Source organism: Candidatus Poriferisodalis sp., assembly GCF_965214215.1.
Lineage (GTDB): Bacteria > Actinomycetota > Acidimicrobiia > Acidimicrobiales > Poriferisodalaceae > Poriferisodalis.
Genome location: NZ_CBDCBD010000003.1, coordinates 2008375 through 2066045, shown reverse-complemented (window position 1 = coordinate 2066045; position 57671 = coordinate 2008375). Strand labels below are relative to the sequence as shown.

At 67.0% G+C, this 57671-nt stretch carries 51 protein-coding genes, 3 tRNA genes, 1 pseudogene and 1 riboswitch (2 of these 56 only partly in view); of the genes and pseudogenes, 26 read left to right on the top strand and 29 right to left on the bottom strand.

What is annotated here, in order from left to right; all coding sequences use genetic code 11:
* From ACOOF5_RS11770 to ACOOF5_RS11760, 3 genes are all read left to right on the top strand, one after another.
* Positions 1 to 613, top strand: the 3' portion of a protein-coding gene (locus ACOOF5_RS11770) for an ABC transporter ATP-binding protein (RefSeq protein ID WP_420439347.1). The gene continues 215 nt to the left of window position 1, outside the view; the window shows 613 of its 828 coding nt (coding positions 216-828); the start codon falls outside the window, past its left edge; its stop codon occupies positions 611 to 613.
* A 154-nt stretch (positions 614 to 767) separates the two neighbouring features.
* Positions 768 to 1313 (top strand): nuclear transport factor 2 family protein, encoded by a 546-nt coding sequence (locus tag ACOOF5_RS11765; protein WP_420439345.1) that lies wholly within the window; start codon positions 768 to 770, stop codon positions 1311 to 1313.
* A 6-nt stretch (positions 1314 to 1319) separates the two neighbouring features.
* The gene (locus ACOOF5_RS11760) at positions 1320 to 2033 is read left to right on the top strand and encodes a PaaI family thioesterase (protein WP_420439343.1); all 714 of its coding nucleotides are present in this window, start codon (positions 1320 to 1322) and stop codon (positions 2031 to 2033) included.
* 109 nt (positions 2034 to 2142) lie between these two features.
* On the opposite strand, the gene ACOOF5_RS11755 is transcribed toward ACOOF5_RS11760, so the two are convergent.
* The 7 genes from ACOOF5_RS11755 to ACOOF5_RS11725 all read right to left on the bottom strand — a co-directional run bounded on the left by ACOOF5_RS11755 (position 2143) and on the right by ACOOF5_RS11725 (position 8886).
* Entirely contained in the window at positions 2143 to 3546 is a 1404-nt protein-coding gene (locus tag ACOOF5_RS11755; protein WP_420439341.1) for a hypothetical protein, read from the bottom strand.
* Between the two features lie 66 nt (positions 3547 to 3612).
* Positions 3613 to 4890 carry an acyl-CoA dehydrogenase family protein gene (locus ACOOF5_RS11750; protein WP_420439339.1) on the bottom strand — a complete coding sequence of 426 codons (1278 nt, stop codon included), beginning with the start codon at positions 4888 to 4890 and terminating at the stop codon, positions 3613 to 3615.
* A gap of 88 nt (positions 4891 to 4978) precedes the next feature.
* On the bottom strand, positions 4979 to 5545 hold the full coding sequence (locus tag ACOOF5_RS11745; protein ID WP_420439337.1) for a hypothetical protein: 567 nt from the start codon (positions 5543 to 5545) through the stop codon (positions 4979 to 4981).
* Positions 5538 to 6455, bottom strand: coding sequence for an HAD family hydrolase (locus ACOOF5_RS11740; protein WP_420439335.1), 918 nt, complete (start codon positions 6453 to 6455; stop codon positions 5538 to 5540). Before ACOOF5_RS11740 ends, ACOOF5_RS11745 begins: the two co-directional genes overlap by 8 nt.
* 165 nt (positions 6456 to 6620) lie before the next feature.
* A complete protein-coding gene (locus ACOOF5_RS11735) occupies positions 6621 to 7478 on the bottom strand; it encodes a hypothetical protein (protein ID WP_420439333.1) in 858 nt (285 codons plus the stop codon).
* Positions 7475 to 8101 carry a dephospho-CoA kinase gene (gene coaE, locus ACOOF5_RS11730; RefSeq protein ID WP_420439331.1) on the bottom strand — a complete coding sequence of 209 codons (627 nt, stop codon included), beginning with the start codon at positions 8099 to 8101 and terminating at the stop codon, positions 7475 to 7477. Before coaE ends, ACOOF5_RS11735 begins: the two co-directional genes overlap by 4 nt.
* 5 nt (positions 8102 to 8106) lie before the next feature.
* A complete protein-coding gene (locus tag ACOOF5_RS11725) occupies positions 8107 to 8886 on the bottom strand; it encodes a TIGR03084 family metal-binding protein (RefSeq protein ID WP_420439329.1) in 780 nt (259 codons plus the stop codon).
* A 98-nt stretch (positions 8887 to 8984) separates the two neighbouring features.
* Here ACOOF5_RS11725 and ACOOF5_RS11720 point away from each other — a divergent pair, with 98 nt between their 5' ends.
* Both ACOOF5_RS11720 and ACOOF5_RS11715 read left to right on the top strand, forming a co-directional pair.
* A complete protein-coding gene (locus ACOOF5_RS11720; protein WP_420439327.1) occupies positions 8985 to 11072 on the top strand; it encodes an acetoacetate--CoA ligase in 2088 nt (695 codons plus the stop codon).
* A 54-nt stretch (positions 11073 to 11126) separates the two neighbouring features.
* Entirely contained in the window at positions 11127 to 11504 is a 378-nt protein-coding gene (locus tag ACOOF5_RS11715; RefSeq protein ID WP_420439325.1) for a hypothetical protein, read from the top strand.
* 39 nt (positions 11505 to 11543) lie between these two features.
* Here the strand turns inward: ACOOF5_RS11715 and ACOOF5_RS11710 are convergent, their stop codons facing one another.
* From ACOOF5_RS11710 to ACOOF5_RS11690, 5 genes are all read right to left on the bottom strand, one after another.
* On the bottom strand, positions 11544 to 13265 hold the full coding sequence (locus tag ACOOF5_RS11710; protein WP_420439323.1) for an ABC transporter permease: 1722 nt from the start codon (positions 13263 to 13265) through the stop codon (positions 11544 to 11546).
* A gap of 28 nt (positions 13266 to 13293) precedes the next feature.
* On the bottom strand, positions 13294 to 14430 hold the full coding sequence (locus ACOOF5_RS11705; RefSeq protein ID WP_420439321.1) for a thiamine ABC transporter substrate-binding protein: 1137 nt from the start codon (positions 14428 to 14430) through the stop codon (positions 13294 to 13296).
* A riboswitch (TPP riboswitch) is annotated at positions 14418 to 14526 on the bottom strand. It overlaps the preceding gene by 13 nt.
* Positions 14527 to 14600: 74 nt before the next feature.
* Entirely contained in the window at positions 14601 to 15668 is a 1068-nt protein-coding gene (locus ACOOF5_RS11700) for a 6-phosphofructokinase (protein ID WP_420439319.1), read from the bottom strand.
* Positions 15669 to 15744: 76 nt separating this feature from the next.
* Positions 15745 to 16974 carry a CaiB/BaiF CoA transferase family protein gene (locus ACOOF5_RS11695; RefSeq protein WP_420439317.1) on the bottom strand — a complete coding sequence of 410 codons (1230 nt, stop codon included), beginning with the start codon at positions 16972 to 16974 and terminating at the stop codon, positions 15745 to 15747.
* Positions 16975 to 17077: 103 nt separating this feature from the next.
* Complete coding sequence (locus ACOOF5_RS11690) at positions 17078 to 18472, bottom strand: ATP-binding protein (protein WP_420439315.1); 1395 nt, start codon at positions 18470 to 18472, stop codon at positions 17078 to 17080.
* Positions 18473 to 18851: 379 nt separating this feature from the next.
* Here ACOOF5_RS11690 and ACOOF5_RS11685 point away from each other — a divergent pair, with 379 nt between their 5' ends.
* Both ACOOF5_RS11685 and ACOOF5_RS11680 read left to right on the top strand, forming a co-directional pair.
* On the top strand, positions 18852 to 19736 hold the full coding sequence (locus ACOOF5_RS11685) for a hypothetical protein (RefSeq protein ID WP_420439313.1): 885 nt from the start codon (positions 18852 to 18854) through the stop codon (positions 19734 to 19736).
* A gap of 138 nt (positions 19737 to 19874) precedes the next feature.
* Positions 19875 to 20249 carry a hypothetical protein gene (locus ACOOF5_RS11680; RefSeq protein ID WP_420439311.1) on the top strand — a complete coding sequence of 125 codons (375 nt, stop codon included), beginning with the start codon at positions 19875 to 19877 and terminating at the stop codon, positions 20247 to 20249.
* Positions 20250 to 20313: 64 nt separating this feature from the next.
* On the opposite strand, the gene ACOOF5_RS11675 is transcribed toward ACOOF5_RS11680, so the two are convergent.
* Both ACOOF5_RS11675 and ACOOF5_RS11670 read right to left on the bottom strand, forming a co-directional pair.
* Positions 20314 to 20613: a hypothetical protein gene (locus ACOOF5_RS11675; RefSeq protein ID WP_420439309.1), complete on the bottom strand. Its 300-nt coding sequence runs from the start codon at positions 20611 to 20613 to the stop codon at positions 20314 to 20316.
* Positions 20610 to 20861: a hypothetical protein gene (locus tag ACOOF5_RS11670; RefSeq protein WP_420439307.1), complete on the bottom strand. Its 252-nt coding sequence runs from the start codon at positions 20859 to 20861 to the stop codon at positions 20610 to 20612. Before ACOOF5_RS11670 ends, ACOOF5_RS11675 begins: the two co-directional genes overlap by 4 nt.
* Before the next feature lie 480 nt (positions 20862 to 21341).
* Between ACOOF5_RS11670 and ACOOF5_RS11665 the strand changes: the two genes are divergently transcribed.
* Both ACOOF5_RS11665 and ACOOF5_RS11660 read left to right on the top strand, forming a co-directional pair.
* Entirely contained in the window at positions 21342 to 21722 is a 381-nt protein-coding gene (locus ACOOF5_RS11665) for a type II toxin-antitoxin system RelE/ParE family toxin (RefSeq protein WP_420439305.1), read from the top strand.
* The gene (locus ACOOF5_RS11660; protein ID WP_420439303.1) at positions 21706 to 22053 is read left to right on the top strand and encodes a transcriptional regulator; all 348 of its coding nucleotides are present in this window, start codon (positions 21706 to 21708) and stop codon (positions 22051 to 22053) included. Before ACOOF5_RS11665 ends, ACOOF5_RS11660 begins: the two co-directional genes overlap by 17 nt.
* An 87-nt stretch (positions 22054 to 22140) precedes the next feature.
* On the opposite strand, the gene ACOOF5_RS11655 is transcribed toward ACOOF5_RS11660, so the two are convergent.
* Positions 22141 to 22214, bottom strand: a tRNA-Val gene (locus ACOOF5_RS11655).
* A gap of 109 nt (positions 22215 to 22323) precedes the next feature.
* Positions 22324 to 22394 (bottom strand) — tRNA-Cys (locus ACOOF5_RS11650).
* A gap of 237 nt (positions 22395 to 22631) precedes the next feature.
* On the opposite strand from ACOOF5_RS11650, the gene ACOOF5_RS11645 reads away from it, so the two are divergent.
* The 6 genes and pseudogenes from ACOOF5_RS11645 (at position 22632) to ACOOF5_RS11620 (ending at position 26841) form a co-directional block, all read left to right on the top strand.
* Positions 22632 to 23801, top strand: a complete 1170-nt coding sequence (locus ACOOF5_RS11645) for a DEAD/DEAH box helicase (RefSeq protein ID WP_420439301.1) — start codon at positions 22632 to 22634, stop codon at positions 23799 to 23801.
* 210 nt (positions 23802 to 24011) lie between these two features.
* Positions 24012 to 25251: pseudogene (metX, locus tag ACOOF5_RS11640) on the top strand (homoserine O-acetyltransferase MetX).
* Positions 25248 to 25457, top strand: a complete 210-nt coding sequence (locus tag ACOOF5_RS11635; protein ID WP_420439299.1) for a hypothetical protein — start codon at positions 25248 to 25250, stop codon at positions 25455 to 25457. Before metX ends, ACOOF5_RS11635 begins: the two are co-directional and overlap by 4 nt.
* Before the next feature lie 13 nt (positions 25458 to 25470).
* Entirely contained in the window at positions 25471 to 25695 is a 225-nt protein-coding gene (locus ACOOF5_RS11630; RefSeq protein WP_420439297.1) for a hypothetical protein, read from the top strand.
* 87 nt (positions 25696 to 25782) lie between these two features.
* A tRNA-Gly gene (locus ACOOF5_RS11625) sits at positions 25783 to 25859 on the top strand.
* 22 nt (positions 25860 to 25881) lie between these two features.
* Entirely contained in the window at positions 25882 to 26841 is a 960-nt protein-coding gene (locus ACOOF5_RS11620) for an SDR family oxidoreductase (protein ID WP_420439295.1), read from the top strand.
* Positions 26842 to 26876: 35 nt separating this feature from the next.
* Here ACOOF5_RS11620 and ACOOF5_RS11615 read toward each other — a convergent pair whose 3' ends face one another.
* Together ACOOF5_RS11615 and ACOOF5_RS11610 are read right to left on the bottom strand one after the other, a co-directional pair.
* The gene (locus ACOOF5_RS11615) at positions 26877 to 27272 is read right to left on the bottom strand and encodes a hypothetical protein (RefSeq protein ID WP_420439293.1); all 396 of its coding nucleotides are present in this window, start codon (positions 27270 to 27272) and stop codon (positions 26877 to 26879) included.
* On the bottom strand, positions 27269 to 27493 hold the full coding sequence (locus tag ACOOF5_RS11610) for a hypothetical protein (protein ID WP_420439291.1): 225 nt from the start codon (positions 27491 to 27493) through the stop codon (positions 27269 to 27271). The genes ACOOF5_RS11615 and ACOOF5_RS11610 overlap by 4 nt, the downstream gene beginning before the upstream one ends.
* Before the next feature lie 326 nt (positions 27494 to 27819).
* Here ACOOF5_RS11610 and ACOOF5_RS11605 point away from each other — a divergent pair, with 326 nt between their 5' ends.
* The 5 genes from ACOOF5_RS11605 to ACOOF5_RS11585 all read left to right on the top strand — a co-directional run bounded on the left by ACOOF5_RS11605 (position 27820) and on the right by ACOOF5_RS11585 (position 32270).
* On the top strand, positions 27820 to 28971 hold the full coding sequence (locus ACOOF5_RS11605) for a hypothetical protein (RefSeq protein ID WP_420439289.1): 1152 nt from the start codon (positions 27820 to 27822) through the stop codon (positions 28969 to 28971).
* Positions 28972 to 29090: 119 nt separating this feature from the next.
* Positions 29091 to 30338 (top strand): GTPase HflX, encoded by a 1248-nt coding sequence (gene hflX / locus ACOOF5_RS11600; RefSeq protein ID WP_420439287.1) that lies wholly within the window; start codon positions 29091 to 29093, stop codon positions 30336 to 30338.
* A 33-nt stretch (positions 30339 to 30371) separates the two neighbouring features.
* Entirely contained in the window at positions 30372 to 30635 is a 264-nt protein-coding gene (locus ACOOF5_RS11595; protein WP_420439285.1) for a hypothetical protein, read from the top strand.
* On the top strand, positions 30626 to 31030 hold the full coding sequence (locus ACOOF5_RS11590) for a type II toxin-antitoxin system VapC family toxin (RefSeq protein ID WP_420439283.1): 405 nt from the start codon (positions 30626 to 30628) through the stop codon (positions 31028 to 31030). Before ACOOF5_RS11595 ends, ACOOF5_RS11590 begins: the two co-directional genes overlap by 10 nt.
* Before the next feature lie 4 nt (positions 31031 to 31034).
* On the top strand, positions 31035 to 32270 hold the full coding sequence (locus tag ACOOF5_RS11585; RefSeq protein WP_420439281.1) for an aminotransferase class I/II-fold pyridoxal phosphate-dependent enzyme: 1236 nt from the start codon (positions 31035 to 31037) through the stop codon (positions 32268 to 32270).
* A gap of 87 nt (positions 32271 to 32357) precedes the next feature.
* Here ACOOF5_RS11585 and ACOOF5_RS11580 read toward each other — a convergent pair whose 3' ends face one another.
* Positions 32358 to 33389 (bottom strand): tRNA (adenosine(37)-N6)-dimethylallyltransferase, encoded by a 1032-nt coding sequence (locus ACOOF5_RS11580; RefSeq protein WP_420439279.1) that lies wholly within the window; start codon positions 33387 to 33389, stop codon positions 32358 to 32360.
* A gap of 12 nt (positions 33390 to 33401) precedes the next feature.
* Entirely contained in the window at positions 33402 to 35027 is a 1626-nt protein-coding gene (locus ACOOF5_RS11575; protein ID WP_420439277.1) for a MiaB/RimO family radical SAM methylthiotransferase, read from the bottom strand.
* Between the two features lie 399 nt (positions 35028 to 35426).
* Here ACOOF5_RS11575 and ACOOF5_RS11570 point away from each other — a divergent pair, with 399 nt between their 5' ends.
* Positions 35427 to 38018 carry a Calx-beta domain-containing protein gene (locus ACOOF5_RS11570; RefSeq protein ID WP_420439275.1) on the top strand — a complete coding sequence of 864 codons (2592 nt, stop codon included), beginning with the start codon at positions 35427 to 35429 and terminating at the stop codon, positions 38016 to 38018.
* 20 nt (positions 38019 to 38038) lie between these two features.
* Here the strand turns inward: ACOOF5_RS11570 and ACOOF5_RS11565 are convergent, their stop codons facing one another.
* The 4 genes from ACOOF5_RS11565 to recA form a co-directional block, all read right to left on the bottom strand.
* Positions 38039 to 38668, bottom strand: coding sequence for a hypothetical protein (locus tag ACOOF5_RS11565; protein WP_420439273.1), 630 nt, complete (start codon positions 38666 to 38668; stop codon positions 38039 to 38041).
* Between the two features lie 305 nt (positions 38669 to 38973).
* Positions 38974 to 40761, bottom strand: coding sequence for a flavin-containing monooxygenase (locus ACOOF5_RS11560; protein ID WP_420439271.1), 1788 nt, complete (start codon positions 40759 to 40761; stop codon positions 38974 to 38976).
* Between the two features lie 156 nt (positions 40762 to 40917).
* Positions 40918 to 43131, bottom strand: coding sequence for a cell wall-binding repeat-containing protein (locus ACOOF5_RS11555; protein WP_420439269.1), 2214 nt, complete (start codon positions 43129 to 43131; stop codon positions 40918 to 40920).
* A 178-nt stretch (positions 43132 to 43309) separates the two neighbouring features.
* Positions 43310 to 44398 carry a recombinase RecA gene (gene recA / locus ACOOF5_RS11550; RefSeq protein ID WP_420439267.1) on the bottom strand — a complete coding sequence of 363 codons (1089 nt, stop codon included), beginning with the start codon at positions 44396 to 44398 and terminating at the stop codon, positions 43310 to 43312.
* A 416-nt stretch (positions 44399 to 44814) separates the two neighbouring features.
* Here recA and ACOOF5_RS11545 point away from each other — a divergent pair, with 416 nt between their 5' ends.
* The 3 genes from ACOOF5_RS11545 to ACOOF5_RS11535 all read left to right on the top strand — a co-directional run bounded on the left by ACOOF5_RS11545 (position 44815) and on the right by ACOOF5_RS11535 (position 48551).
* Entirely contained in the window at positions 44815 to 45675 is an 861-nt protein-coding gene (locus tag ACOOF5_RS11545; RefSeq protein ID WP_420439265.1) for an enoyl-CoA hydratase/isomerase family protein, read from the top strand.
* A 38-nt stretch (positions 45676 to 45713) separates the two neighbouring features.
* Positions 45714 to 47150: an MFS transporter gene (locus ACOOF5_RS11540; protein WP_420439263.1), complete on the top strand. Its 1437-nt coding sequence runs from the start codon at positions 45714 to 45716 to the stop codon at positions 47148 to 47150.
* Positions 47151 to 47306: 156 nt separating this feature from the next.
* On the top strand, positions 47307 to 48551 hold the full coding sequence (locus ACOOF5_RS11535; protein ID WP_420439261.1) for a CaiB/BaiF CoA transferase family protein: 1245 nt from the start codon (positions 47307 to 47309) through the stop codon (positions 48549 to 48551).
* A 35-nt stretch (positions 48552 to 48586) separates the two neighbouring features.
* Here the strand turns inward: ACOOF5_RS11535 and ACOOF5_RS11530 are convergent, their stop codons facing one another.
* The 4 genes from ACOOF5_RS11530 to pgsA form a co-directional block, all read right to left on the bottom strand.
* Positions 48587 to 49438, bottom strand: coding sequence for a TIGR03619 family F420-dependent LLM class oxidoreductase (locus ACOOF5_RS11530; protein WP_420439259.1), 852 nt, complete (start codon positions 49436 to 49438; stop codon positions 48587 to 48589).
* Between the two features lie 73 nt (positions 49439 to 49511).
* Entirely contained in the window at positions 49512 to 50414 is a 903-nt protein-coding gene (locus tag ACOOF5_RS11525) for a TIGR03560 family F420-dependent LLM class oxidoreductase (protein WP_420439257.1), read from the bottom strand.
* A 99-nt stretch (positions 50415 to 50513) separates the two neighbouring features.
* A complete protein-coding gene (locus ACOOF5_RS11520) occupies positions 50514 to 51977 on the bottom strand; it encodes a molybdopterin-binding protein (RefSeq protein ID WP_420439255.1) in 1464 nt (487 codons plus the stop codon).
* A 97-nt stretch (positions 51978 to 52074) separates the two neighbouring features.
* Positions 52075 to 52674, bottom strand: coding sequence for a CDP-diacylglycerol--glycerol-3-phosphate 3-phosphatidyltransferase (gene pgsA, locus ACOOF5_RS11515; protein WP_420439253.1), 600 nt, complete (start codon positions 52672 to 52674; stop codon positions 52075 to 52077).
* A gap of 248 nt (positions 52675 to 52922) precedes the next feature.
* Between pgsA and ACOOF5_RS11510 the strand changes: the two genes are divergently transcribed.
* Both ACOOF5_RS11510 and ACOOF5_RS11505 read left to right on the top strand, forming a co-directional pair.
* Entirely contained in the window at positions 52923 to 54008 is a 1086-nt protein-coding gene (locus ACOOF5_RS11510) for an aminotransferase class IV (RefSeq protein WP_420439251.1), read from the top strand.
* A 110-nt stretch (positions 54009 to 54118) separates the two neighbouring features.
* Complete coding sequence (locus ACOOF5_RS11505) at positions 54119 to 56665, top strand: DNA polymerase (RefSeq protein WP_420439249.1); 2547 nt, start codon at positions 54119 to 54121, stop codon at positions 56663 to 56665.
* Positions 56666 to 56823: 158 nt separating this feature from the next.
* Here the strand turns inward: ACOOF5_RS11505 and ACOOF5_RS11500 are convergent, their stop codons facing one another.
* On the bottom strand, positions 56824 to 57671 hold the 3' portion of the coding sequence (locus tag ACOOF5_RS11500) for an MFS transporter (RefSeq protein ID WP_420439247.1). The gene runs 523 nt beyond the window's last position; 848 of the gene's 1371 nt are visible here — the last part of the coding sequence; its start codon lies off the right edge, out of view; the stop codon is at positions 56824 to 56826.

The following is a 57671-nucleotide window of genomic DNA, read 5'->3' as shown; positions in this document are numbered from 1 at the left end:
GCTGGGCGAGCGGTGGGGCACAGTCGACGTACGGGAGCACCGTCGACGCATCGGGCTCGCCAGCTCGTCGCTGCGAGACCAGTTCCGACCGAATATCAGCGGCCTCGACATCGTGATGACGGCGCGCTACGCAGCGCTGGAGACCTGGTGGCACACCTACACCGAGGCAGACCGGACAGCCGCGCTGGCGTGCCTGGATCGCGTCGGTGCCGGGCGGCTGGCCGAGCGGGCGTTCACCACGCTGTCGTCGGGTGAGCAGCAGCGGGTGCAGCTCGCTCGCACGCTCATGGGCCGTCCCGAACTGCTGCTGCTCGACGAGCCGACGGCCGGTCTGGACCTTGCAGGCCGCGAACAGCTCGTGGCCAGCCTGGAATCGCTGGCAGCCGACCCCCGGACGCCGGCCACCGTACTGGTGACGCATCACACCGATGAGATCCCACCGTCGTTCACACATGGACTCCTCCTGCGCGACGGCACGCCACTGGTATGCGGTCCCCTCAGCGAGGTGCTCACCGCCGCGACGCTCTCGGAGTGCTTCTCGCACAAGCTGCGCCTCGAAAGGCGTGACGGCCGCTGGCTCTCCTGGGCCGTGACTGAGGACTCGAGCCAGTAGGCACAGATGCCAGAGCTGGGGAGGCGGCAGGAGACTCTGCGACGTTGCGACCTGCCGGATCGCGGGAGCAGAGGCTCATGCCGCCTCCTCAGCGGGCGCACCTACCCGCGCGGTGACTTAGCGCTGCTATGGGAGGGCCTGCGAGACTGGCGACATGGGCGAGCAGGCTGACATGGACACCACCGGGGAAACTGCGAGCGCGGCGGCGGGCATCGAAGCGCGGATCACCGGTTATTTCGACGCATGCACCTCCGGCGATGCCGCGGCCGTAGCGAGGCACTTCACCGATGACGCCGTGGTCTACGACACCAACCACGCACCCGTGCGGGGGGCAGCGACGATCGGTCGCTTCTGGTCTCGCATTGCCTCCAAGTGGCAGGGCGCATCGTGGCACTGCGAGCGGCTGGTGACCGACGGCGACACTGCGGCGATCGAGTGGAGGATGTCCGGCACGATGCCTGCACCTCGCAGCGGCACCGGCAGCCCCGCGACGCGCAGCGACACGGACAACCCGGAGGCGCGCAGCGGCGGCGTGCGGTTTGCGGTGCGCGGCAGCGAGCATTACGACTTCGGCCCGCTCGTCGAGGGGGGTGATCGGCTGATTGCCGAGATCCGCCAATACTGGACGTTCGATCTTGAGCACCCGTCCAGCGAATTGGTCGACTATCCCTATGGCGAGCCCGACCGGCTCGGCAGCTGAGGCCCCGTGGACGACCCGTCGCCCCGCGACGAGACCAGCGTCGATGCACGCAGCGACCTGCATTTGATCTATCCCGATCCTCAACTTGCCGAGCGCAGCGCAGCGGCGGGAGCACTGAGGCGGCTGGCGCATGCGTTCGTCCGTCATCGCACCGATGCCGACACGCTGGTGGAGATCGCCGCGTGGGCCGACGCCGCCGCCGACCGGCTCGAAGCCGGCTCAGCAGCCGTGCCGCGCCCGGCCGATTACTTCGCCCGCCGCTACACCGATCCGAGACCGCCCGATGGCGCTGAGGTCATGGCGTTCAGCGACCGAGCATTCAGCGGCCCCGCCAATCCGACCGCCATGGACGTGGACATGCGCCGCCACGGCGAAGGCGTCCGTGCCGCGGTGACCTTCGGTGCCGCCTTCGAGAGCGCCCCAGGCCGGACTCATGGCGGCGCGGTGTGCGCGGTGGTCGATGACGTGCTCGGCTACCTCATGGTCTGCCTGGGAATCGCCGCCTACACCGCCCGCCTAGAGATCGACTACCGAGGCGGCGTGCCGATCGACGAGCCCGTGACCTATGACGCCCGCGAGACCAGCCGCGAAGGCCGCAAGTCACACGTCGAACTCACCGTGCGTGCAGCAAACGCGCCACCCAACACTCCCCCACTCATAGAAGCCACCGGCCTATTCGTAATAGTCACCGCCGAACAACTCGTGAGCGGCAACCGCTAAGCCCAGATGTCAGAGCTGGGGAGGCGGCAGGAGACTCTGCGACGTTGCGACCTGCCGGATCGCGGGACCAGAGGCTCATGCCGCCTCCCCAGCGGGCGCAAAAGCCAGCTCAACCACCAGCCGAACGCAAAACCAGTTGCTCCAAAGGTTCGCCAACGTGCGCCCGGCCCGAGGGCAGCTCCCCCTCGGCGGCCTGCACATCCCACACCATGACGTCGTTGTCGAGCGTGTACAGCAAGTACCGGCTGTCGGGCGCCCACGCCATGTGCCCAAGATCGACGCCGATCTCGGGCGAGTGGCGACCCCATTGCTGCTCCAGGTCGACCACAACGACTCCCGCCGGGGCTCCGTTGCCGTGCAGGAGCCTCAACGCGATCCGGTTGCCGTCGGGCGACATCAGACCCTGCTCGCTCCAGCGATCCGGTGACGCCGCAAGCAGCTCCGCCGGCAATTCCACCCGCCGCTCGGTGATCGCGCCGGTGACGATCGGGTAGTCCTCGCACAGCGTCGAGCAGTTCTCCTCCATCTCGGCCTGGTCGTCGCGTTCGCCGAAGCGGCCTGAGGCTTCCGCGCAGATGTCGTCGCACCAGTCGTCGCGTCGATCGTCGCCCACGCTGGCGCTGAATGAGGTGTCGGTGATCTGGCAGCCGTATTCCTCGCACTGCAATCGCACGACATGCCCGTCGCCGACGGCGAGCACCCGGCCGGGGCCGAGCTGGAGCGCCTGGTTTCGCCCGTCGAGCGCCATCACGCTGCCCGCCATGGACACCACGACATGGTCGCCGAGAGCACCATGCACGACGGCCGCGTTGGGCATCTGCACGGCGGAGCGGAACACGCCGTCGAGGCCGACCACGCGGGCGAAGAGATGCTCGCTGCCGCGCACCACGGCGACGATTCCCGGCGGGCTGTGGGCAGGCAACATTTCGGTCACGTCCTCAGCGATGACGACGAGGTCTCCGGTGGCGGTGTCGACGCGCAGCACGTCACGCCCGATACCGACCACGATCTCGCCGTCGAGCTCGAACAAAGTGTGCGGCAGACTGGGCAGCGGCACGTACTGAGCCGCTCCGCTCACCAGGTCGAGCTGAAACAGGAAGCCGCGGACGTTGCCGGTGGCATCTCCGGCGAGCGTGGCAACCAGCTCGGCGGCGGGGCGTGCGGGCGGCAAGTCGCCGAAGGGCCCGTCGAGCACTGTCGGCGGCGGCAGCGTCGTGCGCGGCGGCCGCGTGGGTCCGACCGTCGTGGTCGTGGCCGGGGGCTCGGTTGTCGTGGTGGTCGCCGCAATCGCTGCGTCGGGCTCGTCGCCGCCGCTGCGCACCCACGCCACGACCACCGCGGCTAGGGCCAGAGCTGCAATGAGCACCGCCAGCACCACGAGGCGGGGCGGCGCCGACGACGGTTGCCGCTCGATCACCGATTCCTGCACGCCCGCGAAGTCGGCACCGCTCTCGGGCAGGATCTCGAGGCCCTGCGGAGATTCTCGGCCGTGCGGTGGTTCGGGAATGCTCACCGGCTCACATTCTGTGCTGCGTATCGGTCCTGCGCTCCCCGATCGATTCGCCCCGGGTACAGCGCACTACCAAGATGTGGCGTTCTGGGGAAGCTCCCGGAAAGGCGTGGCCGGATCGGGGCCGGGTTCCCTGGGGAGCCCCAGCACCCGCTCGCCCAGGATGTTCCGCTGGATCTCGTCGGTGCCGCCGTAGATCGACGGCGCCGGCGAGAAGACCGTCATCTCCTGCAGCACTCCGTCGGTGGCCGCTTCGGCGCCCCACAGGGTCATGTCGGCACCGAGGATGGTGCCCGCCAGCGACCGGGCCCGGCGCAGCGCCGCGGTCATGCGCAGCTTCGCCAGGTTGCCTTCGCCACCGGTGCGCTGAGACTTTTGCCGACCGCGCATTGCCGACAGCCGCATCACCTCGAGATCGGTATGCAGCGCTGCGAGCTCCTGGCGGACGACCGGGTCACCGCCACGGCCGCGGGTGCGGGCTTCTTCGCTGAGCTGGTTGAACGTGCCTGGGCCCACCCCCCCTGCCGCCAGCGCGAGCCGTTTGCCGCGGAATGAACCCGCTGGCTCGTCCAGGTGTCCTGCGATTGACCCAGGATGTGCGGCTGCGTAAGCAAGGCCGTGGCTGCCTCCGATGCCTGCTCGCTCGACGACCAGCGTCGTATTGGTGACGCGCCAGCCGTCGTTCAGCTCGCCGATGACGTTTGCGTGGGGCACCCGGGCGCCGTCGATGAACACCTCGTTGAACAGCGACCGGCCGGTCATCTCACGCAACGGGCGGACTTCGACGCCGTCTTGGGCCATGTCGAAGGCGAACCAGGTGAGGCCGCGGTGCTTAGGCGATTCGGGATCGGTGCGGGCGACGAGCATGCCCAGATCTGCGTGGGAGCCTTCCGACGTCCACACCTTCTGACCGGTGACGATCCACTCGTCCCCGTCACGGACGGCCTTGGTCTGCAGGCCAGCGAGGTCGCTTCCGGCGCCAGGCTCGGAAAACAGCTGGCACCAAGCGTCGGTGCCGTTCAGAATGGCGGGCACGAAGCGCTCGATCTGGTCGGGTGTGCCGTGCTCGAGGATCGTCGGCGCCGCCAGCAGCATGCCCAGACCCGCCGGTGAGCCGATCGCGCCCGCAGCGCGGATGGCTTCGACCAGCACGCGCGTCTCGCCGCGCCCCCAGCCCCGACCGAACGGCTCAGCCAGCGTCGGATTGGACAGTCGCGCTGCAGCGAGGCGGCCCCACCATTCCCGCACGCTCATGCTGGGATCCCAGTTGTCCGCGAGCCACGCGTCAAGCTCGGACCTGAGCTGATCAGCCGAGGTCGCGCTGGCCGATGCCTGCCACACGCTCATGGCGCCGAACCCTACCGGCGACCCCTGCTCAGAATTTGTTCGCAAACCTCAAGCTGTATCACGCTTCCTCCGCAAAGCGGAGGCTGTGTCACGCTTCGTCTGCGAAGCGCAGGAAGATCGCCGTAGTCGGGGCGAAGAACAGGCGCCATGCGTGCAGGATCCCGCCGTTGGGGCCGCAGACCATCCGCGTCTGCCCTCCCGCCGGCAGCTCCACGACAATCTTGGGGCTGAAGATCCACAAGAGCTGCAACCTCAGCGTGTAGCTGCCGGGCCGCAGCACGAAGCTCTCGGTATTGCCGTCGCGGATCAGTCCGACGCGCTGACCCTCGATGAGCACTTGATAACTGCGAATGGTGTCTCGGTAGTGATGGATGCGCTCGAACACCAGCTCGGTGGTCGGGCCGTCGTCCCCGTCCGCGGAGTCATCGCCGATCGCGTCGGGATCATCGGGGGAGGACTCGGGCGCATCGGGAATACCCATGGGCCCACTGGGTGCTGTGGCGTTGTGGTCGGCCATGCCGCGACGCATCCGCTCCCATATCGACGGTCGCCGTGATCCGCTGTCGGTTGAACCGTCACCGCCAGAGTCGGCACCGTCGGCATCGCCACTCGGTGCCGAACTGCTGGTCGACGTGGCGCTGTGCCCCTCAGCCATCGGACCCTCCATCTGGCGAAACGGCAGCGAACGTACTGCTGCGAGTCGCCGGAGGCCAGCGTCTCCCCGCCAGCATCGCCTCCACGACAACAGCCACGCCGTCATCGTCGTTGCTCGGCGCGACAGCATCCGCTGCGTCGCGGACCATGTCCGCGGCGTTCGACATGGCAACCCCGTGACCGGCCCACCGGAGCATGTCGACGTCGTTGAGGCCGTCGCCGAACACCACAACGTCTGAAGCATTGATGCCGTACCGCTGGCAAACGATCTTCAGACCGGCTGACTTGCTGACGCCCGCGGCCGCGATTTCTGCCATGTCCAGTCCGGAGGGTCGGATCTCGGTCCCCAGCGGCATGTACGGCTCGAGCTCGTTCACGATTGCGAGGGTGTCCACATCGGGGACGTGCACGAGCCACGTCAGCACCGGACCGTCCACCGCCCCAACAGCATCTGCGACCCGCGCGACGCTGAGATCCGCGATGAGATCGGCCGGCATCTGTGGGGCGAACCGGTGCTCCCAAAAGTGACGGCCGTCGGCCATGTCAAGCCCCAGACTCACATCAGGCAGGAGCTTTCGCGCGATCTCGGCGGCTTCGATGGCCTCGAAATGCGTCATGGACCGGTCGGCGATCCGCTCGCCTGCCGCAGCGTCCATCACTACAGCGCCGTTGAGGCATACCGCGTACGACAAAGTTGGTGCACGTCGCAGAACAGACTCAGTCTGAGGCCACGGCCGACCGGTTGCCAGCGCTGTGATGACACCGGCTTCAGCAAGTGCTCCAAGCGCAGTCGCGGTCCGATCCGCAAGAGCACCACGTCGAGTGATGAGCGTGCCATCGATGTCGAAAGCGGCCAGCCGCGGCAGGCCAGTTCGTCGGCGTGATGAGACGCTGTGGGACGGCGTGGTCATGGCCTGCACGGTAGAGGGCCGGTGTGACAGTCATGATGTCGGGGTCAGTGGTCGGGCCTGGGGGTGAGTTTCGGTTTGACGAGCTTGGTGCTTTGTTCGTCATCTGTCGGCTTGGTGTCCTGGCTGCTGGCGCGCACCGACCGGTCGAGTCCGGTGCTCCGCCTCTCAGTCCAGATAGGCCGCTGTGGCGGTTGCGGTTTGCAGCAGCCGGTCGGTTTCGCCGGCGGTCTCGAAGATGCGTGTTCGGGTTGTCACGAGGTGGCCGGTGCTTGCCAGCACCTCGCCCTCGACCCGGAATGGTCCACCGCGGCCAGGCGCCAGGTAGTGCATGTCGGCGAACACGCAGCGCGCCGGGCGCTCGCTGCTGTCGTTCATCTGCGCCAGGTGCGTGCTCATGACCTCGGCGACCACGATCGACGCCCCGCCCTGCAGCGAGCCGAACGAATTGCGGATGCGGTTGTGCATCGGCAGCTCGATGCGGGCCTCGCCGGGCACCGGGGTGATCCGCAAGTAGTCGTCCAGCGGCGGTCGAGGATTCAGCTCGTGGTCCTCGCGGTAGTCGACGGTGTTCTCCCGAGCCGTGGAATCCACCACCGGGGTGTCGTCGCGGCGGGGCAGCCGGGCATAGGTACACGTGGAGCGAGCGATCTCGGTTCCGGCTTCGTCGGTCACCGACGTCTCGGTGACAACCTGGTTCCGGCCGACCCGCAGCGGCGAGCAACGGGCGATCGCCAGCGAGCCCTCAGCCCGTGCGGCCAGCACCGTCGACAGGTGCAGCGTGGCCGACCAGTCGGGCGTTACCTGCAGGACGGCGTGATGCCCCGCCACCGAATCCACCAGCGTGGCGAGGGCGCCGAGACGCAGCCAGCCGCCCTCGGCCAGCGGCCTGTCGGCAAGATCGTCGAGGATGGGCATGGTGGCCGTCAGCGTGCCGTCGCCCGTCATCTGATGGCTGAGGCGCAGGTGCCGCAGGATGTGATCCTGCGGCGGGTAGCGAACCGGAGGCGCCGATTCGGCGTTCATGCGGCGCGCTCGTCAGCGAGCCGGCGCAGGGCATCCCAGAGCTGAGCCGTCGCACCGGCAAGCTCGTCGGTGCCACCGCCGTTGTGAATGACGAAGTTGGCCACGTCCCTGCGCTGTTCGTCGGTGGCCTGCGACCCCAGGCGGGCCTTGGCGTCGTCGGTTGACATGCCCCGCTGGATCAGCCGCTCCATGCGCACATCGGGCGGCGCCTCCACCGTCACCACCACTTCATAGGGGAACGCGGTGTCGCGGCCGAGCGTGCTTTCCACTAGGACCGCCATGTCCAGCACCACGACATCGGTGGCACCGGTGTCTGCGATGGCGCCGACGCGTTCGTCGAGGAGCTCGTTGATCGCCGGATGGCTGATCGCGTTGAGCGCAGCGAGCTCGTCAGGGTCGTTGAACACGATCGCCGCGAGCGCAGCACGGTCGATGCCGCCATCGGGTCCGGCAAGGTCGTCTCCGAATCGTTCGAGCACCGAGCCGACCGCTGCGCCTGCGGGTGCGATGATCTCGCGCCCGAGCGCGTCGACGTCCACGACCGCTGCGCCATGTGAGGCGAGCAGCTGCGCGACCGTGCTCTTGCCGGCGCCGATGCCGCCCGTCAGTCCGACAATCAGCACCCCGATCACTCTGTGCGGCGGCCCTCGGCGTCGGTGGGCGGGCCGGCGAAGGCTTGGGCGATGTCCATCCACTCCGTCGCCAGCGGCCCGGTGACCGACAGGCCCGTCTCGGTGTGGAAACGCCGCTGGGTTACTGCCAAGCAGAACTCATAGACGTCGCCGCTCACCTTGTCGGCCGCGTCGTCGGGCCCCCATGTCCAAACGGCCCCGCTCGGGGCATCCAATTCCACCCGCACCGGGCCGTCTGGCGCCTCGAGGCCCCGGTTCGCATAGCTCCAGCCACGAGTGCCCACACCGATGTGGGCGACATGACGCAACCGATCGGTGCGGGGCAATTCCCGGCCGTGGGTGTCGGCCACGTCATGGCCGTGCGACCACGTCTCCATGAGCCGGGCAGTCACGAACGACAGAGCGCCCATCGACGGGCCAAACCACGGAATCCGGTCTTTGCGGTCAAGCGGGCGCACCGCTTCGAGCATTTTGGAGCGCTCGGCGCACATCCAGTCCCAGATCTCGGCGCCCGACATGGAGGCGAAGTCGAAGCCCGCTGCGGTGTGCAGGTCCATCTCGCCCCGTTCAGCCGCCGCCGTGAACCCGCCGAAACGTTCGGGATCGACGACAGCCAGCGTCGCCACCCAGTCGGTCATGCCCAGATGCACCATCGTCTCGCGGCTGTCCCAGCCCTCCGCAGGCGTGGGCAGGCGCCATTGCTCCTCGCTGAGGTCGCTGACCACATCGCCGAGGGCGTCGGTTTCTGCCTGAAGGTCGTCGCAGATCTCGTCCATGGGTGCGGACCCTACCCGCGCCCCTGCAGGCGATTCTGTGGATTCCCTGTTGGCCGTTGGAATCGAACGTGTGACATCTGCTGGCTAGCTTGCGCTCGATGAGCAGCTCTCCAGACAGCGAGAAATCCGCAGTCGCCGACGCAGGCGTGCTGTGGCGGCCCGACGCCCTGCGATGCGCCGCGACCCAACTCTGGCAGTTCGCCGAACAGGTCGGTATGGGGCTCAGCCGCCGCTCCTACGCGGACCTGCACGCATGGTCGGTGCGCAATCCCGGGGCGTTCTGGCGCGCCGTGTGGGAGTTCTGCGACGGCATCGGCGAGCTCGGCCCCGAATTTCTGGGCGAGGGATCGGGCGGGGGAAGCAGTGGCCCGCCAGGGCCTGGTCTGGAGTTCTTCGCCGGCTCGAGGCTGAACATCGCCGAGCACTACTTGCGGCCGGCATCTGCGGGCGGCCCGCCACCCGCTCACACCGCCCTGACCTTCATCGGCGAGGACGAGACCAAGCTGACCATGACGCACGGCGAGCTGCGGGCCGAGGTGGCGGCGTGCCAGCGGGCGCTGGCGGCTGACGGGATCGGCGTAGGCGACCGGGTCGCCACCATGCTCCCCAACAGCCCCGAGGCGCTCATCGTGTTCCTGGCTACGGCGTCGCTGGGCGCTGTGTACTCGTCTGTCAGCCCGGATTTCGGCATCGACGGCGTGCTCGACCGGTTCGGCCAGATCTCCCCCACCGTGATGGTCGCCGTCGACGGTTACTACTACAACGGCACCCGCCATCGCACCGCCGCAAGAGCCGTCGAGGTGGCCTCCAGCCTGACGAGCTCGGGTGCATCGCTGCGACGCCTCGTCATCGCTCCCTACGACCGCAGCGATGACGCCTGCGCGGCCGAGTCATCCGGCGATGTGCCTGAGTCGTCGACATCGTGGGCTGAGTGGCTGGCACCTCACCGCGCCGCGACCGGCGACGATCTCACCTTCGAACGGCTCGACTTCGACCAGCCCGTGTACATCTTGTACTCGTCGGGCACCACCGGGAAGCCGAAGTGCATCGTGCACCGGGCCGGCGGCGCGCTGCTCAAGCTGTGGAGCGAGCAGCGGCTGCACTTCGACGTCCGCCCGGGCGATCGTGTCATGTACTTCACCACGACTGGCTGGATGATGTGGAACTGGCTCGTCGCCGGGCTGGCCAGCGGCGCATCGCTGGTGCTCTACGACGGGTCGCCGTTTCATCCCAGTCCGGCGCGGCTGTTCGACGTGGCCGACCGCTGCGGTGTCACGCTCTTCGGCGTCAGCGCCAAGTTCATCGAAGGCGCCATGAAGGCCGGCCTGCGGCCCTCGAAGACTCATTCCCTTGACACCGTGCGCACCATTTCGGTGACCGGCTCGCCGCTCGCACCGGAGGGGTTCGACTGGGTGTACTCCCAGGTGAAGGCCGACGTCCACTTGGCTTCGTTCTCCGGCGGCACCGACATCTGCGGCGGCTTCGTGATCGGCGACCCGACGGGTCCGGTCCGCCGCGGCGAGATCCAAGTGCCTGCGCTCGGCCTCGACGTCGACGTGGCCAATGCCGACGGCGCGGGGCTTGTTGCCGGTTCCCAAGGCGAGCTGGTGTGCCGCAATGCGTTCGTGTCAATGCCGCTGCGATTCTGGGACGATCCTGACGACGCTCGCTACCGGTCTGCTTACTTCGAGCGCTTCGATGGCGTGTGGCATCACGGCGATTTCGCCGAGTGGACGCCGAGCGGCGGGATCATCATCAGCGGGCGCTCCGACGCGACTTTGAATCCCGGTGGAGTGCGCATCGGCACCGCTGAGATCTACCGGCAGGTCGATCAGGTCGACGAGGTGCTCGAGAGCGTGGTCATCGGCCAGCGAGTGCCTGCGGGCGGCGGATCGGCTGCCAGCGCGGACACCCGGGTGGTGCTGTTCGTGAAGCTCCGCGAGGGTCTCACGCTCAACGACACGCTCACCGCCGGGATCCGCTCGCAGATCCGCGCCGGCGCCTCGCCACGCCATGTGCCCGCCGTGATCGCCCAGGTGCCCGCGATCCCCCGTACCCGTTCAGGCAAGCTCGTGGAACTGGCGATTCGAGACGTCGTCGAGGGCCGACCGGTGGCCAACGTCGAGGCCATCGACGACCCAGCTGCTCTTGCGCATTTCGCAGACCATCCCGCACTGGGCACATAGGAGCATGCACCATTGGTCACCGAGCCGAGCGCGCTGACAAAGGAGCGCTGATTCATGACTCTTATCAAACCCGCAGCGGTCTACGTGAAGCTCGTCGCGGCCGCGGTGGTGGCCACGCTGTTCACCTATCCGTTTTTTCGGGCAGACCAGCCCGAGAATTTCGACATCTGGTCGGTGCTCAACTGGTTCATGGCCGCGGCGCTGGCTGTGGTGCTGCTCACGACATGGCGGCGCAGATCTGCGGCGGGCACCCACGACAAGAACGCGCGGGCCATGTTCGTCTTCGCCGTCGCTGTGACCATTGCATTCGTCCCGAACTGGTTTGCCGACATCGTCGACAGCAGCGACAACCTCACGATGTGGTACCTCATCGACACGGCCCTGCCGATCCTGCTGTGGACCGAAGGACACCGTCTGTGGAAGTCGGTGTAGCGCCACCGGCTTCGACGCTCCGCCACAGCGTGCCGACCGCTAGAACAGCGATTCGTCGGTGCGTCGCAAACCCTCGATGATCAGCACCGACGCCGCCGTCGCGGCCATGAGCACCACCGCGAGTGCCATCGCCTGACCGCGCAAGCTCTCGCCGGGCGTTCCGAGCAGACGGAATAGGGCGAGCGGCGCCGTCAACGTGTCGGGTCGTCTCGGCAGGAACGCGGTTGCGCCGAACTCACCGAGCGACACGGCGAATGCGAATGCCGCGCCCACCGCCACCGCTCGTGATGCAATCGGCACATCCACCTCACGGCGGGTGCGCAACGGCGACGCACCGAGCACCGATGCCGCCTCCCGCAACCGGTCGTCGATCGAACGCAGTGTCGGCACCAGCGTCCGCACGACGAACGGCATCCCGACCAGGGCGTGTGCGACAGGGATGATCCACCACGAGGTGCGGAAGTTCAGCGGCGGCGTGTCCAGCGCCAGCAGCATGCCGAGCCCCACGGTCACGGCGGACACACCGAGCGGCAGCGTCAATCCGATGTCGAAAAGGCGCCGCAGCCATGTGCTGCCATGTCGACGCAATGACCCATCGCGCCTGCGACGCAGCGCAACGTCCGATGACGGCACGGGTTCTCGCCCGATGACGACTCGGCGCCCAGCGGCGTTCGGTCGACTGCCTACGACGACCGCCGACGCCATGGAACCGACGATTGTGGCGATCACCGTAGCCATCACTGCGAATCCCAACGAATGTCGCAATGCAGCGATAGCCGTAGTCGGCAGCATCTGCACGCGGTCGGCGAGCGCGACGAAGTTGGCCACGCCGTATCCCTCGCCGGTCGCAAATGCCCGCTCCACCAGTGTGATGATCGGCACGCCGAGCAGCCCGAAAGCCAGCGCGCCATTCACTGCGATCACGCCGCGTCGGCGGCGTGGTGCTGTGCGCCCCGGTGCCCGCCGAGCGACCGCCCGGCGCCGCTCGGCTACGCCCGCCAGCGTGACCAGCGCTGCTACGGCAACGAGCTGGCACAGCGCCAGCGCAGCGGCCGTCTCAAAGTCGAGCCGGGTGATGGCGTACCGGTAGATCTCGGTCTCGACCGTGGCACGGGCAGGTCCGCCGAGAATCAGGATTACCCCGAACGAGGTGAACGAGAACAGGAACGTGACTGCCGCAGCGGCCGCGACAGCGGGCCGAAGGAGCGGCCAGGTGACGTGCCGGAAAGCGCGCACCGGCGTCGCCCCGAGCAGGGCTGCTGCATCGGCGTTACGGCCGTCGAGGCCGGCCCACCACGATCCGACCGTCCGCACGACCACGGCGTAGTTGAAGAAGACGTGCGCCAGCAGGATCGCCCACACGGTGTGGTGCAGCGCCAGGGCGCCGTCATCGAGGCCGAAGCGATCGAAGACCGCCTCGAAGGCACCGGCCACGACCACCGTCGGCAGCACGAACGGCACGGTGATGACGGCGCGAGCGACTCGTCGCGTCCTCGGTTTCAGGCGCGCCAACGCCGCCGCAGCAGGAATGCCGACGGCCAGCGTGAGAGCCGTGGAGGCCATCGCCTGCCAGACCGTGAACCACAACACGCCCCGAATCGCAGAGCGGCCGAGCACATCGCCGAGGCCGCGGAGCCCGTCGCCGACGACGGTGAACACCGGATACGCGAAGAACACCGCCACGAAGGCGAGCGGTGCAGCCGCCGCGAGGACCCAACCGAATGCCGCCGCTGCGGGGTGCCGCCGCAGAGGCCAGGCCACGGTCACCTCCCTGTAGCGGATCGTGCGCTCAGCGCAAGACGATTTCCACCCAGCGCTCGGTCCACGCGTCACGGTTGGCTTCGATCTCGGCAGGGTCGAGCATCAGCGGATGCGGGGGAACTGCGGTGTGCTCAACGAACTCCGGCGGGAGCGTCGCATTCTCGATGACGGGATACACAAACATGTTGAGCGGAACGTCGTTCTGCCACGTCTCGCTCAACATGAAATCGATGAGCGCTTGCGCGCCCGCCTCGTTGTCGGTCCCCGAGAGAATGCCGGCGAACTCGATCTGGCGGTAGCACGAGTCGGTAATGACCCCCGTGGGCGCGGTGTCGGTCGGCGGGTCGGCGTAGATCACCTCGGCAGGGGGGCTCGACGCATAGGACACAACGACCGACCGGTCACCGCCGCCGGCAACGAACTCCCCGTAGTAGGCGTCTTCCCAGCCAGCAGTCACCGCGACGCCGTTCGCCCGCAGGTCCTCCCAGTACAGCTCCCAACCGTCGCCATAGGCAGCGATCGTGGCCAACAAGAACGCGAGCCCAGGCGACGACGTCTCGGGATGCTGCACGACGAACTGGTCGGCGAACTCGGGGAAGGTCAGCTCGTCGAGCGTCACAGGCGCCCACGGCACTGCGTCCTTCCAATAGTTCACGCACACGTCGCCGTAGTCCACGGGGGTGACACGGTGGCGGGGATCGAGCTGCAACTCCTCGGGTACACCGGCGAGCGCCGGTGATTCATACCGCTCGAAGATGCCGGCGTCGAGGCCACGCTGCAGGAATGTGTTGTCGATGCCGAACAGAACGTCGCCCAGCGGCGCGTCCTTGGTCAGGATGGCCTCGGCCACGAGCGTGCCGGCATCGCCGACTTCGAGCAGCTCCACCGTCACGCCGGTCTGGGCCGTGAATTCCTCGAGCGTGCCGTCCGACAGATTGAACGAGTCATGAGTGATCAGCGTGACTGTCGTGCCCTCGATCGACGGCGGCTCATCGGCTGGCTGCTCAGTTTGGGGACCTGCCGCCGACGGAGATTCTGTCTCGGGCGGCGGGGCCGGAAAGTCAGTTTCGGGGATATCGCCGTCGCCGCACGCTGCGACCAGCAGCATCGTGGCCGCGACGGCCACGGCGAGACGAAACGGCCTGCGCATTCGGTGTTCGGTCATGTGCTTCCTCCGCTGGCATTACCCAGATCAGGTTCTCGGGTCGGCGACAGCCTTGCTGTCGCCCTCTCAGCCCCACGGGCTCCCCGGTTTGTGTTGTCGCGGCCACCTTACCGTGCAGCATCGTTTGGCTGGTCGTGCGCGCCGGGGCCGAGCCGGACGACCCGTCGTGCTCAGAACCAGCGGCGTGAAGGACTGTGGCGGGTCAGCACCGGCGCAGTCGAGATGTAATCCAGCAGCTCGAGCTGGTCTGCGCTCAGGTAGCGGGTGCGCCCGGCGACCTCGTCGAGCGGCGGGTGTGCGATGCCGGTGGAGTGGACTCCCACCAGACAGCCCGACTGCCCCTCCATGAGCACCTCCACGGCTCGCGCGCCGAGCCGGCTGCCCAGCAGCCGGTCCGCCGGCGTGGGCGGCCCGCCCCGCTGGATGTACCCCAGCACGGTTGTGCGGGTGTCGAACCCAGTGCGCTCAGCCAGCAGGTCCCCGACGAACTGCCCCATGCCGTCCAGGACGCGATTGCCCCACTCGTCGGATCCCGTGTCGGGGGTCTCGACGCTGCTGTCGGGAATGGCGCCTTCGGCCACCACCACGATCGACGCATTGCGATCACGGTCATGACGGGCGATGAGGCGCGCAGCGATCTCGTCGATGTTGAACGGCACCTCGGGAACCAGGACGGCCGCCGCGCCCCCGGCGATGCCTGCGCCGGCGGCGATGTGTCCGGCGTCGCGTCCCATTACCTCGAGCACCATGATCCGGTTGTGCGACTCGGCCGTGGTGTGCAGCCGGTCGACCGCCTCGGTGGCGACCCCGAGCGCAGTGTCGAAGCCGATGCAGATGTCGGTGCCGCACACGTCGTTGTCGATGGTCTTGGGCACCGCGACCACCGGGAAACCGGCATCGGACAGTCGACCGGCGGTGATCAGCGTGCCGTCGCCGCCGATCGTCACCAGCGCCTCGACGCCGTCGCGCTCGAGCTGCGCTATCAGCGGCGCCGGGCCCTCGGTCTCCAGCCGGCGGCTGCTGCGCGAGGTTCCGAGCATCGTGCCGCCCCGCGGCAGCACCCCGCGCATCGCCTCGGCATCCAGCGTGACGGTGTCGCCGTCGAGCACGCCGTTCCAGCCCCGCCGGTACCCGACGACGTTGCGGTCGAGCTCGTGGCCGGCCATGCGCACCACCGCCCGGAGTGCCGCATTCAGCCCGGCACAGTCACCGCCGCCAGTGAGCACCCCGATCTGCACGGGTTCACGCTACTGGCGCGTCCACTCACGCTACTGGCGCGTCAACGAGCGCTTGCCGGACAGCGCGCAGCCAGGTTCAGGCCGTGACCAGCACCCCGGCGGCTTCGAGCCGGTCGAGCCGGTCGTCGCTGTATCCGAGCAGCCCGCCGATGACGTCGCGGTTGTCCGCGCCGCGGGCGGCGACGTGGCCGTTGGTGCCGATCCCTGAGCCGAGCGCGGGGCGCGCGGGCACCCGGAAGCCCGAGGCGGTCTCGGCCAGCAGCCCGCGATGCGCGGCCCAGTCGGTCTCCGCCAGATCGTTGAGCGAGCGCATCTCGGCCACGCTGAACGGCGTGCCGGCCTCGATTGTGCGCCGGAAGTCCTCCACGTCGGCAAAGCCCGCCGCCCACTGGGTCATCTCGTCGTACAGCTCGTAGCGGTTGGCCATGCGTGCGGCGGGCGTGGCGAATCGAGGGTCGTCGGCCAGCTCGGGCCGGCCCATGGCCTCGAGCAGATCGTCGAACCACGCTGCGGGGTTGCCGGCGATGGCCCACACCCGCCCGTCGGGCAGCACCAGGATCGGGCACTCGTGGGCGAGACCGGCGTTGGGCTCCTCCCAGCCGCCGGCCAGTTCCAGCGCCGACCATTCCTGGATGTACACCATCGCTTCGACCATGCAGACGTCGATGTGGCCGCCCCGCCCCGTGCGTGCCGCCTTGACCAGCATGGCGTTGACGGTCGCAGCGGCCGACATGGCGGTCACGATGTCGCCCACCACCAACGGCGGGTTCTCGGGCTCGGCGCCGGTCTCGCGCATGGCGTAGTCGATGTAGCCCGATTCCATGTGGCCGACGGGTGCATACGCACGCTTGTCGGCCCACGGACCGGTCTGGCCGAATCCGGTGACCGAGCAGTACACGAGCGCCGGGTGCGCGGCGCACATCTCGTCGGCACCCAGGCCGAACTTGGCCATCACGCCGGGCCGGTAGTTCTCCACGATGACATCACTGTGGCCGATGAGCTCGCGCACCAGATCCGGAGCGCCTGGCGCACGCAAGTCGATGGAGCAGAAGCGCTTTCCGGCATTCTGCTGGGAGAAATACGGGTTGACATCGCCGGGCACGTAGGGCGGGAAGGTGCGGCTCAGGTCGCCGTCGGTCGGCTCGATCTTGATGACCTCGGCCCCCATGTCGGCCATCATCCGGGTGGCCAGCGGCCCCGCCACCACACGGGTGAAGTCCAGCACCCGGATGCCGTCAAGCGGCCGCTCCCCCGCTGCGCTCCCAGTCCGATTCGACATAGCGCCGAGAATTCTGGCACGGCTCACGCGGCACACGCTCAGCTATGAGGCACGGCAGCGCGACGCGCAACAGCGCGGCACCTGCCAACGGCGCGAACGGCCTGCGCCAGCTTCCATGTCTTCGCTGGCACTAGTACGCCGCCTCGGCTGCAGCGTTCAGGATCCACTCGTAGGCGGGTTGAGCATGCACGCCGGTGGGCACCTGGTCGGGAAGACCTCGGTGCTCGAGCGTGAGCAAGGTCTGTTCAGCAGTTGGGAATGCCTGCCCCGCGGCAGCGAGAGCACGGAGCTCCCGTGCGGCCGTGCCCGCGTCGGTGGCGTCCGCGCATACCTGGATGAGCTCGGCGGTCCCGTCGAGATGGCGCGCCAAGAAATCGACCTCGAAGCCTTCGGCGGTTCGGACGTAAGTGACCTCGCTGCCGCGACGCTCCAACTCGATCAGGACTGCCGTCTCGAGGGCATGACCCGTGTTCGCCCGCCCTGTGCGGTCAAAGACTCCGATGAGGCCCGAATCGACCGGGTACGCCTTGCGGGGGTTGACCATGCGCTGGCGTTCCGATGCGGCCTCCATCCACACCGTCCGCACCAAGAAGCTGTCTTCAAGCCAGCTCAAATGCTGATGCACGGTGTCTCGCGCAATCGCGATGCCCCCAGAACGCAGCGATCGATGGAACTTCTCGACGCTGAACATTGCGCCGGCGTTGGCCAGCAGCTGACGTGCGAGCCATCGCAGGCCGACCACATTGGTCGCCCCGTGACGATCGATCACGTCCCTCAGCAGAGCGACGTCCACATAATCGGTCAGCAAGCGCCGCCGTGTCGCGAGGTCCAATCCCTGTGCCTCCGGGAAGCCGCCGGCCCCGAGCCACTCGACGAAGGCTGTCTCGACATCCGCCCGCTCAGCGCGGCGCATCAATCGGGGGGACTCAGGCAGCGTTGCGCCTCGATGCCGCAATGCCTCGTCGAAACCGAACGGATGCATGAGGACCTGCCAAGCCCTGCCCCGGAGCTCGGTAGCGATTTCGCGAGACAGCAAGGCCGCCGAGGAACCTGAGAGAAACACCTCAGCGCCGTCGGCATCGAGCAATCGCCGCACGAGCCGTTCCCATCCCGGTACGACCTGGATCTCGTCGAGGAACCAGCACATCGGAGTGTGTGCGCTCTCGAACGCAGCGGCTCGATGCCGATCGGTGTACTCGTCGATCAACGCGCCCAGCGTCGGCGCTTCGAGCCCCCCGAGGCGTTCGTCCTCCAAGGAGACGAAGGGAACGAGCTCTGCCGGGGCACCGGCGTCGATGCGTTCGGCGCGCAGCTGGTGCAGATACGTCGTCTTGCCCGCCCGGCGCATACCGATCACAGCAGTCGCCTTGCCGGCAAACACCGTCCGCCCGGCAATGCGACGCGGGGTGAGCGCGGCGGGACGTCGCACTTCCTCCAGCCGTGCGAAGAACGTGCGGCGCAATTGTGACGAAGGCACCTGCGCTGAGTCCGTGCGCGTCCAGTCGTCGTCCCCCGATGATGCCATGACCTATTTTCTCCTTTTCAAAAGGCGAATTTATCACCGATTTCACCTCGAAGAAAGGAGAATAGCCTGGCGAAGGGGCCAAGATGGGCTGCAGAAATGTCGCTGCTGGAGGGTTGATTCAGTCGCTGCGGGCAATGGTGATGGTCTGGGTTGCGCCGTCGTCATGAGCCTTTCTGCACAGCCACCTAATCTGCTCGTCGTGCTTGGTCGGCGTCGTGGTGTTGTGCTCGCCTTGGTGGCGGCTTGTCTGGCTGCGGCATCATGCGCGCCCGACGCCCCGGACGCCGCTTCTGCAGACACCGCGCCGGCGACTGCGTCCCCGCCTACCACGGCAACGACAGCGTCGCAGACAACGACGCCGCTCACGACGGCAGCGGCAGTGCCGGAGCCGACCGAATCGACGACGTCGACGGTGTCGGTGACCGCTGCATCGACGCCCACCACCGCGCCTGCCGTTGCCGAGGATGCCGTCGAACAGCGGACCGAGCTGGACTTCCGCATCGATCCCGATCGGCCCGACGACGAAGAGCCGAACTTGTGGCTGATCGGCGAAAACGTCGCGTCCGGACTGTGGCAGTGGTCGGACAGCTCGGGGTCCGAGTGCCTCTACCTGGTGATGGCGCCGACTGCTGGTCCCTCTGGCGCACGGATCGTCGGCAGTTGGCTGGATCAACTTGTCCACCTCGATGCCCGCGAACCGGTAGCGCTGCTGTCAGGTGAGCAGCTGCTCGGCTACAGCGACCTCGACGATGGCTCGAAGATCATCGCCGGCAGCTCGCATCCACAGTGCTTCTTGGAGTGGATCGCAGAGAACGACCGGCCAGAGTCCGAGATGCTCGTCGAGCGCTACGGCGAACGCGGCGAGGACGATGCCGGCTTCGAGCCGACGTCGAACTGGGTGTGCCAAGCGCACTCGGGCCCCGAGCCGGTAGATCGGCTCGACTGGCGCGGCGGTTTCGGTTCGTCGCAGCCGGAAGCCTCCTGCGAGGTCGGCGTCGGGATCTTGGCGGGATGGTGGCAGTGGACCGAGCAGTCGTCGCCGGAATGCATTTATGTTGTGGTCGACACCGGCGACGAACTCGACCAGGCGCTGCATCGGAGCCACACCCGGCGTGACGCCCGCAGCCCGGTGCTGCTGAGCGAAGGCGAGATCGTGCTGGGTTATTCGGACAGCAAAGATGAATACTCGGGATTCACCGCAGCAATGGGCTACTCGGTGTGCTTCCTCGAGCACATCGCCCCGGAAGACGAACCATCAGCCTGACCAACCCCGCGTGAGCGGCTGGAGTGCCGGGCCTGCTCGTATCTACTCTAAATTTCTTAGAGTAGATACGAGTACGGAACACCGCTGCCCGACCTGCGCATCGAGCACCTCGCCGCCGACCGACAGGAAGTCCGTCTGATGGCGTCGAGGTCTGCCAAGACGACGCGGCCCCGTCCGGTCCCGCCGCCCCCGGGTCACGCTGGGCAGCCCGCTGACCGCATCGGGCCCGTCGCGGCGCTGCTCACCTGGGCGCTGGGTGCGCTGATTCTGATGTGGTTCCCCGGAGGCCTCGTATTCGCGGGTGCGTTCTGCGGTTCCGACTGGGAGGCGATATGCAAGCAGCGGTATGCGGCAGGATGGGTGGTGATCGCGGTGACGATCGCCGCAACGCTCGGGCTGTCGTTCCTGTTCCGCCGAAGGTCCGTTGTCGTGGCCGCAGTTCTCTGCGTGCCGGCTCAGGTCTGGTTCTACGTCGCGTATGTGTTCCCAGCCGCCGCAACGACCCCCAACTAGCCAAGCTGACCCAGATGTCGGCTTAGCGGTAAGCCGCGCTGTGCGGCGCGTTGCTCCTCAGCCTTCAGTCTCGTTGCGGTGCCGTCGCCGCGGGCACCAGATAGGCGTCGAGCGCGTCGCGGATGACCTGGCTGTCGGTGATGGCGTCGGCCGCTGCGCGTCGGGCGATGCGGGCCCTGTAGCTCGGCGGCGCTCGAAACGTGTACACCTCCGCCCTCGCTTCGCCGAGTCTCGGGGAACGCCGACGGGTCTTGCGGACTTCGGCCAGCTCGTCGGGCGTGAATTCTCGGCTTTCGACTTCCGAAGCAATGGCCTCGATGGCGTCGTCAGTCATGGTGCTGTCTGTCGTGGTGTGATCGCTCATGGTCGCTCTCCGGTGAGATAGCGCCGAAATGCTGGGCGCAGGGGCATGGCATGGATGATGTGTTCGCCGTCGGCCTCCTGCAGGTACAGGATTTCGAGCAGGTTGGCTGCCCGGTCGGGTCCGATGCAGAGGCTCTTGATCGGTTCATGATTGATGTCGATGTCAAAGAAGTTCAGCGCGTTGTGCCAAGCGTGCAGAATTTCGTCCTCGGTCACGTCGTGGCGGTGGGCCGACTCGTTTATCCGCACCGCTTAAACGTAACACGTTTAAGCGGTGCGGCCGAGCCAGACCGGGCGCAAGAACGACGAGCCGCGCCACGCGGCGGCGCACCTTCGGAAGCGGCGCGAAACCTGAACCCGCAGGTCAGGGTGTCGCGCAGTCGCGAATGGTACGCGTTCTCGGCGGAATCGGTAAGTGATGACCTGACCGCCAATTCGCGAAACCGCAGGTCACAGGCGTTTGTCCGCCGATGCAGTCGCGATCGATCTGCTGCGTGCCCGATTCGCGGGCCTCAAGCACCCCGGACATCGGTCCCCACCGCACCCGTCCGCGGCGCAACTTCAATCGCGGAGGTCGTGTCGCCCTTGCATCATGCCCCGGTGGCCTTCATCGGCGAAGGCGCGTGGTCGGCTGGTGGGATGGCGCCGTTGCGGGCCTCAGGGTGCTGGTGAGTGCGAACCGGCGCTCGCCAGCGACGATCTTGAGCGTCATTGCCCTTTTGGTAACGCGTGCGTTACCATGCAGGCATTGCTGAAGCGAGACTGCACGAGTCAAGAGAATATGTGGACAGCCGTGGTCGCAGCCCGTTTGGTCGCTGGTTCACGAGTCTCGATGCGACACCTGCAGCCAAGGTTGTCAGAGCCGTCACCCAGATGGAGACCGGGAACTTCGGAGACCACCGTGGCGTCGGAGGAGGCGTCCTCGAGCGCCGCATCCACAGCGGCCCCGGTTACAGGATCTATGTCGCCATCGACGAGGACACGGTGATCATTTTGCTCGGCGGCGGGACCAAGCGAGGCCAACAATCTGATATCGCAAATGCTCAGGCTCGCTGGAAGGACTACAAGAACCGCAAGGCTCAAGGAGAACGACATGCCGCTCACCCGTGACTTCAAGGAAACCGTGCAGGCTCGCGTGCAACGCGACCCCGAGTTCCGTCAGAGCCTGTTTCAAGAAGGAATCGAGTGCATGCTCGCCGGCGACGTCGACACGGCCAATTCCCTGTTACGCACCTACATCAACGCAACCATGGGCTTCTCAGAACTCGGCAAACTCACAAACAAGCAGCCCAAGAGCCTCATGCGGATGCTCGGGCCTCAAGGCAACCCAAACGCACGCAATTTCTTCGACATCATCGGCTGCATCCAGCGTCACGAGGGAATCCAGCTCGCAGTGACGCTTCGTGGAGCAGCACAAGCCCCAACCCCCAGCGCCGATTAGCCAACCAGAATCACACCGGGTTTGGTAGAGCCTCCATCAAACCCGGTGTGATTCAGTGGCCGTCGAAGGCGCAATCGGGCGAGCGGGTGGGCGATACAGGAGTCGAACCTGTGACCTCTTGCGTGTCATGCAAGCGCGCTAACCAACTGCGCCAATCGCCCGAAGGGCGATGCAAGCTAACACAGCGCCCGGAGGGCGACTCACGCTAGCACCCTGCCCACTTCACCCGGCCAGCGCAATGGACCTGCTCGGCACCCGGCCCGGCCGGCGAGGCGGAGACCGGATTCGAACCGGCGTACACGGCTTTGCAGGCCGCTGCCTAACCACTCGGCCACTCCGCCAAAGTCCGCAGGGTAGTGGCCCCGCCCCGACTTGACGGCAGCATTTCTGATGGCCTCAACCCTGACGCCGCACGAGCCAATCGACAGGGACGCCCGCCTTGCTCCGCCGTCAAGCGCCGCCGTTCCCATACACTCGGCAGCCAAGGCAGTTCGCCGTGTGGCCCCACTGCCCAGCGTTGTCGCAGCCGAGGTCGCGGCGCCGCAACCCTGCGGGCCACCACCTTCGAAGAGACCCCCGTGACAACTTTTAGTGAATTGGGCGTACCTGCGCCCCTGTGCGACACCTTGGCTGATCAAGGCATCACCGAGCCGTTCGCCATCCAGGAATTGACCATCGGCGAAGCGCTCGCCGGCCGCGACGTCTGCGGCAAGGCCAAGACAGGCTCCGGCAAGACGCTGGCATTCAGCCTGCCGATGCTGGCGCTGACACCCCGGGCCCGCAACGGCCATCCCACCACCCTCATGCTCACCCCGACCCGCGAACTGGCCAACCAGATCGCCGCTGTGGTCGAGCCGCTGGCCAAGGCGGCCGATCTGCGCTCGATCGCCACCTACGGCGGCACGAACCTCGACCGCCAGATCGAGCTGCTGGCAGCCGGCATGGACGTCGTCATCGCCACACCGGGGCGGCTCATCGACCTCATCGACCGCGGTGCGGTCAACGTGTCAGGCATCCAGCGAGTGGTCGTGGACGAAGCCGATCGCATGGCCGACATGGGGTTCTTGCCCCAGGTCGAGTGGGTGCTGCGTCACATCGACGGCCAACACCAAACGCTTCTCTACTCGGCGACGCTCGACGGTGTCGTCGACACACTGGTCAAGCGGCACCTGCGCGACCCGGTCTTCCACGAAGTGACCGAACGCGAGGTGACCGTCTCGGAGATGGGCCACCTGTTCCTGTCTGTCCACAAGATGAACCGGGTGCAGGTCGCTGCACGCATCATCGAGGCCAACGGGCGCACGCTGCTGTTCACCCGCACCAAGCGCGGTGCCGACCAACTCACCCGTGAGCTGCGAGACGCCGGAGTGCGAGCAGGTGCCATCCACGGCGACCTGCCGCAGGTCAAGCGGGAGCGCGCGCTCGCCGACTTCGCCAAGGGCAAGCTGGCCGCACTCGTCGCCACCGATGTGGCCGCCCGCGGGCTGCACATCGACGAAGTCGACGTGGTGGTGCACTACAACGTTCCGCCCGAGCACAAGACCTACCTGCACCGCTCGGGGCGCACGGCTCGGGCGGGTCGCAGCGGCACCGCGGTGACGATGTTCCTGTGGGACGAAGAGCTCGAAGTCCGCCAGCTCCAGCGGAGGCTCGGCCTGCGGCTGCCATTGCATGACGTGTTCTCGAACGACGAACGGCTCGACGACCTGGCGGCCTTCGCCGCCAGCGACGACAACGCCAGCCGCTGAATTCCGCCAGAGGCTGAGCCCCAGGCCCGAGCGGCCCGTGAGCGCAGCGAACAAGAGCGGGAAGCAAGAGGTTCCTCAGCAGCAGGGTCCAGACCGCTGATATTCCCTTTAGACAGGCCGGAGACGACCGGTACCCTTGCCTACCCGGCGGCAAGTTGACCGCTGGAGGTAAGCCCTCCGGATTCGAAGGCCCAGGACGAAGGCTCAGCTGTGGACAGTGCGAGGCGCACAAGCGCCCCGAACGACGGTGCGGCGGCCTGGCCGCTGCCCGCCTCGGGTGCATGGCACCCGGGCCTCGGCGCGGCCGACCGGCACTTCTACGAGCTGTCCCCGGATCGTCCGTTCACGCTGGAGGGCGGCGGCACCCTGCAAGGCCCGGTGCTCGCATATGAGACATGGGGCGCCCTAGACGCCGACGCCGCCAACGCCGTGCTCGTGTGCCATGCGCTGACCGGCGACGCGCATGCGCATGGCCCCCCACATCCGCCGTCGCAGCCCACCGAAGGCTGGTGGAACGACTTCATCGGCCCCGGGCGCCCCCTCGACACCAACCGCTACTTCGTGGTGTGCGCCAACGTGCTCGGCGGCTGCCAAGGCAGCACCGGCCCCTCGTCGGTGAACCCGGCGACGGGCGAGCGCTACGGGCCCGACTTTCCCGTCGTCACCAACCGCGACGTCGTGCGGTCGCAGTGGGCGCTGGGGCGGCACCTGGGCATCGACCGGTGGCTCTCGGTAGTCGGCGGCTCGATGGGCGGAATGACCGTGCTGGAGTGGGGCATCACCTATCCCCGACGGGTCGGCTCACTGGTGGTGATTGCGTCCGCTGCCGAGGCGTCGGCACAGCAGATCGCCTGGAGCAAGGTCGGCCGCCAAGCAATTCTGGACGATCCCAAGTTCCGTGGCGGCCGCTACTACGACGCCGCCGATGGGGACGGGCCGCATCGAGGCCTCGCCAACGCACGGCGGATCGCCATGATCCACTACCGCTCGGGCGACGAGTTCGACCGCCGGTTCGCCCGCCACAGCGAAGACCCGATCCTCCCGCTGCGAGGGGGCCAGCGCTTCGACGTGGAGAGCTACCTCGACTACCAGGGGGCAAAGTTCGTGCCCCGCTTCGACGCCAACAGCTACCTGGTGCTGAACAAGATGATGGACCTGCACGACGTCGGACGGGGCCGTGGCGGCATCGATGCCGCGCTCGACCGGATCGTCGCGCCGACGATGGTGATGAGCGTTCGCACCGACTTTCTTGTACCCGAGATCCCAGCAGCTGCGGATCACCGAGGCGCTGACACGCCGGGGAACTATGCGTGTCGAGCACGTGGACATCGACAGCGACAACGGCCACGACGGCTTCCTCACCGAACCCGATCAGACCGGCCCCCCGATGGGCGAGTTCATCGATGACATCTACAAGAGCGATTCGGGACCCCCGGGAGTCACCCGTTGATCGGCGGCGCCGCGGCGCTGCTGGCTGACGTGCATGCCAACGTGCCTTCCGAGGCTGTCGGCTCGGGCCTGGGGGTGTGGTGGGTGCTGGTAGCCGTGCTCGGCCTGCTCACCGTCGCGTGCGCCACCGGATTCGTTGTGTACTTGCGGCGCACAGCCCCCCATCGGTGGCAAGGTGAAGAGAACACCGCGGCCGAGCCATTATGAGAGCCAGAACGACATGAGCGAAACCTTCAATCCTCAGGAAATGATCACCCGCTTCGCGGAGCGTGCCGAGGCGGTGCGCAAGCGGAACCTTCCCGCCGTCGGCGGCGAGGAGCGACGCCACTTCATCCGCCAGGCCGAGCTGGATTTCATGGACTACGCCATGATCGGCGATGCCACCGCCACGTTCGACGACGGGATCCTGACGCTGAGAATCGACCTGCGTCCTCCCGAGGAGTAGCCGATCCGGGCGCTTGCCCGGGCGCGGCAGCGGCCTGCCGGATGCACGCGTCTCTGCGGGGGCCGCTTGCTACAGTGATCCGCCCGCGCGGATGTAGCTCAGTTGGTTAGAGCGCAACCTTGCCAAGGTTGAGGTCGCCGGTTCGACCCCGGTCATCCGCTCCAAGTTCCACGACGGGAGAACAACATGGGTGCACTTGACGGACGTGTCGTCCTGATTACCGGCGCCGGCCGGGGCATCGGCCGCGAGCATGCCCTGCTGATGGCATCTGAAGGGGCGAAGATCGTGGTCAACGACCTCGGTGGCTCCGCCGACGGCACGGGTGCCGACCAAGGCCCCGCAGGCGAGGTTGTGGCGGAGATCGAGGCCATGGGTGGCGAGGCAGTCGCCAACGGCGACAGCGTCACCGACTGGGAGGGCGCGCAGCGCATGGTCAACCAGGCCGTCGAAGCCTTCGGCGACCTGGACGTGCTGGTCAACAACGCGGGCATCCTGCGCGACCGGGTAGTGGTCAACATGACCGAGCCGGAGTGGGATGCCGTCGTCGAGGTGCACATGAAGGGCCACTTCTGCCCCACCCGCTGGGCGGCCGCTTACTGGCGTGAGCAGTCCAAGGCAGGCAAGGAAGTCACCGGTTCGGTCATCAACACCGCCTCGGGCGCCATGCTCGGCAACCTCGGTCAGTTCAACTACTCGGGCGCGAAGGCCGGTATTGCGGCCATGACGCTGGTGGCCGCCGGCGAGCTGGCTCGCTACAACGTGCGCGTGAACTGCCTGGCGCCGATTGCCCGGACACGCTTGACGCTGCAGACGCCTGGGCTCGAAGAGGTGGTGCGGGCGCCTGACGATCCTGCTGAGTTCGATCTGTACGACCCGGCCAACGTCAGCCCGCTGGTGGGATACTTGGCGATGGAAGACTGCCCGTTCACCGGGGGTGTCTTCCACGTGGGCGGCAATGAGGTGGGCCTGTATCAGGGCTGGTCGCTCTCGGGTGACGACATCATCGCTACTGACGGGCGCTGGACCGTGGACGGCCTGACGCAGATCGCGCCCCGGCTGAACGAGGGTCGCTCGAAGCTGGCCTCGGTGGCCACGGCGATCGGCGACACCTTCAAGGGATTCGGCAAGCGCGAACCCACCACCTAGCCGCGAGCGCTCTCGCGAGATCCCGTGCGCAGTGTTCAGGCGCGCTGGATGCTCACCTGCGCGTTCAGTGCTGAGGTCAGCGCAGCGATGTCATCGGGATCCGAGGTCGCGATGACGGTGTGTTCGACAGGCGCAAAGTGAGCAGCCGCCACGGCGACCGACGCATCAATCACATCGTTCGTGTCGGTCTGGGCGCAAAGACGACCGCAGGCGCGCGCCACCGCGCCGTCGAGAGCAACTTCGTGGCAGTGCATCAGTGCGCGGGCGAGGTGTGCTTGCCGACGGCCTCCCCGCCATGTCTGAGCGACGACGCCAGCGGGTACGGCCACGATGTCTCCGGCGTCGGATGCCGCCCGCAGCCGTGCCCACATGGCTCGGTTGTCGCGATCGAGCGCGATGAGCGCCCCCGCATCGAGCACCAAGGCGGTCAATGGCCGAGCTCCGCTCGTGCCCGGGCAAGTTCAGCCTCGGTGAACGCGCCGTGCTCAGACTCCCAGTCGGCGACCACGTCGCGCAGCCCACGAGTGACCAGCCGACGTCGTGCCGCATCGGCGAGCCACGCCGACGTGTTCTGCTCATCAGCCTCGGCGGCCTCGCTCACGGCAGCCGCAAGGCCGGCTTCCAGCGAGATCGTCAAACGTTCAGTAGCCATGCCGATAATCATACTTGTTCACAACTTTGACCACGTCGGCTGGTTGCGCGTCAGCTTCGGCGCGGCTTGCCGAAATTGCGAAACACGCATTGGCATCGTTGCAAAACATGCATTGGGACGCTTGCTGCTGTCGCCCGGGGGTGGGCGGGGGCAGGCGCACCCATGCTCAAACATGCGCAACGCCGCCCGTTACGTGGTGGATGGGCTGTAGCGCGGCGAACTGCGCGTGGGCACCCCTGCCCCCACCCACCCCTCGCTGATGCGTTCGTTCACCGAGTGTGGCAATTCGCTCGTGGAATTCGCGGGCGAAGTGTGACAATGGAGCCGTGGAAAAACTGACGCTCGTCCGCCACGAGGCTCAGGGCAACGATTTCGTGATCGCATTGCTGAGCGATCAGGAGCTGCGCGATCTCGACACGTCGCTTGATGTTCTCGGTGTCGAGCGCAGCGACCTAGCTCGCATTGTGTGCGATCGCGATCTCGGAGTCGGCTCTCGACGAGGATACGTGCACTCGAAGGGTGCTGACGGTTTTGTCGTCGGGGTGCACAACGCCTTCGACGGTCAGCGGGCGGAGTGCGTTCGCATGCACCTGCTCAACGCCGATGGCTCGTTCGCCGAGACGAGCGGCAACGGGCTGGCGTGCCTTGCGATGGCATCGTTCGACGCGCGGATCATTGGCGAGGGACCTCTAATCCCGTTCGAAACGGACGCCGGCACGCAACGTTGCACCATCGGCGCAAGCGGCACTGGCTCGTTGAGCCTCCCGGATTCGAACGGTCGCTTCATCCAGGTCGCGATGAGGAAGGTGGAGAAGGGCCCAGAGATCCCATCGGAACTGTATGAACGCATCAGCAGCGACTTCGGAGCCAATCTGCGCCATCTCGACACGGGAGATGTCGGGAACCCGCACCTGGTCATCGCGCTCACGCAGCCTCCTATTGACAGTCCTGTTTCGGAGCTGAGCAACCATGCCGGTGAGTTGGGTGATCGAATTGCGCAGCTCGGAAGCGTCTACGAGTCCTATTTTCATGGCGGCATCAACGTCGAGTTCATCTGGCCCTTTTCCCGCAATCCACTGCGGCCGGAGCAGGCATGGACGCTCCAAATGTCGGTGTGGGAGCGTGGTGCGGGGCTCACCGTCTCATGCGGCAGCGGCTCGGTCGTGGCGGCGACGCTCGCTCACCGGTGGGAATTCGTGCGCATCCCGAATGATCCACCACCGGTATCCGCCGAAAACGGTGATGCCGTCCCTCCTCCAAGCTCGTACTTGGTTGATATGCGAACAGCGCCGTTTCCAGGCGACAATGGTTCTGGCTTCCAGTACTGGGTCCGTACCGTCCCGGCGTATCACGAGGACTTCTCCCCGCCACAACTCGGCGTCGTGGCGGAACGCATCGAGACTGGCCTCACGCTCCGACTTGACCGCCTGCCTGTCCTGCTCGATGACCTCACCGCTCGTATAGGGGCCCAGCGCTGATGGGCGATCGACTACAGCGCGGTCGAGCGGAGACGTCCGACGAATCGCATCGTGGGGGGTTTGGGGATTTTGGTGGGGCTGAGTCTGGGCTGATTGATCGGGCTTTTCGGGAGCAGATCGTGCTGGTGGGCGTGCAGCTCGCGGAGCGGACTGCCGATGAGGTGGATGCCAATCTTGATGAGCTGGAGCGGTTGGTGGACACGGCCGGAGCCGATTCGGTGGAGCGGATTGTTCAGCGGCGGGACGCTCCTGATCCTGCGACGTTTGTGGGGCGCGGGAAGGCCGACGAGATTCTGGATGCCTCACTCGAGCACGATGCCGACACCGTGGTGTTCGACGACGAGCTGTCGCCGGCGCAGCAGTTCAACCTGGAGCGAATACTCAAGCGCACGGCGCTGGACCGCACTGCGGTCATCCTCGACATCTTCGCTCAGAACGCCACGACGCTCGAGGGCAAGGCACAGGTGGAATTGGCGCAGCTTCGCTACCGGCTCCCCCGGCTGCGGGGCCGAGGTCGGCAGCTTTCCCAACAGGCTGGCGGCATCGGCACCCGGGGACCCGGCGAAACCCAGCTCGAGGTGGATCGGCGCCGAATTCAGCGGCGTCTGGCACGGCTCGAGAAAGATCTGCGCGGGCTGCGACGTACCCGGCTGAACCAACGCAAGTCTCGCCGCCGGTCTCGGTATCACACGGTCGCCGTCGTGGGCTACACCAACGCCGGCAAGTCGACGCTGCTGCGCCGCCTGACCGGCGCCAATGTGCTGGTCGAGGACCGGCTGTTTGCCACGCTCGATGCCACTACCCGTCGCCTGCAGCTTCCCGGCGGCGAGACGGTGCTCATGACGGACACCGTCGGGTTCATCAAGAAGCTGCCCACGTCGCTGGTGGAAGCGTTCATGTCGACGCTCGAGGAGGTGGCCGAGGCCGACCTGCTGGTGCACCTGGTCGACGCCTCAGCGGCGGAGCCGGAGATGCACATCGATGTGGTGCGCTCGGTGCTGCGCGAGATCGGCGCCGGCGATGTCCCCGAGCTGATCGCCTTCAACAAGAGCGACGCCGCCGAGGACGGCATCGTGGGGCGACTGCTCGAGCGCTACGAGGGCTCCCGTGCGATCTCGGCAAGTAGCGGCGAGGGCGTGGAGGATCTACTGCTCGCTGTCGGCGACCGTCTGCGGCACCTCACTGAAGTGACGGAGCTGCGCATCCCCTACTCCCGCGGCGACGCCCTCGCAGCCGTGCACCGGGAAGGCGAAGTGCTCTCCGAGACCCACGGCGACGAAGGGACCCTGGTGCACGCCCGCCTCGACGACATCGCCCGCAGCCTGTTCGCAGAGTTCGCCGTTGGCGACTCAGACTACGATTCATAATGACTCATTCTTGACTCACCCAGGAGCCGGCCAATGCAGCAACTCACGGTCCGGGGCTTCGGCGACGAACTCGGCGAGGCGATGCGACGCTTCGCTCAACGCGAAGGTGTCTCACTGAACCAGGCGGCGCTCCGACTCCTGCGCAAGGGCGCCGGACTGTCGGAAACCCCCGGCGGTGACGACTGCGTCGGTGTCTCGCTCGACCATCTCATCGGCAGCTGGCCACCAGAGGAACTCGACGAGATGGACGCCGTGCTGCGGGATCTCGCCGTCATCGACGAGGCGGCATGGGAGTGAGGCTGCTGCTCGACACCAACGCCTACACGCTGCTGATGCGCGGCCAGCAGGAAGTGGCGCAGATCGTCAGGAGTGCCCGTGAGCTGCTGCTCTCTGCAGTCGTCGTCGGCGAGCTGATGTACGGATTTCGACGCGGCTCACGTCTGGAGCGGAATCTTGCAGACCTGCGATCGTTCATCGACAATCCGTATGCCTCTGTGGTGGAGGTCGGGCCGGTGACCGCCGACCGCTACTCACGCATCGCAGCCGCGCTTCGAGCGAAGGGTCGTCCGATTCCGACCAATGACGTCTGGATTGCCGCCCACGCCATGGAGACGGGGGCAGACCTCGTCTCGGCCGACCGGCACTTCTCCCACATCGACGGGATCGTCTGGACGCCGATCGGTGCACACTGATCCGGTGAGCACCAGCACCCGATTCGTTCCGCCACCGTATCCCTATGACCGGCTGGACGAGCTGAAGCCCCTGGCCGACCGCCATGACGGCGGGCTGGTGGACCTGTCCATCGGCACGCCGGTGGACCCGCCGTCGCCGGCCGTGCTGGCTGCGCTGGGCGGGTCGGACTCTGAGCGGGGCTATCCGCCGTCGATCGGAACGCCGGACCTGCGGCAGGCTGCAGCACGCTGGTGTGAGCAGCGGTTCGGCGTGGGAGTGGATGCCGATGCCGAGATCGCGGCAACGATCGGCTCGAAGGAATTTGTGGCCGGGCTGCCGCACTGGCTGCGCTTGCGCACCCCTAAGCGCGACACCGTGCTGTACCCCGAGGTCAGCTATCCCAGCTACGCGATGGGAGCCGAGCTGGCTGGCTGCCGGGCGGTGGGGGTGCCCGCGGACGAGCACTGGTCGATCCAGCTCGACGCCATCTCCGAGGCCGATGCCGAGCGGGCGTTGGTGTTGTGGGTCAACTCGCCGGGCAATCCGGCGGGCGGTCTCGACGACCTCGCCGCTGCGGCGAAGTGGGGGCGCGAGCGGGGTGTGCCCGTCTTCAGCGATGAGTGCTACGCCGAGTTCACCTGGGACGGACCGCCCCGGACGATCCTGACGCCGACCGATGTTGGCAGCGCGACTGATCGCTCTCGGGATGCGGACGTGGCTGCGGGGATGAGTCCCGATGCGGGCGCCGACATCACGAGGGACCACCCGCGGCGTGCTGACGTCGACGGCGTGGTGGCGGTCCATTCGCTGTCCAAGCGATCCAACTTGGCGGGCGTCAGAGTCGGCTTCTACGCAGGCGATCCCGAGCTCGTCTATTACCTGCGAGAAGTTCGCAAGCACGCCGGATTCATGGTTCCAGGTCCCGCTCAGGCGGCGGCTGTCGCTGCGCTCGCTGACCAAGACCATGTGGCCAGCCAACGAGCGCGATACCAGACTCGGCTGGAGCGCCTCGCACGCCTCGTGGGTCGCTTCGGTCCCGAGCCCCCGCTCCCCCGGGGCGGGTTCTACCTGTGGGCTGGTGCACCTGACGGCGACGCATGGGCGTTCACTCGCACACTGCTCGCCGAGGCAGGCATGCTCGTCTCACCGGGCGAGTTCTACGGACCTTCTGGTGCCGGCCACGTGAGGGTCGCCGCTGTGCTCACCGACAACGCCCTCGACATGGTCGAGTCGCGCCTTACTCGCTCGGCACTCTTGTGAGCGGCGAGCCATATGCGGCCGACCGCCCTGCCATCACGGTTGCTGAATCCTCAACCACAACTTGAAGCTTGGCTGCGGCCAGCGCCGTCAAGTCTCAAGCTGCTCGATCCGATCCGCCATCTCCGCGGTACGCCCGCACGGAATCCACGTGATCCGTGGGTCACGGGCGAACCAGCGCTGCTGGCGTCGGGCGAAGCGCCGCGTCCGTGCGATAGCGACGTCGAGTGCCTCCTCCAGCGTGCACTCCCCTTCTAGGTGGGCGCGCAGCTCCTTGTAGCCGAGGGCCTGGGCTGCGGTGCGAGACAGCGGTGCTTCCATAAGGCCGCGGACCTCGTCCAAGAAACCCTGTTCCATCTGCTGCCGGTATCTGTCGGCGATGCGTTCGTCGAGCGTGTCGCGGTCCAGGTCGATCCCAACGAGCCTGAACGGCACCTCGGGATAGGCCTGCAGACCCGGTCCGAACGACGAGAACGGCCGACCGGTGCCCATGCACACGGACAGCGCCCGGACGATTCGCCGCAGGTTCGTCGGCTCCATGCGTGACGCGGCCAATGGGTCAAGTTCAGCGAGCCGTCGGTGCAGCGCAGCCGCACCGGACGCTCGACCGTCTCCTGCCCGCTGAATCGCAGTCGAGCCAACCGTGCTCGCGCCGACTGCGCGCCCGTCGGGTGCCGCTGCAACCGCAGATGAGGCGGCAGCTTCGGATTCGAGCGCTGCGGCGATGTCTGCGTATTCCGGCGGGGGCTTGAGACCGTCGATGACGGCCCGCAAGTACAAGCCGGTCCCTCCGACGAGCAGGGGCACTGCACCGCGGCGGGCGATGTCGGCCGTCACCGAGGAGAATGCGTCGGCATAGTCCACCACGGTGAACCGTTCCGCTGGATCGACGAGATCTATGAGGTGGTGCGGAATCTCTGCCTGCTCGGCCGCAATGGCTTTCGCAGTGCCGATGTCCATGCCTCGGTACAGCTGCATCGAGTCGACCGACACCAGTTCGACCGCACGCTGGCCATCAACGGCAGCCCGCGCGCGCCGTGCCAACTCGAGCGCCAGGGCCGACTTGCCCGACGCCGTCGGCCCGACGATCACCCGCGGCCGATGGACGCCGTCACCACCCATGGCATCCCGCCCTCAGCGGGCGGCAACCGGGATGCGGGTGCGGTGCCGTGCCGGCGCGGTGACCTCTATGAGCTCGCCGCTGAGATGGAAGGTGGCGGCATCGCGCACCAGCACTCGGGCATAGGTGCCCGTTCGCAGCGGTTCGGTCGATGCGAAGTGCACCAGGCGGTTCTGGCGCGTGCGGCCGGTGAGCGTGGCCGGATCTCGCTTGGACGGCCCTTCGACGAGCACCTCCTCGATGCGACCGACGCGGGACTCGTTGCCCAGGCGCGCCGAGCGCTCAATGACGGTTCGCAGCCGTTCCATGCGCTCAGCCGATACTTCGGGGGCCACGAAGCGATCGGCGAGTTCGGCAGCTTCGGTGCCGGGCCGCGGCGAGAAGACGAAGGTGAATGCGCTGTCGAAACGGGCTTCTGCAGCCAGTTCAAGCGTCGCCGCGAAATCGCGCTCGGACTCGCCGGGGAAGCCCACAATGATGTCAGTGCTGACTGCGAGATCGTCGACGGCGGCCCGGGCGACCTCGAGTCGTTCCAGGTAGCGCTGGGCGGTGTAGCCCCGGTGCATCGCTGCTAGCACCTCGTCGCTACCGGACTGCAGCGGCAGATGAAGGTGTTCGCACACCTCCGGCGTCTCGGCCATGGCCGAGATCACCTCGGCTCGCAGGTCCTTGGGGTGGGGACTGGTGAAACGCACCCGCTCGATGCCATCGACGGCGCCGACAGCGCGCAGCAGGTCGCCGAACAGCGGCCGGGCCGTACGTCGCCCACCAGCCCAAGCTTCGCCGGCACGCCACGCGGCTGTGGCGGTTTGGTCCAAAGCTGTGCCACTGGCGAACTGGTGTGGGGCGAATCCGCCGCCTGTTTCGCACCTCTCGGCATCAATTGCCCTTCCCGCTCCAGCTACAACAGACCCGCCTTGTTGCATGACGCCGGCCAAGCGGCCCGCGGCAGCCGTGCCGTTGGTTCCACGGAGCGCCAGGGTGATGTCGCGGCCGTAGCTGTTGACGTTCTGGCCGAGCAGGGTCGCCTCGCTGACGCCGTCGGCTGCAAGACGCCGGACCTCGTCGACGAGTTCGCCGAACGGGCGGGAAATCTCGCGGCCCCGAACGGAAGGCACGATGCAGAACGCGCACGAGTTGTCGCAGCCGATCTGAATCGTGACCCACGCGGCGTGCTGGGCATCTCGCCGTACCGGCAGCACCGATGGGAATTCTTCAGACTCGGCAAGGATTTCCGTCACTGGGCCCGACACGCGAGCCTCGCTCAGCAAGTCGACAGCGCGTGCCACGTTGTGAGTGCCAAACACCACATCGACGTGGGGTGCGCGCTGGCGGACCAGATCCTGATCCTTCTGCGCCAGGCAGCCGGCGACGGCGATCTGCACGTCGGGCCGTTCCTCTTTGAGGCGCTTGAGGTGCCCGAGTTGCCCATAGAGCTTGTTGTCGGCGTTCTCGCGGATGCAGCAGGTGTTGAGCACGATCACGTCCGCGTCGGCCATCGTGGGCGCGGCGACCAGGTCGTCGGCCTCCAGCAGGCCAGCAATCCGCTCGGAATCGTGCTCGTTCATCTGGCATCCGTAGGTGCGCACGAAATAGCTGCGCCGACCCTCGACCTCGCCCTCATGCTCGCCCGCATCCACGGTGTCAAGACTAGGAGCCTGCCGATCTGCTGCCCGCATGCTCGGTCGGTGGGCCGAGGCTTTCGTGAACATGGGTGGCATTGCTCGCCTGTCATGGGTGGCCTACTCTGAGAGCAGGCGAAACAGGCGACGTCTGTCGCAGCCGTGCGGACCGGACGTCGCCGGGGCTGGAGGACAGCACGATGTCTACCGAGCATGAAGGTCGACGTTCCACTCGCGCGCTGAGTGCGGTCCGTTCCGTGCCTGCCGCCGCGGGCACGCGGCTGTCGCGGGCTTTGACCCCCCCCCCCCGCGGTAGGCATTTCGCACCTCGCGCCGTTTCGCCGCGGCATAAGACACACCATCCTCGGGTCTGGGCCGGGCTTCCTCGACAGGAGCTCCGGCGCCTTTGGGTGCCGTGTGCTGCGCGGCCTGCTCTCGGTCGTGGTGGCGCTGCCGCTGCTGGTCGGCTTCGCGCAACCCGCCGCCGCTCAGGCGCCGCCGGGCATCGCCCCGAAGCCCACCGGCGTCACGGCCACCGCCGGCGACGGTGCGGTGCTGTTGAGATGGAACAAAACCAACCGCAGCGAAACGGTTTACTGGGGCTATCGACAGAAGGCCGGGTCGTCGGGCAGCTACGACGACCAAGTGGAGATCCCCGGCGGCGGCTCGGACACCACCAGCTATCTGGTCACCGGCCTCACCAACGGTGTGACCTACACCTTCGAAGTGATCTTGACGCTCGGCAACGAGCATGGTCTCGGAGGCGGCAGTCGCTCCAATGAGGTGACGGCGACGCCGATGGCTGTTGCTGGTGCCCCGAAGCTGGTGTCGGTGAAGCGGTATGCGCAGGCAACAGGCCAGCTCGGTGTGGTCAATCATTTCACGCTGTTCCCCGCGCTGATCTGGCGGTTGGAGTTCGACCGATGGGTGTCATATGTGCGCCCGACGGACTTCACGCTCACCGGCACCACCGCCAAGATCGACCTGTGGAACGACTGGGACCCCACGTCTTTCACCGACCAGAAGACTGCGATCTACGTCGTCGCTCACGGCGGCGACCTCGCGACCGTGTCCGGCACGGTGACGCTGCACGTCGCGAGCCACCACAACATCCACAACATCGGCGACAACGTCAACGACATCCGCAAGATCAGGGACGACGAGAAGCTGTATCTGTCCCGCAACCCCGTCCCGACGGGCGCGAACGAGAACACCTTCACCCTGAATCCCAACGAGACGCTGGTCTATTTCTCCCAGGAGAACTTCGGCGTGACCGAGGGAGACGAGGCGCAGGTGACGGTGCGACTGTCGCGGCTGCGCGACACGGCCACGACGATCGCCATCTCCGCCACCCCGCTCACCGCCACCGAAGCCGGCGTCGACTATCACGGCCGGACCTACAGCGTTACCATCCCCGCCTACCGGGCCAGTGGCACGCTAAAGATCCGCACCACCGCCGACACGCTCACCGAAAACGACGAAACATTCCGGTTGGACATCTACGAAGTTGATCTGCCTGACGGCGTGACGCTGACGACGATCCCCGGTTCCGCTGAGAAGCGCACCTACGTCACGATCCGCGACGGCGACAATTCCGGGGGCCAAGGGGCGTCCCAGGATGCCGAGCCGTCTTCGCTCTCCCAGCTGGCCGACGAACAGGCGTCACCGCAGCAGGCCGAGGAGTCCTGTGTTTCCGATTCTTTGCTCGTCGATGTGCAGGGTTATGCGGGCGAGACGTGGCGCAAGTCGGTGGACCATGTGGAGCGCTGGGAGCGGGTGCTCGCCGCGTTCGGGCAGGCCAACGACTACAGCGCCAATCCGATGACCGCGACCGAGGCGCAGACCTATGCGGATCGCGGCTGGCCTCGCTGGGTGCCGGTAACGGCCGCTCTCGAATGCGTCGAGACGACACCAGACGAACAGCCTGAAGAACAACCAGAAGCCCAGCCCGCGCAGGAGCCGACGCCGCCGCCGGTGACGCCGCAGGTCAGCATCGCCGCGGGACCCGACGTCGTCGAGGGCGCCGACGCGACGTTCACGGTGACCGCGACGCCCGCGCCCGCATCTGACCTCGACGTGACCGTCGATGTGTCCCAAAACGGCGACTACGCCGGCACCGGGTCGCGCACCGTCACGATCACCTCTTCAGGCAGCACGACGTTCGCGGTCGCCACGACTGATGACAGCGTCGACGAGCCCGACGGGTCAATCACCGCGACGCTTGGCGCGGGTTCGGGCTACACCGTGTCCGCGACCGGAAGCGACGCGACCGTCGCGGTGTCAGACGACGACGTGCCCCAGATGAGCATCGCCGCGGTTGCTGATGTGACCGAGGGAGAGGACGCGGTATTCACGATCACCGCGGACCCGGCACCGCACGCCGGGCTATCGGTCGACGTCGCCATCACACAGACGGGCGATCACGGCGCGGCAACAGGCACCCGCACCGTGACCATTCCCACCAGCGGCACCTACACGCTCACCGTCGCCACCACCGACGACAGCACCGACGAGACCGACGGGTCGGTCACCGCCACCGTGAACAACGCCAGCGGCTACGACGTGTCCGCGACAGCGGGAGCCGCCACCATCGCCGTGTCCGACGACGACGACACCCCACCCGACGACCCCCCAGCCGAGGACACATCCGACAGCGGCACGGTGCCGGCGGGGCCGCCGACGGTGACCGTCAGCGACGCCACCGCCGACGAAGGCAGCCAAGAACTGCGATTCGCCGTCACGCTGTCGCACCCGAACCCGCGCGACATCACGTTCCGCTACGGCGGATACGGCCGCACCGCGACGCTGTGGCAGGACTGGAGCATCGAATTCAGAAGAACGTTCACACTCGCCGCAGGCGACACCGCCATCGACATCACCGTGCCCGTCATCGACGACAACACCTCAGAAAACACCGAAACGCTGCGCGTGTACGTCTACGCCACCAGCGGAATCGTCATCTCCGACGGGTTCCTCTTCGCCACCGGCACCATCACCGACAACGACTAACCCTCGACGTTCGTTCGGCGCTATCGGGTTTCGCCGCCTGCCGAGTCCTGAGCAGAGCCGGTCTCAGGAATCCCGGCAGGGTCATGGGGGTGCGCGGCTTCGAGGCGAGCGAGCCTTTGAGTGTGATCCAAGGCAACCTCGTTGAATTCCGCTCGGAACTCACGCAGCTCGGCTCGCAGGCTGTTCTCGAAGCTGTCGATGCGGTCACCGTTGGCAGCGATCTCGGCACGCAGGCTGTTCTCGAGGCTGTCGATGCGGTCACCGTTGGCAGCGATCTCGGCACGCAATCTCCCCTCGGTGGCGGCGATCTCAGCGCGCAGTCTCCCCTCGGTGGCGGCGATCTCGGCACGCAGGTCAACCCCGAGGCTGTGTATGCGGTCGCTGTTGGCGTCGATGCGTGCACCGAGCGAGTTGAACTGCCACATCATGAGACCGATGAGCGCGCCCAGCAACGTGGTCACCAGCCCACCGAACAAGGTGATGACCGCATTCGATGGCGAGTCGCGTCGCCGCGTTGTCTGCTCGACGCCGACGTCAAGGGTCCCAGCCGACGCGCTCGCGCCGCGGGTACTCTGGCCCGACGCGGGCGAGTCTCCAGCGGGATGCGAAGGGTCGTTCTGTTCGGCCGGCGGGATCATGGCGGCGGTCATCTAGGGAGGAGCGGACATCGGACCTCGCTGTTCGTCGCGGCGCTTGACAGCGCACGTTCGGGTTCAGTTGGGTCGCCGCAGAAGCCGGGCAACGAGGCTCAGCCCAACGTAGCCCACCTCCGCAGCCCGCACATCACCATTTCTCGGAACGAATCAGGCACGACCGCACTCACCGTTCCCGCCCGTACAGCACCAGCCGATTCTGATCGCCCGGGCGGACGTCAAAGCGTGGTAGCAGGGACCAACGGCACGCCGCGTTGGCTGAGGTATCCCGGCGGGCCAAGCACTGCTCGACCCGAACGGTGTCAACGCTGTGTGAAGGCGAAGTTCTCCGACATGTTCTCTCGGGCGTGGGACATGAAGCCCAGGTACTGCTTGATGTTGCCGTTGAAGTTGCCGTCCTGGCGTCGGTTCTCGGCACCCTCGAAGTTGTAGTAGCCGGGAGTGCAGTCGCGGTTGCGGGTGGTCTTGCCGCGGTTGGCGATGACCTGCTGCACCCACCACTCCTCGGCTTCGGGCAGGCAATCCATCGACTGCAAACCGCCCCGGCGCACGAAGTCGATGCACTCGGCAATGTGCTCGCCTTGACTGTTGAGCACATCGGTCAAATTGAAGGCGAAAAAGGCCTGGTAGCCGCCCATGATGAACAGGTTCGGGTAGCCGGCGGTGTGGATACCCAGCAGCGTGCGGATGCCCTCGGAGTACTTGTCGTTGAGCTCGAGATCGTTCTCGCCGACGATGCGGTTGTAGATGCCAGTCTGCTGCACCTCGAAGCCGGTGGCGTAGATCAGCAGGTCGAGCTCGTACTGCGTGCCGTCGAAGAGCGGGCCCCCTTCGGTGATCTGGGTGATGCCCTTGCCCTTGGTGTCGACCAAGTGCACGTTCGGCCGGTTGAACGTGGGCAGGTAGTCATTGTGGAAGCAGGGCCGCTTGCACATCAGCATGTACCAGGGCTTGAGCGCTTCGGCTGTCTCGCGGTCTTCCACGATCTCGTCGATACGCCGGTGAATGCGCATCATCGCGTCGATGTTGGCGTTCTCCTGGCGGCGGATTTTCTCCTCGCGTGACATGGCCGCGCGACGCGCCTTTTGTGCATCGCTGATTCGGGGGCCTGCCATCGCCCGCTCGCGCCGGCGGGCCTGCCAGCCCGGCTCCAGCTTCGCCGCCCAATCGGGGTCGGTTTCCCAGTCGTCACGGATGTCGATCGAGGACGGCGTGCGCTGGAAGACATAGAGCTCACAGGACATCTCGCCGAGTTGCGGGATTGCCTGCACTGCCGTCGCGCCGGTGCCGATGATGCCGACCCGCTTGTCGGCGAGGTTCTCGAGATCGGCGCCGGTGTAGTCGTAGTCCCACCGAGACGTGTGGAATGAGTAGCCGCCAAACCGTTCCATTCCTTCGATGACCGCCAGCTTGGGCTTCGCGAGGGTGCCGTTGGCACAGATGACGAACTGGGCGGTGATCTCGTCACCCCGGTCGGTGCCGATGCGCCAAACCTCAGCTTCGCCATCCCAGACCGTCGAGGTGACCGTCGTCTGGAACATCGCCAGGTCGTAGAGCTCGTACTTCTGAGCGATCATCCGGCAGTACTCGTAGATCTCGTCGCCGGTGGCGTAGTGGCGCGATGGCACGTAGCCGGTCTCGTCGAGCAGCGGCAAGTAGTCGTATGACACGACATCACAGGCCACACCCGGGTACCGATTCCAATACCACGTGCCGCCGACGTCGGCGCCGCGCTCGATGATGCGGATGCTCTCGACACCCTTTTGGCGCAGCCGAGCCGACGTCAGCAGAGCCGAGAATCCGCCCCCGATGAACAGCACCTCGACCTCGTCGTGCACCGGTGGACGCTCAATGCGCTCGGTCGCGTACGGATCTTCGGCGTAGCGGGCCAGGTCTCCGTCGAGGTCGGAGGTATAGAGCTGCGTGCCCGGAGGCCGGTAGCTCAGCCGCAGATCGCGTTCTTCGGCGAAGCGTTGCTTGATGTCGTCGTAGTACGTCTGCGGCGGCCGCCCTTCGGCGTCACGGGAGTAGTCGAAGTTGAAGACGTTCTGCGGCTTGTCGGTCTTCTGCTTCCCGCTCTGCTGCGCCACCTGACTCTCCCCAATCCGAGGCCGGTCTGAAGCCGATTCGCCCCGCTCACCTACGACCGGATCAGGCTAGGACAACACCATCGTGCAGCGCAGGGCCATTCGAGCTGTTGCCCGTAGTCACATCCAGGGTCAACGAGTCAGCAAGCAGCGTCTGCCTCAGTTGCAGTGCGCTTCGAGATGGCCGTAGGCGCTCGCGAAACCGTCCATGGACGGGAACACGACGACTTCGGTGCTGTCGTCGAAGTTGGTCCATCCGAGTGCCAGCGAGCCTGAGCCGCCGAGCAGAGCTGTCACGAAGTCAGCGCCGCTGTCGCCGGCGATGAATCCGTTGTTGTTCCTGGTCGGCCACCAGAGGTCGAACTGGAATTCGTGATGCTCTCCGCCGATCCGGTAGCCGACCGGAACCCGGCCGTGGACGACGCTGTTGTGGAAGTCGATCTGGCCTGCGATGTAAGGCCCCTGACCCCAGCTCTGTGTCACGTCCCACCAGAAGTCAACTTGCACGTCGTCGTTGCAGAAGACGAACAGCCCGGGCTCCACATCGGAATAAGGGCCCGTCATCGTGTGGTTCTGCGCATCAGCCAGCAGGGCGATGTATGGATCACGGCCGTTCGTAGTGAAGTCGCGGCGCCATTCGCCGTCGCCGATGGCATCAGCCTCGATGGCACCTCCCAGCGTGCCGTCGAGCAGCGCGACGACATCGGCGATCGGCACGGCCAGTCCGAGGGTTCCGACAATGTCCTCTGCATCGGAGAACGTGATCGGATTGACTGCCGTCGGAACGCCGATGAGGCGGCCCTCTGCGTCGAATGCGGGGCCTCCGCTGTTGCCGGGCGAAATCTGGGCGTCTGTCTTGATCCACAGCTGGCCGTCGAGACGCGTCGTGCCCGAGTAGCGGCCGGTGGTAAGTGTCATGGTGTCTCCCCCGACGCCGGGGTAGCCCAGCACCGTGATCTCGTCACCGGCCTTCGGCGCGGCCTCAGCGACTTCAAGTGCAGGGAGCGCGGCTTGCGAGGAGCCCAAGGACAGCAGTGCAAGATCGCGAGTTCGAGATGAACGCACGACCGCTGCATCGATCGAACGAGTCGGAGCAGTGTGGAAGGTCCCGCCCGCCCGCACTTGAACGCTGGCACAGGTGCGATTGCGGTCATCGACGACGACGTGGTGATTCGTGACAACGTGCCGTCCGTCACCGGCCGCAAAGCCAGAACCGCTGCTCAGCGAGGCGCCGGAGGAGTTGAGGCAGACCACCTGCACGACCGATTGTGCAAGCCGCTCCCAGTCGGCAGGTTCATTCGATCCGCTTCCGCCGCCTTCTGTTTGGGTCGCCGGCTCGGGTTGTGATCCCGTCGCCACTGCTGTGAGCGCCTGGTCGGGCACCTGGCTCAACGGGCCGATGCCGGTGACGAATGCACTCGCCAAGTCTCCGGCCGAGAGTCTCCAAGCCATGCCGAAAGACGCCAACGATGCCGGAACGGCGTCACCGGACTTCGGCGCCAGCAACAGCGGCTGACACGGTCCTCGAACAGCCGACGCTGCGAGTCCACCGTAGGGAGAGGTACCGCTCGCAACCGCGACATCGTGGACTGGGTGGCAACCAGAAAACCCGAATGACTCACGAGCAATCAGAGCCGCTGTCTCGTACCGGTCAGCGCCAGCGATTCGACGCGTCACGAGGCCAAGCGAGCGGACCTCGTCTTCGACGGCTTCGGAAACAGCCGCATTGCCGCCAAGAATGGTCACGCTCCCGATTGACCGGTCTTCGGCAGTCAGGAACTGCAGAGCTTGAATGTGCAGGGAACTGGGGGCCGTCAAGATGAGCGGAGATTCGCGCCTCACGCTCGGCGCGGCCGCAACCGCATCGGCATAGTTCTTGCCCGACGCCAAGTACACGGTCTGAAGTTGCTCAGGAGCGAACACCCGGGCTACTCGATGTGCCGTCTCGTAGCGATCGGCACCTGCAATCCGATCGACCCGGAACCCCATGTCGCGAAGATCCTGCTCGACAGCAGAGGAAACGGCCGCCGGGCCTCCCAAGATGATCACTTTCGCCTTGGGATGTTCTCGGCAAGGTTCCAGATATGCCCGTGTCGGGGCAGGCAGAAATGCCTGTGTGGTCAGCAGTAGCGGCCGGTCGAGCGCTGATCCTGCAAGTGCGTCCGGCCAATTCTCACCGGAGGCGAGCGCGATGCTGTGCGAGCCCACCTTGGAGTCGCACGTGACGCCCGCAGCCTTCGCAGCGATCTCGTAGACCGTCGAGCCACTGATTCTTCGAGTCTCGGCACTCGCGCTCTGAGCACCGGCTGACTGGGGCAGAGCCCAGACAAGGAATGTCGTGCTGAGCGCTGCCAACGCGACCCGCCGGAGCACATTGCGTGGAGAACGGCCACAGGCACCTGCCACGCGACTCTCTCCGATCGGGGACCGAACGGCCCTGCTTGCCCGGGACCGGTTCAGGCTAGGGCGACGCACTTGTGCGATGCCAACTGGTCAGGTTGGGCAGCAGGGCGTACGTGCCGACGCTGAGGGCCGCGGAGGGATCTCAGCGTCAGTCGACGCTGGCGCCGTCGGCCCGTGTCGCCTGGGCGTCGTCGAGGCGGTCGAGCACGTCGGCGTCGGCGTCGGCGGCCTCGGCGTCGACTCCGATGCCGAGCGTTGAGCGGATGCGGCCGTCGATCTCGACCGTGATCTCGGGATTAGCGATCAAGAACTTCTTGGCATTCTCGCGGCCTTGGCCCAACTGCTCGCCCTCGTAGGTGTACCAAGCACCCGACTTCTTCACGATGCCGTGCTCAACGCCCACATCGAGCAGCGAGCCCTCTCGGCTGATGCCCTGCCCGTACATGATGTCGAACTCGGCCTGGCGGAACGGCGGCGCCACCTTGTTCTTGACGATCTTGACGCGTGTGCGACCGCCCACGACCTCGCCCTCGACCTTGATCGCCTCGATGCGGCGAATGTCGATCCGCACCGACGAGTAGAACTTCAGCGCCCGGCCGCCCGATGTGGTCTCGGGACTGCCGAACATCACGCCGATCTTCTCGCGCAGCTGGTTGATGAACACGCAGATCGTCTTGGTCTTGTTCAGGTTGGCGGTGAGCTTGCGCAGCGCCTGGGACATAAGGCGCGCCTGCAAGCCGACATGGGTGTCGCCCATCTCGCCTTCGATCTCGGCCCGCGGCGTGAGCGCCGCCACCGAGTCGATCACCACGACATCGATGGCGCCCGAGCGGATGAGCATGTCGGTGATCTCGAGCGCCTGCTCGCCGGTGTCGGGCTGGGAGATCAGCAGCTCGTCGACATCGACGCCGATGTTCTTCGCATACAGCGGGTCCATCGCATGCTCGGCGTCGACATAGGCGCACACGCCGCCGGTGCGCTGCGCCTCGGCCACCAGGTGCATGGCGAGCGTGGACTTGCCCGATGCCTCGGGGCCGTACACCTCCACCACCCGGCCACGGGGAAAGCCCCCGATGCCGAGCGCCAAGTCGATCGCAAGGCTGCCCGAGGAGATCGCCTCGACAGCCATGTGATGCTTCTCGCCCATCTTCATCACGGACCCGTCGCCGAACTGGCGGCGGATCTGCGTGAGCGTCATATCCAGTGCTCGGTCCCGATCTGTTTCTTGCTGAGCCATGTCGTCCTCCTCGGACTCCCGCTTGGCCGCACCCGGTGTGCGATGCCGTCTAGGGGCACCGTAGGAGCGGGGTGTGACAACTCACGGGTGATTTTCTGCCGGTTGATCTTCCTGCGGACCGCGGCAACGCTCGGTGCGCCGCACGCCGCTGCACTGGCAGCCTCCACGCCTGCGATGTGCACCGGCGCGGCGACCACTTCGAATGACAGCAATGTAGTTCCGAACATCAGTTCGTGTCAAGGCTATGCGAGCCGAATCTGGCTATTGGATGACACCTCAGGCGCGCACAACGAAACAGGCACTGCCTGATGATCGATTCGATCACGTTCGATGAGGCTGTATGCCGCCTCAGGCGTGCCCAACGAACCGGAGCTCGGCACGTCGCGGTGTCACAGCCATGTGGCACGCTGCGACCCATGAGCACCCCAGCCCAGATGACCGACGACGACTTCGTGCTGCTGCACATCGAACGTGACGCAGGGGTGGCGTTTGCCACCATCGACGCACCGCCGATCAACGTGATGACGCCTGCACTGTTTCGCGAGCTGGCCAAGTTCAGCACGCACGTTGCCGACGACGACTCGGTGCGGGTGATCGTGCTGCGCAGCGACAACCCAGACTTCTTCATAGCGCACTTCGACGTGACGGCGATCCTGGGCTACCCGACCGACGGAGAGGCCGAGCGGCCCACCGAGCACGCCGGGTTCCATGACATGTGCGAGCGCTACCGCACGATGGCGAAGGCCACCATCGTCGAGATCGGCGGCCGGGTCGGCGGTGGCGGGAGCGAGCTGTCGATGTCGTGCGACATGCGCTTCGGCGCCATCGATCGCACCGTCATCAACCAGATGGAGGTTCCCATCGGCATCCTGCCCGGCGGCACCGGCACCCAGCGCCTGCCTCGCCTGGTCGGGCGAGGGCGAGCCATGGAGGTGATCCTGGGCGGCGTCGACCTCGACGCGCGCGCCGCCGAGCAGTGGGGTTATCTGAACCGGGCACTGCCCGCTGACGAGCTGAGGCCATTCGTGACTGCATTGGCTTACCGCATCGCGAAGTTCCCGCCCCACGCGGTCGCGCTGGCCAAGCAGGCCGTCAACGCTGCCGACGAGCTGCCACTGCGGGAGGGCCTGTTCGAGGAGCGGTACCTGTTCCAGCGGCTCTTGCGGACTCCGCAGGCCAAGCCCGCAATGGAACAGTTTCTCGAACTCGGCGGGCAGACACGAGAAGGCGAGATGCGAGTGGCAGACATCACCGGCGAGATCAGCACAGAGGGCTGACGGCCAAGCTGGAGCGCCCCGCATAGCCTCACTGCCGCATGACGCAGCGCCTCGCGAGGACCATCCCAGCGGCCGGGACGCCCTTGACCGGTGGCAGCGGTGGCGCAGGCGGGTCGGGTGCCGGCCCGCAGCTCAGTGGCAATCCTGAGCTCATGGATTCGTTCCGAGGCTGGCTGGTGGCGCTGGGCGCAGCGCTCGCAACGGGAATCGCGTTCGGCACCATCTACACGTTCGGCGCGTTTATCGAGTCGATGGCAGACGAGTTCGGCACCGGCCAGGGCACGGCGTCGATCATGCTCGGCATCGCCACCTTCCTCTTCTTCGGCACCGGGATCGTGTCGGGACCGCTGCTGCACCATCTCGGCCCACGTCCGCTGATGGCTCTGGGCGGCTTGTTGTTCTTCGGCGGCCTCGCAGGCACCTCGGCGGTGTCGGAACTGTGGCAGGGCTACCTCATCTACGGGTTCGGCTGCGGATTCGGCTCGGGGCTGTTCGTCTCGCCGGTATTCGCCACGGCGACAGCGTGGTTCATGAAGCGGCGTGCGATCGCGCTCGGTCTGGTTGCGACCGGGCCGGGCATCGGCACGATGGTGATGGTGCCGCTGGCGGAGCGCCTCATCGAAGCGCTGGGCTGGCGCATCGCCTATCGCTATCTCGCAATTGCGGCGCTGGTCACCTTCGTGATCTGCTTCCTGGTGCTGCGGCGGCCGCCGGTCACCATGAACTTCGATCCCCGGCACCACGTCCGCCGGGTCACTCGCACCAAGGCGTTCCGGCAGATGGCAGCGGGGGCGTCGCTGTTCTCGGTCCCGCTCATCGGGTCGTTGGCCGCCGTGATCCCCTTTGCTCGCTCCGTCGACATCGACTCAGCCTCCGCCGCGCGCCTGATCGCGATCATTGGCGCTTCGAGCATCATCGGGCGGATCGTGCTGACCAGCTTCGCCCGACAACTCGGCTCGATACGGCTGTTCAAGCTCTGCTACGCCACCATGCCGGTGGCATATGCAATCTGGCTGATCGCCGGTGACAGCTACAGGCTGATGGTGGTCTTCGCTGTGGTGCTGGGCGTCAGCTACGGCGGCTACGTCGCGCTGATGGGCGACGTCACGCCGCACCTGTTCGGAGTGGCCGGCATCGGATCGGTCATGGGCAGGCTGTTCTTCTTCTTCGGCGTCGGCAGCCTGATCGGTCCGCCGGTGATGCTGTTCCTGCTTGAAGTCTCCGGCGGGACGGCGCTGCCGATCGCCCTGGTGACCGCGGTGTCCGCGATCGGTGCTCTGGTCATCCGCCCGATGACCCGTGATCCGGTGCCGCTGCCGGCCCCATCGGACCCATCTCCCCCGGTACGCCTCCGTTCCGAAGCAAGGCTCGCGTTCGACGATCCGTCTGCGATGCCCTCACTGGCGCCGCCCGCCCAGCTCGCGCCGCCCAGCGTGTGGACGCCCGTTCCGGCCGAAGTCGGCACCCGCAGCTAGGCAGCCGGGCCGCGGCGCAGTCGTGTGTTGAGCCTCTCGCATCACGATGAGCCGCAAGAGCCAGTCACGGCCGACGTCACGATCTGGCGCCGATCGGCCGCATCCCACCATCGGGACCCGACTTCGGAGGGTCGCTGCGCCCTATCGTCATGCGCCGTGGAACGACCTCTCCAAGACGTGCTGGTACTCGACCTCACCCGCGCCGTGGCCGGACCGATCGCCGGCCGCCTGCTCGCCGACCTCGGTGCCCGGGTGGTGAAGATCGAGCCGCCCGACGCGGACCTGACCCGCTTCGTCGTGCCCCACGTGGACGGCCAGTCGGCCTATTTCGCGCAGTTCAACGCCGGCAAAGAGTGCATCTCGCTCGATCTCACGACCGAAGCGGGCCGCGAGGTGCTGATGGCCATGGTTCCCAAGGCAGACATCGTGCTCGAGAACTACCGCCCGGGCGTGCTCGACAAGCTCCGGCTGGGGTACGACGCGCTCGCCGAGGTCAACCCCGGGATCATCGTGGCTTCGGTGTCGGGCTGGGGGCACGGGAACAGCCGCAGCCATCGCGGTGCCTTTGCGGGGGTCCTGCACGCCGAGGCGGGCGTGACCGAAATGGTGGCTCGCCGACGCGGCAACGAGCCCTACCGCAACGATCCGATGTCCCACGCCGACACCTACACCGGGCTTCACGCGCTGGGTGCGATCCTGGCTGCGCTGCACATGCGGCACCGGACCGGCCACGGGCAGGCCGTCGAGGTGTCCATGGCCGAGAGCACGCTCATGTGCAACGACCTGGCAGCCACCGACCTGACCGGCCAAGACCCCCAGATCGGCTTCAAGGGAGGTCAGAACTGGGCCGCGATCTACCCCCTGTCGAACGGCCGACACGTCACCGTGACACTGGACCTGACCGCCAACTTCGGCATGAAGGTGATCACCGCAGCGATGGACCGTCCCGATCTGCGCGAAGACCCCCGGTTCGCCCGCGTCGAGGACCGGGTGAATCACCGAACCGAGATCGAGGCCATCTTCGCTGAGTGGGTGAGCCAATTCGACAGCGCCGAGGCTGTGGAAGCCGCGATCGGGGTGAAGTCGGTGATGGCTGCCGAGGTGCGCACAGTGTCCGAGCTGGCCGAGACCGAATGGGCGCACGAACGTGGCGCATTCGTAGATGTTGTGGCCGGTGAAACGGCGGTGCCGCTCACGGTGCCGCAATCGCCGTGGCGCTTCACCGGAGCAGACGCAGGCGCCCTACCCGGATCAGTCTCCGGCGACCGCGGGCAGCACAATCGCGAGGTACTCGCCGAACTAGCAGGCCTCGACGACTCCACGATCGACGTGCTCGAAGCCGACGGCGTCATCTCCGCCGGCCCGCCCGTCTTCGGTCAATCCGCCCCCACCCGCCGCTGAGCCGACGGCGCGTCAGCGGCGAGGATGCCGCGACCTCAGGACAGCAGCGTGGTGCCGATGTGGTCGACGAACGCGGCGATCTCGTCGGCGGTCTGGCCGTTGGGCAGCAGCACCAGCCGGTCGACGCCCATCTCGGCGAAGCGCTCGACCATTTCCGGTGTCGGGCGAACCCGGGGTGTGACGGTGATCTCCAAGCGGCCGAGCTCCGCGGGACGGTCGTAGCGGGCGCCCGCTTCGGACAGCCCTTCGATGCATCTCTGGGTGCCGTCATAGTCGAGTGCGAACCCGTACCAACCCGCGCTCATGGAGACCGACCGGCGGAACGCAGGCGCAGTGTGGCCGCCCATCACCACTGGAGGTCCCGGCTGCTGGATCGGCCGGGGCCGGGCCTGCACGTTCGAGAAGCTCACGAACTCGCCGTCGTAGGCCGGCTGATCCATCGACCAGATCGCCCGCATCGCCTCGATGTACTCCTCGGTGCGGCGGGCTCGGTCTTCCATGGGGATGCCCAGCGCCTCGAACTCTGGCCCCAGATAGCCGACGCCCACGCCGAACAGCAAGCGGCCGCCAGACAGCACGTCCACGCTGGCGAGCTCCTTGGCCAACACCAGCGGGTTTCGCTGGGGCACGATGATGATGCCGGTGCCCAGCTTGATCTCGCTGGTGAGCGCTGCAACGTAGGCGAGCGCAACTGCTGGATCGAGCATCGGGTGCAGCGGGGGCACCGGCGACGGCGGTGCCTGCGGATCGGGAAGCACCACGTGCTCGCCCGTCCACACCGACTCGAAGCCTGCCTGCTCGGCGGCGACGGCAATTCGCCCGGCACCCTCGGGACCGGCCGCTTCGCCCAGCGCCCCCATGTTGATCTGAAATAGACCGATCTTCATCGCATTCCTTTCGTGGTCTGGCTCGTGGTCTCGTGTCGTGCGGGGTACGCCGGCTGGCGTTCGTGCGGCGCGTTCAGCGGAAGCTGGGCGCCACTTCGTTGATGAACAGGTCCATGGAGTGCTTCTTGGCTTCCATCGGGCCGAACGTGAAATCGGGGATGATCAGCTCGTCCACGCCGACCTGCCGATACTGCTCGACGACCTCGCTGACCTCGTCGGGTGTGCCCACGATGGTGGCCCGGCCAAGGTCCATAGCGCGGAAGCGGTCGAGCTTGGCCGAGTCCTCGTTGATGAACAGCAGGGCGCACGCCGAGCGGCTGATCTCCGCGGGATCGCGGCCGATCGCCTCGCAGTGGCCGTTGAGTACGCCGCACAGCTCCGCGATGTCGTCGGGCATGCCCCAGTAGTTCCACTCGGTGGCCCAGCGGGCAGTCGTCCTCAGCGTGCGGCGTCGCCCGCCGCCGCCGATGAGCAGCGGGATCGGCGACTGCACCGGCTTGGGGTCGAGCGGCGCCTCAGTCACCGTGTAATGCTCGCCGTTCAGGTTCGTGCGGTGGTTGCCGAGCAGCGAGCTGATGATCTCGACGGCTTCGTCGAATCGGTCCATACGGCTGCGCAGCGTGCCGAAGTCGAAGCCGTAGGCCTCGTGCTCGTTCTCCTGCCAGCCGGCACCGATGCCGAGCACCACCCGGCCACCGGAGATGTGATCGATGGTCGCAGCGGTTTTGGCGGTCAACGCCGGGTTGCGGTACGTGTTGCCCGCCACCAGCGGGCCCAGTCGCACCCGGGGCACCGCCACCGCGAGCGCCGCCAGCACCGACCAGGCCTCGTGCACCGGCTGATCCACGTTCTCCTCGTTGGGCATGAAGTGATCGGCGAACCACAGACCGTCCCAACCGGTCGCTTCCGCATGTTGGCAGCACTCGATGATCGCCGAGATCTCTTGGTCGTTCTTGGTCCAGAATCCGAAACGCATCGGGACAGCCTGCCATCCAGAGTGCGAATTCGTCGGATGTCAGCACGGCCGACGCGCGAGGGCGGCTGGGGCCGCGGCGGCACCTGTCAGCTCGGCGTGCTAGCGGCGCCCGGTGAGCACGAGGCGCAACAGGTTCAACGCCGAGATCGCGCTGTAGTCGGCGAGTCGCTCGCGGTCGCCCGGCAGTCGGATCTCGTCTGCCATGTCCCGGTGTGCGACGGCGGGCGTGTCGCCGTGCGCCGCTTGCGCAGATATCGACACAGCTAGGAAGGCCGTGCCATAGGGGTGCTCAGGAGTCGCCGACGCACGGTCCTCCACGGCGGTGACAGCCAATCCCACGCTGGCGCCGGTGCGCAGGCGGGCGGCCCGTGCGAGCGCTTCGGCACCAGCGGTTGACGCCAGCGGAGGCACGAGGTCGTCGCCCATCGGCGACACCGCCGACGAGCCGGCATGCAGCAGATACTCGGCCAAGTGCTCCGAGCGGGCCACGATGCCGCCTGTAAACGTGCGAGGGACCGAGGAGTCCGGCTGATCGCCGACGGGCGAAGACGCCAGTCCAGGGTCGCCCAGCTTCGCCCCACCTGCGGCTGTGCCCGCTCGCATGGCGGCCTCCGCGGAGGACAGGCGGTTCGCCATGCGCCCGCCGGTGACCGTCTCGGCCACGCCCAGCGTCAGCCCGAGTCGGCCCAGTTCGGCCAGCACGGCGGTTTCCATCGTGTCGTCGTCGTAGGCGAACACGAGATCGCCGAGCATCGGCTCCAGCACTGCCTGTTCGGAGTCGATGAGCTGCCACGCCTCGGCCGAATCGGCCCCCTTGGCCGTGATGCGGACCTTGATGCCCTCGATGCCGCTGGCCAAGAACGCGAGCGTCGGGTTGCCGGCCTCGTCGAGCTCGTCGATGCGGCCGGCCAGCATCTCTGCCAGCCCCGATTCGCTCTGGCCCCACGTCCGCAGGACGCGGCTCTCGATCGTCGCGCTGACACCGGCGCGACGTTGCAGGTCGCCCAGCACCGTGCCGTTGAGCATCTCGCGCATCTCATAGGGCACGCCGGGCACCACGTAGACGACGCGGTCGAGCACCTCAGCCCCGTCTGGAGGCTCAGCGCCCAGCGGCACTGCACCCACGCCCCGCACCCAGCGAATCGGCGCCATCAATCCGGGGGCGGTGCCGGGCTGCTGAGGGATCGGTGTGGCGCCGGCGGGCACCATGGCCTGACGCAGGTTGTTCTCGGGCATCGGCCGGCTGCGGCTCGCGAACATGGAGCGGATTCGCTCGGCGATCCGCTCATCGAGCACCAGTTCGACGCCCATCACCGATGCGAGGACCTCACGGGTGATGTCGTCTTGGGTCGGCCCCAGCCCGCCGCACACGATGACGGCGTCGCTGCGGTCGAGCGCCAGCCGGAACGATGCGTCGATGCGGTCCCAGTTGTCGCCCACCTTCGTCTGGTAATGGCTGTCGATGCCGGCCAGGGCGAGCTGCTCGCCCATCCACGACGAATTGGTGTCGACAATCTGGCCCAGCAGCAATTCTGTTCCCACGGCGACAATCTCGGTCTTCACAAGGCGTGACCCTAATTGCGGCTGGCTGCGCGCACCCTGCCAGCTCACTGCGCTCACGGGCCGCGCGGGCCACGGCGTCGCCTACCGGCTCAGCCTCTTAGCCGTCGGTGTCGTCGCCGAGCTGGGCCGCGGCGACGCTGCGTGCCGAACGCAGGTACGACCAGCCCGTCCAGATCGTGAGCGCCACTGCAACCCACAAGGTGAGCGTGGCGACCCAGTGGGCGTTCGTCGCCAGCGGCGGCATGACTGCGAAGCCGATGGCCCACAGCTGGGTGAACGTCTTCCACTTGGCCAGCTTCGTTGCCGGAATCGAGATGCCCCGGCGACCGGCTCTTGACCGGTAGGCGCTGATCACCAGCTCTCGCACGGCGATGATGACCACCGGCACCACGTGGAATTGGCCATTCCACACCAGCGCTGCCATTCCGCCGAGCACGAATACCTTGTCTGCCAGCGGATCCAGGAACGCGCCGGCGCGCGTCGAGCCGTGACGGCGAGCAAGCCAGCCGTCGAGGTAGTCGGTCATGGCGATCACGAAGCCGACAGCGAATGTTGCCCACCGTGCCCCCCACGACACGATCATCACGATGAAAACCGGCGAGGCGGCGATCCGGGCGACCGTCACAAGGTTGGCCGGAGTGACCAGCGCCGCCGGCCCGAACGCCGGAGGCGCGTCCTCCCCATCCGGAACCGCCATTGCCCGGCGAGGCTACGCGAGCCGGACACCAGCCGGAGGTGGCGACCAGCACCAGGCCGACTAGTGCGGCCGGCTGGCGCCCGGCGACGGTGCCCTGCTGACCAGTGCCTGCCGGCCAGCGCAGGTCGGCGGCGTTGAGGGCGGAGGGCCGCGGCAGATGCAGGGCTCGCCTGGCGCAAGTGCGGGCTGGTGGTGTCGGGAGCAGTGCCTCCCCGAGCCAACCGTGGCAGGACACGTAATATCGGTGCGTGGCGCCACGGACGGTCCCAACCGCCGACGAGAACGTGGACGGCAACCCCAGCACGCCTGATGAGACGGGCGATCGAGTGCGGCCCGCCCAACGGATCCTGAGCGCCGCCGAAGCCGTCGAGCGGATGGCAGCCAGGCGTCACGGCAAACGCGGCTGCTACGCCATGTTCAGCTCCTATCTCGGCGGGGTCGTCACCGATCCCACCGTCATGACCGTGCCGCTCGACGATCACATGGTTCACCGGGGTCACGGGGTCTTCGATACCTGCTCGCTGGTGAACGGCCGGCTGTACCGGCTCGGCATCCACATTGATCGGCTGCTCGCGAGCGCAGCGGGCGCGCGCCTGCGGGTCCCGTGGTCGCGCGGCGAGCTCATGCAGATGGTGGCTGACACGGCCGCTGCCTCGGGCGCCCGCGACGGCATCGTCCGGTATTGGCTGACGCCCGGACCCGGCGGCTTCTCGTTTATGCCCGCCGAGTGCGAGGAGCCGTGCTTCTACTGCGTCGTGCTCGACCCGATGAGCTTCGGCGCCGGGGGCTTCGATCCGATGAGGGACGGCTTCCGCGAAGCAACGGTGCGCGAGACACCACAGAAGCCGCCGCTGCTCGCCCAGATCAAGTCGAACAACTACTTGCTCAACGTGCTGACCCACATGGAGGCAGCCGACGGCGGCGGCACGTTCGGCATCATCGTGGACGACGACGGCTTCATCGCTGAAGCCTGCGTGCTGAACGTGTGCAGCGTGAGCACCGACGGCGTGTTCGTCACTCCCCCGTTCGAGGGCATCCTGCACGGCACCACCATGCGGCGCCTGCTCGATCTGGCCCGTGGGCCGTTGTGCGACGAGGGCCTGCTGGCAAGCGTTGAGCAGAGGCCGCTGCGGGCCGACGAGGCACACCGCGGTGCCGAGCTCATCATGTCGGGCGGCGACACCCACGTGTTCCCGGTGGTGGAGTGGGACGGCGCCCCGATCGGCGACGGCACGGTCGGGCCGGTGGCGAAACGGCTGCACGAGCTCATCGAGGCCGAGACCGCCTCGGGGACCGGCTCGCCGGACGACTTCATCGAGGTCCAGTACCCGTAGATCGAGCTTCGGGCTGATCGAACGTTGCGCCCCGGTCGGTTCGGCGGGAGGCCGCGCAACGTCGTCTCGGGCGGCCGGTCAGCGTCACAGGGCCGTCCTAGGGTGCGCTCGTGGACCTCGCAGCCGATGTCGCCGACGGCAGAATCGACGCCCGACGGCTCGATCCACGCCCGGTGCAGACGAAGGATCCTGCCGAAGTTCCGGTCAGCGTGGTGGGTCCTGATGGGCTCGGCGACTTCGTCGATGCACTGGCCGCTTCGGTGGGCCGTGCGATCGACACCGAGACCGAATACGAGCAGCGCGGAGTGGCGCAACGCGGCCACGTCCCGCAGTTGCGGGTGATCTCGGCGGCGACCCGTGCCCCCGACGGCACCGAACGCGCTTGGGTCGTTGACGTCACCACGCACGATCTGGCGGAGCTGGCCACAGCACTGCACGACGGTCTCCGGGTGCAGGATCTGGCGTCGGATGCCTGGAATGCGAACTTCGACGATCGGGTCATCGACACCCATCTCATGAAACCGGCCATCGCGGCTGGAGCGGCCGTCGGATCTCTGCGCTGGTGGGACGCCCAACTAGCCGATGCCCTGCTGCACCAGGGCTTGACCGGGTTCGGCTTCTTCCACGGGTTGGCCTGGGCAGCCGAGCGCTACCTGGGGCTGCGCGTCGAGGGCAAGGCCACGACGCAGTTGTCATTCGGCGCCGATGGCCCTTTGAACGACCGCCAAGTGGCCTACGCCGCGGCCGATGCCGTCGAGACGCTGTGGGTATCCGACGTCCTGCGCGAACGCCTTCAGGAAGCTGAGCTGGAGGAGGTATGCCGCCTGGAGCAGTCAGCCCGCCCATTTCTGGACCGCATGGAGCGGGCGGGCTTGCCCTTCGATGCAGCGGGGTGGGAGGCCGAGCTGGCCGAGCTGGCGATCCAGCGAACCGAGGTGCTGACACAGCTGGCTGAGCTGACTGGCGGCGGTCAAGGCGACCTGTTCGGCGGCGGCCTCGAACCGAACTGGAATCCAGACAGCGAACTGCAGGCACGCGAGGTGCTGAATCGCTTCGCAGCCGACCGGATCGAAGCGTGGACGGCCAAGACCGATGGTCGCGCCCGGCCCTTGGCGCCGACCGACTCACTCGGCGCGTCGGTGCTCGCGGGCATCGGCGGCGACATCTGCACGGCGCTCCTGGCGTACCGCGATCTGTCCAAGACACTCAGCACCTACGGCCACACGATGTCTGAGCACCTGTGGCCCGATGGTCGGCTCCACCCGGAGTACCTGCAGGTGGTGGGCACCAACACCGGCCGGCTGGCCAGCCGCAATCCAAACGCGCAGAACTTCACCCCACGTCTCAAGCCCTACATGAAGGCGCCGCCCGGCCGGGCCTTCGTGTATTCCGACCTCAGTCAGGCGGAATTGCGATTCGCCACACAGTTGGCCAGCGACGAGGGCCTGCGGGCAGCCTTCATCGCGGGCCACGACATCCACACCGCCACGGCTGAGCGGATGTTCGGCGTGCAGCTCGGCGGTCCGGCGGGTCTGGCGGCGCTGGACCGGCCCCGCTACGAGGAGTTCCGCACAAAGGCCAAACGCATCAACTTCGGAATCCTGTACGGGCAGCGCGGCGCGGGGCTATCTCGCGGGCTGACTGATGCCGGCGTGCCCACCAGCCGCGGCGAGGCGGACGCGCTGATCGAGGCCTACCTCGCCGCCTACCCCGGGATCGCCGCATGGGTCGACGAGCGTGACCGATTCATCGGGCACTTCGCGGCAACATCGCTGGACGCCGACTGGCCGTTGTCGTTGCGCTTGGGGGCCCTGTGGCCGCGCACTGACGATGCCCGCCGGACACTGCGCAATCAGCAGCGTCGGCATCACAGTGCCGAGGAGGTCCACGAAGCGGTGGCCGCTGCGGGGCGTGCAGAGGCGATCGACGCGGGCCGATTCGCTCAGGGCCCACAGATCAACCTGCGAGACATCGACGTTGCCGACGTGGCATGGGCGCTGTCATTCGCTGCACCGGTGGTCGTGCGGCCCGACGGCGCTCCGTTGTCGTTCTGCTCCCGGACACCGGCTGGCCGTCGCCAACAATTCACCTTCTCGGTGGACTGGGTGCTGGGCGAAGCCGCGGCGGTGGTCGGTTGCTCGGCCAAGCCTCGCCCCGCAGCGGTGTGGCGCCGGGTACTTCAGCGATTCGAGCTCGCTCCCCCGACGGCGCCGACGGGAGGATTGCTGCGACCAGCAGTGGACAAGGTGCTCGAGCAGCGGCATCTGCGGCGCGCGGTGATTGATGAGGTGGGCGTCGCGATGGGCGATGCCGACCAACAGTTCCTGCTCCAGCGCGCGCTGCACACCCGGGTCGGCCAGATGGCCAACGCGTACCGCAACGCGCCGATCCAAGGCGGCGTGGCCGACGTGATGCTCGACGCCTACGGGCGACTGGGCGAGGTCCTGGCGCAATACCCGACGGCGGTCGCGGTGCAAACGGTGCACGACAGCGTCGTCATCGAGTGCGACGAACCGGACGCGCCGGCAATCGCCGCCGACGTCAAGGCAACGCTGGAAGCGGCGATGTCGCACTGGTGCCCCGACGTGCCAACGGTGGCCGACACCGACATTCGATCGAGCCTGTCGGAGACCTCGATCCTCAAGCAGATCCGCTGACCGTAGAGAAGAATCCTGACAACTCGCACTCAGAGGCTGAGGCGAGAGGCGACGCCGTGGCCCGAACGGCCCGCCGGCCCCACCGCATGAAGACTGGGAACAAGAACGCGAAGCAAGGGGGTGCGACGAGGCGAACGCTCACCTGTCCGCGCGGTTTCTCATGGCTCCGCGTCAGCCATCTCCGCCCGCCGAAAAGCGACCACGTACAGCGACATAGCGACAACTACGCCCACACCCATGGTCGCCAGCGCACCGCGGACGCCCACCCATTCCGCCAGGGCGCCCAACGGCAACGCCATAAGAGCGAACATCGCGAAGGGCAGCTGCAGGAGCGACTGCACCCGGCCTTGATACGCCTCTGTAGTGGCGCGCATGCCCAGTGTCTGGGTGAGCGCCATGAAGCCCGTCGAGGATGCGCCGATGCCGAGCGAAACGACACAGGCGAGCCAGAAGCTGGGCATGGTGCTCAACACCGCAACGGTGACGCCGAAGCCGAAGCCGGCTGCGACAAGCAAAGAGCCCGCGTGCGGACCGTCGGCGTGGCGGGCGAGCAACGTGGCCGCGACGACAGCGCCGATCGAGCCCACGCTCGAGATCAAGCCGACCTCGAACACACCGAGGCCGAATTCGCCTTCGACGAACGCCGGCATGAAAGCCACATAGTTGAACCCGAACATCATCACGAACAGCGAGATGAGAATCGTGCGCCGCAAACCCGGGCGCGACATCGCATAGCGGACGCCCAAGCGGATCTCGGCGAGAGGGTTCGGTCGCGTCCTCGACGCGGACGCGTCTCGCCGAGCGCGGGGCGTGGCGGGCAACGGGAAGAGCAGCACGAGGCTCAGAGCCGCGAGAGCCGATGACACGAAATATGTCCCCGACAAGCCGACCAATGCCCAGCCGGCCAGAATGCCCGCCAGCGACGGCGCGAACACGCGGCTGCCGCTCAGCGACAGCGATGACAGCGTGATCGCGTTGCCCATCCGCTCTCGGCCGACCAGCTCGG

What these genes read in the sequence shown, in the direction of transcription:
- ACOOF5_RS11735 (WP_420439333.1), bottom strand. Translation starts at nt 7,478, where the DNA reads ATGAACGCCGAATCGGCGCCTCCGGTTCGCTACCCGCCGCAGGATCAC.
- ACOOF5_RS11595 (WP_420439285.1), top strand. Translation starts at nt 30,372, where the DNA reads ATGCAGCAACTCACGGTCCGGGGCTTCGGCGACGAACTCGGCGAGGCG.
- ACOOF5_RS11715 (WP_420439325.1), top strand. Translation starts at nt 11,127, where the DNA reads ATGACTCTTATCAAACCCGCAGCGGTCTACGTGAAGCTCGTCGCGGCC.
- pgsA (WP_420439253.1), bottom strand. Translation starts at nt 52,674, where the DNA reads ATGGCGGTTCCGGATGGGGAGGACGCGCCTCCGGCGTTCGGGCCGGCG.
- ACOOF5_RS11660 (WP_420439303.1), top strand. Translation starts at nt 21,706, where the DNA reads ATGCCGCTCACCCGTGACTTCAAGGAAACCGTGCAGGCTCGCGTGCAA.
- ACOOF5_RS11705 (WP_420439321.1), bottom strand. Translation starts at nt 14,430, where the DNA reads ATGACCGAACACCGAATGCGCAGGCCGTTTCGTCTCGCCGTGGCCGTC.
- ACOOF5_RS11720 (WP_420439327.1), top strand. Translation starts at nt 8,985, where the DNA reads ATGAGCAGCTCTCCAGACAGCGAGAAATCCGCAGTCGCCGACGCAGGC.
- ACOOF5_RS11680 (WP_420439311.1), top strand. Translation starts at nt 19,875, where the DNA reads ATGGCGTCGAGGTCTGCCAAGACGACGCGGCCCCGTCCGGTCCCGCCG.
- ACOOF5_RS11620 (WP_420439295.1), top strand. Translation starts at nt 25,882, where the DNA reads ATGGGTGCACTTGACGGACGTGTCGTCCTGATTACCGGCGCCGGCCGG.
- ACOOF5_RS11580 (WP_420439279.1), bottom strand. Translation starts at nt 33,389, where the DNA reads ATGGGTGGTGACGGCGTCCATCGGCCGCGGGTGATCGTCGGGCCGACG.
- ACOOF5_RS11525 (WP_420439257.1), bottom strand. Translation starts at nt 50,414, where the DNA reads ATGCGTTTCGGATTCTGGACCAAGAACGACCAAGAGATCTCGGCGATC.
- recA (WP_420439267.1), bottom strand. Translation starts at nt 44,398, where the DNA reads ATGGCTCAGCAAGAAACAGATCGGGACCGAGCACTGGATATGACGCTC.
- ACOOF5_RS11745 (WP_420439337.1), bottom strand. Translation starts at nt 5,545, where the DNA reads ATGGCTGAGGGGCACAGCGCCACGTCGACCAGCAGTTCGGCACCGAGT.
- ACOOF5_RS11545 (WP_420439265.1), top strand. Translation starts at nt 44,815, where the DNA reads ATGAGCACCCCAGCCCAGATGACCGACGACGACTTCGTGCTGCTGCAC.
- ACOOF5_RS11630 (WP_420439297.1), top strand. Translation starts at nt 25,471, where the DNA reads ATGAGCGAAACCTTCAATCCTCAGGAAATGATCACCCGCTTCGCGGAG.
- ACOOF5_RS11690 (WP_420439315.1), bottom strand. Translation starts at nt 18,472, where the DNA reads ATGGCATCATCGGGGGACGACGACTGGACGCGCACGGACTCAGCGCAG.
- ACOOF5_RS11530 (WP_420439259.1), bottom strand. Translation starts at nt 49,438, where the DNA reads ATGAAGATCGGTCTATTTCAGATCAACATGGGGGCGCTGGGCGAAGCG.
- ACOOF5_RS11740 (WP_420439335.1), bottom strand. Translation starts at nt 6,455, where the DNA reads ATGACCACGCCGTCCCACAGCGTCTCATCACGCCGACGAACTGGCCTG.
- ACOOF5_RS11765 (WP_420439345.1), top strand. Translation starts at nt 768, where the DNA reads ATGGGCGAGCAGGCTGACATGGACACCACCGGGGAAACTGCGAGCGCG.
- ACOOF5_RS11610 (WP_420439291.1), bottom strand. Translation starts at nt 27,493, where the DNA reads ATGGCTACTGAACGTTTGACGATCTCGCTGGAAGCCGGCCTTGCGGCT.
- ACOOF5_RS11725 (WP_420439329.1), bottom strand. Translation starts at nt 8,886, where the DNA reads ATGGACGAGATCTGCGACGACCTTCAGGCAGAAACCGACGCCCTCGGC.
- ACOOF5_RS11750 (WP_420439339.1), bottom strand. Translation starts at nt 4,890, where the DNA reads ATGAGCGTGTGGCAGGCATCGGCCAGCGCGACCTCGGCTGATCAGCTC.
- ACOOF5_RS11540 (WP_420439263.1), top strand. Translation starts at nt 45,714, where the DNA reads ATGACGCAGCGCCTCGCGAGGACCATCCCAGCGGCCGGGACGCCCTTG.
- ACOOF5_RS11565 (WP_420439273.1), bottom strand. Translation starts at nt 38,668, where the DNA reads ATGACCGCCGCCATGATCCCGCCGGCCGAACAGAACGACCCTTCGCAT.
- ACOOF5_RS11590 (WP_420439283.1), top strand. Translation starts at nt 30,626, where the DNA reads ATGGGAGTGAGGCTGCTGCTCGACACCAACGCCTACACGCTGCTGATG.
- ACOOF5_RS11675 (WP_420439309.1), bottom strand. Translation starts at nt 20,613, where the DNA reads ATGAGCGATCACACCACGACAGACAGCACCATGACTGACGACGCCATC.